The sequence below is a fragment of the Balneatrix alpica DSM 16621 genome (assembly GCF_000619885.1).
Taxonomy (GTDB): Bacteria; Pseudomonadota; Gammaproteobacteria; order Pseudomonadales; family Balneatricaceae; genus Balneatrix; species Balneatrix alpica.
Map to the genome: position 1 here is coordinate 1 of NZ_JHUZ01000006.1, position 54,593 is coordinate 54,593.

Sequence of the window (54,593 nt, forward strand, 5' to 3'; positions counted from 1 at the left end):
AGGCCTGCCGCCAGCGTTCAATCTGAGCCATGATCAAACTCTTCAGTTTAAATCATTCGACACTGGAATAAGTGTCTAAGCTTGGCTCAAAGACGCAATAATCAATTACTGAAATAATTCAATGAATTGAGGTATTTGTCTCTGAATATCTTTGGTGATACCAGGACAAACGCCCACACGAATTACCTGATCAAATTTTTAAAGAGCATCGAAACGAGGCGCACATCTTACCAGCCTCGATCCCGTTGTCAAGCACCGTTTTTGGCAGTGCTGAGTGATGCGAGAAACCAGGATCACTCTCTTAGCCTGACTGTTTTCGCTGATCACTTCAGACTCTTAAGAATCAAAAGTGTTTATTTATCAGTGAGTTATCAGTACTAAGTTTTCAACCGGAGCCAACGTCGCCGTTGGTGGAGGCGCATTATAGAGATCCCTGACTGAGCGTCAACCCCTCTGCGCAAAATAATTTAAGATTCTACTTCTTCGGTCTCTTCCGCCTCGTCTTGCTGGCGCGCTTTCACAAAGCGACCAAAGAAGATCCCCACTTCATATAGCATCCACATTGGCACCGCCAATAGGGTTTGGGAAATCACATCAGGTGGCGTCAGCAACATGCCAATCACAAAGCAACCCACAACAATATAGGGACGCTTTGCTGCCAAGCTGGCGGGTGTGGCAATGCCAGACCAAATCAGCAACAGGGTTGCAATCGGAATTTCAAAGACGACACCAAAAGCAAAAAACAGCTTCAACACGAAGTCGAGGTACTTATTAATGTCGGTCATCACCGCCACCCCTTCTGGACCAGTGGTGGTAAAGAAGGCAAATAGAAGGGGGAAGACAACATAGTAGGCAAATGCCATACCGGCATAAAACAGAAAAATACTGGAAGCCAGTAAGGGCACGGCCAGACGCTTTTCATGCTGATACAAGCCTGGCGCAATAAAAGCCCAGGCTTGATGCAGTATAAAGGGAACCGCCACCAGGATAGACATCACCAGCGTCAGCTTAAAAGGTGCTAGAAAGGGGGAAGCGACCTCTGTCGCTATCATGCTTGAACCCGGCGGCAACATGGCTCGCAGCGGTTCAGAAACATAGAGATAAAGATCATTGGCAAAGTAGAACAACGCCAGAAAGATTAACAGTATCAGTACCACACACTTGAGCAGGCGATTGCGCAGCTCAATCAAGTGGGAGATAAGCGGCATTTCTTCCTGGTGTGATGAGGTATCAGTCATGTTTTGCAGGTGTTGAAGAGGATGAAGCAGGGGGCTGTGGGGTTTCCAGCGGATCTGCCTTGCTCATGCCTTGCAAATCCTGCTGGAACTTATCCAGGTTTTCTTTATTGCGTTCAGCTTGGCGACGCATTTCATCCACCCGGAGCTCTTCGTTAATTTCCCGCTGCACATTATTGACGGTGCGTTTTATCCGGCCGACCCATAGGCCTACGGTACGAGCAGCCACCGGCAGGCGCTCAGGCCCCAGTACCAGTAGCGCCACTAGACCTACGAGTAGTAGCTCGGTAAAGCCCACATCAAACATGATTTATTCTCAGGCGTCTTTGTGCTGTTCTTTTTTCACTGCATCCTGATTGGGAGCAGTAAAGTCGGCATCCTTTTGTCCCAGCTTGGCTTGTTCATTGGGCTTGCTGGACTCTTCTTCACCATCGTTAACCGCTTTTTTGAAGCCTTTAACCGCATTGCCCAAGTCACTGCCAATGTTGCGTAGTTTCTTGGTACCGAACAACAAAATGATGATGCCCAGAATGATTAACAGTTGCCAAATGCTGATGCCACTAAGCATGAATACTCTCCAGTCTAGGGAGTAGTGCGCGCACTACCCGTTAGGTGTAGATGCAGGTGATAGATTTCCTGGCCTCCTGCAGGGCCAGTATTCACTTGTAATTTAAAGCCTGCTTGGAGTCCTTGCGCGTGCGCAATTTGCGGAACTTTCAAGAGGATATGGCCTAGCAGGTCGCGGTCATCTTCGCTGATCTGATAGAGGTTGGCAATATGCCGCCTTGGTATGACAAGGATGTGAATGGGAGCCCTGGGATGCTGATCAGCAAAAGCCAGAATCCACTCATCCTGATAGAAAATTTGTGCTGGCGCCCGTCCTTGGGCGATGTCACAGAAAATGCAGCTCACTCGCCCTTATCCTGGCGATTGGCTTTTTCAACCAAGCCAGACAAGTTGAAGCGGCGAGCCAGTTCCTGCAACACCTGTTCTGAACTGAGCCCTTGGTGGTGAAGCATCACCAGGGTATGAAACCAAAGATCAGCGGTTTCATAGATCAGATCCTGTTGCTCACCACTCACAGCAGCATCCTTGGCGGCCAAAATAGTTTCGGTGGCTTCTTCCCCTACTTTTTCCAGAATCTTATTCAGGCCTTTAGCATAGAGCGAAGCTACATAAGACGAATCCGCTGCCGCCTGTTTACGTGCCTCTAGTACCTGATCTAGCTGCGCCAGTGTATCCATTGTATTAACCATAAATGTCTTTGGGATCTTTACGCACCGGCTCAACCGGCACCCATTGGGCATCTTGCCATTGGAAGTAGAAACAATGCTCACGCCCGGTATGGCAGGCAACACCGCCTAGCTGTTCAACCTGCAGCAGCAGGCAATCGCCATCACAGTCGAGGCGAATATCGTGCAGCTTCTGCACGTGACCGGAGTCTTCCCCTTTACGCCACAATTTATTACGGGAGCGAGACCAATAGATGGCTCGTCCTTCCTGTACCGTCAACTGTAGAGCCTCAGCATTCATCCAGGCCATCATCAGCACTTTGCCACTGTGCACATCCTGGGCAATCGCCGCGACCAGCCCATCCGCATTCCACTTCACTTGTTCCAGCCATGCTTGGCTCATGATCTATCGCTCCACAGTAACATCGCCCCAAGGGCCAGCAATACCGCCGCCTCAACTGGCATCTGCACTAGCCACTGCCAGTCACCTTGCCAGGCCGTTATGCCCCCTATCACTAGCGCCAATCCACCAACCCTTGTACTCCAGCGGCGGGACCAAGACACAGACCGAGAGGGCTGTTGCTTTAAACTATGCTCTAAATTTTTCACCTGCTGAAGTGCATCCAGGGTGAGCTGGGGAACATAGGGTAACTGATCGAGTAAATCCGGCAGCTCTTTACGTGCACGACGATATAAGCCACGCACCCCCACCCGCTGCTGCATCCAACGCTCCAGAAAGGGTTTAGCGGTTTCCCACAGATCCAAATCTGGATAGAGCTGCCGCCCCAGCCCTTCAATATTGAGCAGGGTTTTTTCCAGCAATACCAGTTGCGGCTGCACTTCCATATTGAAACGCCGAGCGGTCTGAAACAAACCAATGAGGACATGACCGAAGGAGATGTCCTTCAGAGGCTTCTGGAAAATGGGCTCACAGACAGTACGAATCGCCGCTTCAAACTCATGTACCGGCGTGTCTGCCGGCACCCAGCCGGAGTCCACATGCAATTGTGCCACCTGACGGTAATCGCGCTTAAAGAAAGCCAACAAATTACGCGCCAGGTATTGCTGATCCTGTGGCGTCAACGAGCCGACAATACCAAAGTCGACCGCAATGTATTGTGGATCCTGTGGATGCTCACGAGAGACAAAGATATTGCCCGGATGCATATCTGCATGAAAAAAATTGTCGCGAAACACCTGGGTGAAGAAGATTTCTACCCCCCGCGCCGCCAACTTGCGCATATCGGTGCCTTGCGCCTGTAAAGCCTCCACATCCGCCACTGGGATACCGCTAATACGCTCCATCACCATAACGTTATGACGGGTGTAATCCCAGTACACCTGGGGCACATAAAGAGCGGCATCCTGCTCAAAATGACGACGGATTTGTGCTGCATTGGCGGCTTCACGCTGCAGATCCAGCTCATCCATCAGGGTACGTTCATAATCACGCACCACTTCCACCGGCCGCAGGCGCCGGCCATCGGCAGAAAAACGAGTGAGCAAATGAGCCAACATCAGCATCAGGGCAATATCTTGCTTCATCACCTTGGCGATGCCTGGGCGGATTACCTTCACCACTACCTGTTCACCACTGTGCAGCGTAGCACTGTGCACCTGAGCAACGGAGGCGGAAGCTAAAGGGGTAATCTCAAACTGGCTAAATACCTGAGCGATTGACAGGCCTAAGGATTTTTCAATCAATTGGCGCGCCTGCTCTCCCGCAAAAGGAGGCACCCGATCCTGCAGCTTCTGCAATTCATTAGCGATATCGGCCGGAAGTAAATCACGGCGAGTGGATAAGACTTGACCGAACTTCACAAACACCGGACCCAACTGCTCCAATGCTTGGCGCAGCCTTTCTCCCCGTGGTTGATGGTTTCGATACCAACGCCAAGGCAATAGCCATAAGCCCAGGCGTAATAACCAGGGCATATTTGGCAATGCGAAGAATTCATCGAGTCGATACTGAGCGATGACCCGGATGATGGTAAAAAAGCGCAGAAGACGGTTCACCGATAAAGCTTCCTAACCAGCCAGGCGCACCATTCTAACGGCTGGGTTAGGCTTTGTCTGTGACTCTCTCGAGGGATACTCGGTTACGTCCGGAATGTTTAGCTTCATACAGAGCCTGGTCGGCACGCTCAAACAATTCTTCCACTGGCTCGCCCTGACGGTAACTCGCCACACCCAAGGATACCGTCACCTGCACCCTTGAACCTCGAAAGTGGAACCCCGTTGCCATCGCCGCCTGACGTAGCTTTTCCGCTACCTGTGCCGCTTCCAGCAAAGATAAGCCTGGTAGCAACAGTACAAACTCTTCCCCGCCAAAACGAGCAAGCATATCCTCACGCCGCAGCTGATTACGTAAGGCTTTGGCAATAATCTTCAGGACTTTATCACCCGCCAAGTGGCCATACTGATCGTTAATTCCCTTAAAGTGATCAAGATCGGCTACCACTAGCGCAAAGGGCAGACCTTTACGCTGATTATCCAGAATCAATTGCTGCAAACGCACCTCATAAGCGCTGCGATTAGGTAGACCGGTGAGGTTATCAGTCTGGATTTTATGTTCTTGCTGCTGCATTTTGGTTTGCAGGCTGGCGTGATCGGCACTGAGTTGCTGCATTTGCTGCTCAAGTTGCTGACAGCGCTGTTGCCAATGTTGAGCCCGCGCGTCCTGCTGCAGTTTAAATTCCCCCAGCGTTTGCGATAGCTGCCCCAACCGTCCCTCGACCTGGGTCTTCAACGTATCCAAACTCACCGCCTGGCGTACATCCTGCTGCAACCCCTGCATGCTACGCTTCATGTTCTGATCAAAACGCTGACGTTCGGCGCTGGCTTCCTGCTGCTGAGTATTGGCCATACCCACAAACTGCTGCACCGATTGCAGGTGTTTGTTGATATCTTCCAGATAAGCAACGAGGTCATCTTGTTTCCCTAACTGCTCCAGCAGGGTTAACAACATGGTCTGCAAGGTTTGCTCGATCTGTTCAGGAGTTTGATGATGCTGTAGCTGCTGCAACAGCTGCCCTAGGCTCGGGTACTCTTTAAGCTCATCAAGCAACGGCCGCACTTTTTCCAGCAACCAAGTGCGCAAGCGCATATAAGCATCGCTGGCAGCAGTGGATGCTGCCTCCAATGGCTCAATACCTACACTTTTACGCGCCGCTGCACTTTCTGCACCAACTGGTACTGGCACATCAATCTGCTCTAGCCACTGCTGCAGCACCGCCTCATCAGGTGCCTGCTGCAATACCTTTTGCAACTTCGGCCAATGGGGATTGCCTTCATCCTGGACAGCCAGTAACTGCACCAGTTTGCGACATAATGACAACTGCAACTGGATACGCTTCTCTAGCCCCAGTTCCAGCTCATTTAATTCGGATAGCAAGTCGTAGTACTTGCCTTTCCAATTGGCATCCTCAGCTTTGCTCAAAGGGCACCTCTAATTAGCAGAAAAGCGAATATCCCTATTTATATAGGGATATTCGCCTGAGTATAAGCCTGCTGACGTCAAGACAAGCGCGCTTGACGCAGAAACAGAGGAAAGCGTCAGTTTTTCGCTGCGCGCTCTTTCTCAATCAGGTAGTCGGCAATTTCTAACATCCGCGCCAGACCACCCGCCATAGCAGGGTCAATTTTGTACTTACCATTTACCACTAAGTTAGGCACGCCTTGAATGTCGGCGCCACGCAACAAGGCTTCCGCCTTTTTCATCCGCATTTCAGTCGCGAACGAAGTATAGGCTTTACGGAAGGCCTGTTCATCAATACCTTGCTCGGCCATAAACTCTGCCACTGCATCTTCAGTAAAGAGGCGCTTCTTATCGACATGCAAGGCATCAAAGATGGGGCGATGTACCTTTTCTTCGACTTTCAGCTCCGTCGCGGCATAGTAAGTCCGCGCCAGCGCTTCCCAGGAACGGTTAAACACCACTGGTACATTATCGAAACTCACATCCTCAGCTAACTGAGCATGCCAGGCACTGACCATAGGGTCGAAATTATTACAGTGTGGGCAGCCGTAGCTAAAGAACTCCAGCACTTCAATTTTGTCAGGATTAGCCGTACGAATGGGGGTCGCCAGCTCAGTATAGTCTTTACCCGCCTCAAAGCTCTGGGCCCAGGCCAACACCGGTAAACAGGCCGCTACCACGGCTACGCGCAACATCTTTAGCATTTTGGGGTCTCCATACTTACATCAGAGTGTGGGACGTTTGCCTCGCACAAAAGTTCCCGACTGCAGCCCATAATACAAAAGGCAGCTTAAAGCTGCCTTTTGTGAACTGTTACAAGCTTATTCTGCGTGGCGCAGACCTTGGATGTAACTGGATACGGCTTCAATCTCTTTATCGCTCAGACGGCTAGCGGTGTCACGCATCATACGCTGAGGATCATTAACCCGCAGCTCATTACGAAACGCCTTCAACTGAGCTTCGGTGTAAGCAGCATGCTGACCCGCCAGCTTGGGGAATTTCGCCAATGAATTACCTTCGCCGGTGGGAGAGTGGCACGCGGCACAGGCTGCAACACCTTTCTCAGCAATACCGCCCACATAAATACTTTCACCCAGCTCGGCCAATTCTGGCTTAGCAGCACCCAAAGAAGTGCTCTTGCTAGCAAAGAAGGCAGCGATGTTGGCCATATCCTGATCGCTGAGATTATCCAGCAGACCGGTCATCTCCACGACCTTGCGCTCGCCAGACTTGATATCTTTCATCTGCTTGAGCAGGTAAGCTTCTCCCTGGCCAGCCAGTTTGGGGAAATTAGGTGCCATGGCATTACCATCTGCACCGTGACAGGCCGCACAGACTGCGGTCAAAGGTTCTCCGGCTGCAGCGTCGCCGCCAGCGTGGGCGAAACCGGCAAAACCTGCACTCACCAGTAAGCTAATCAGTAGTTTGTTCATGGACCAATCCGTTTCTTGCGGAAGTTGTGTCTTTATGGTTGCCCGAGAGAGCGACAACTATTTATGAGGTGTTAGTGCTGACTGCCTGTAAGCAGCCGAAATTTTGCGGCATTATAATCAATAACCCTATGAACTGGAATGCTTCTTCCCTGTTCCCTAGCTTGAGTTCGATCAAAGTCTATGCAAGATTCCCGGATTAACTACCACACCGCCCGCTATCTGATCAGCGCCGCCAAACTTAGTCAGTGCCCTGCTGACAGTGGTGCCGAGGTGGCATTTGCCGGGCGTTCCAACGCGGGTAAGTCCAGTGCGATTAACGCCCTGACCCAGCAATCTAAGCTGGCCCGCACCTCCAAAACTCCTGGTCGCACCCAGTTGCTGAATTTTTTCAGCCTGAAGCAGGAAGACTGCCGTTTAGTGGATTTGCCTGGTTATGGCTATGCCAAGGTACCCGTAGCGATGAAACTGGATTGGCAGGCCCATATCAGTGACTACCTGGCTGAGCGTCAGTGTCTGAAAGGTCTGGTGTTGGTGATGGATATTCGTCACCCCCTCACCGAGTATGATCAGGTGCTGATTGACTGGTGTGCCAATGCCCAGCTGCCGCTGCATGTCTTGCTGACCAAAGCGGACAAGCTGTCCCGCGGCCCCGCCACCCAGACCCTAAATCAGGTACGCAAAGAGTTAAGTCAGCGCCTGGGGGAACTTGGCAGCGCACAGATTTTTTCTGCCAGCAAGAAAACCGGGGTGGATCAGTTAAGCCACCGCCTGGATACCTGGTTGCTCGGCCCGCTGCAGGAAGAAGATGAGCAGCAGGACGCCTGATCGGCTTCTTCAGTGCTGAAAAACGAGGGGAGCCGCAGCTCCCCTAGCACCAACCACATTATCGTCCACTGTGATCAGTGGGCTTCATCCCAGCTATGACCCACTCCCACCTCGACCAATAGCGGCACTTTCAGGCTAGCGGCGGCACTCATCGCCTGCTGTAAACCAGTGCGCACGGCGTCCACCGCCTCGTTGGCAACTTCCAATACCAGTTCGTCATGCACCTGCATAATCATGCGGGCATCCAGGCCGCTGCTGGCCAGCCAGTCCCGCACCCCTAGCATCGCACGCTTGATAATATCAGCAGCACTTCCCTGCATTGGCGCGTTGATGGCAGTACGCTCTGCCGCCTGACGACGCATGCCATTGCTGGACTTAATCTCAGGCAGGTAGAGACGACGACCAAACAGGGTCTCCACATAGCCCTTCTCCGCTGCCTCACTGCGGGTACGATCCATATAACGCTTTACCCCGGGGTAACGGGCAAAATAGCGGTCGATGTACAGCTGCGCCTCATTACGGCCAATGCCCAACTGACGCGCCAGACCAAAGGCAGACATGCCGTAAATCAAGCCAAAGTTAATCGCCTTAGCACTACGGCGCTGGTCACTGCTAACGCCCTCTAACTCCACCCCAAACACCTCCGCCGCCGTGGCACGATGAATGTCATCACCCTTGGCGAAAGCCTGTAGCAGTCCTTCGTCATCGGACAGATGGGCCATGATTCGCAGTTCAATCTGGGAGTAATCCGCCGCCATCAACACATAACCAGGCGGCGCAATGAAGGCATGACGAATCCGCCGCCCTTCTTCAGTGCGCACCGGAATATTCTGCAGGTTAGGATCAGAGGAGGATAAACGCCCCGTCGCCGTTACAGCCTGGTGATAAGAGGTATGAATCCGTCCCGTATGGGGATGGATCTGCTCCGGTAGTTTATCGGTATAGGTGGATTTCAGCTTACTCAGGCTACGGTATTCCAGAATCAGCTTGGGTAAGGGGTAGTCCAATGCCAGCTCCGCCAGGACTTCTTCCGCCGTTGAGGGCTGTCCTTTCGGGGTTTTCTTCAGTACCGGCAGTTTCATCCGCTCATACAGCACCTCCCCCAATTGCTTGGTGGAGCCCAGGTTAAATTCAGCACCAGCCAATTCATAAGCGGCTTGCTCCAACTCTCGCATCCGCTGTGCCAGTTCCTGGCTTTGCTGATGCAACTGGCGGGCATCCACCAGGGCACCGGTGCTTTCAATATCCGCCAGCACCGGAATCAGGGGTAACTCCAGCTCTTGTAACAGGGTCGCCAGCTCAGGTTGTAGCTGCAGTTGCTCACTCAGGTGCAGATGCAGACGCAGGGTAATGTCGGCATCTTCACAGGCATAGGGCACCGCTTTGTCCAATTCGATCTGGTTAAAGGTCAACTGTTTGGCGCCCTTACCGGCGATATCTTCAAAGCTTGTGGTCGAGAGGCCCAAGTAATGTTGCGCCAAGCTGTCCATATCATGGCGGGTGGCAGTGCTATTCAGGACGTAAGACGCCAGCATGGTGTCGTTGGCAATACCCTGCAACTGCACGCCGTAGCGTGCCAGTATTGCCATATCAAACTTTAGATTTTGCCCCACTTTAGCCGGCAGACTCGCTTCCAGCAGCGGTTTGAGCTGTGCTAATACCCACTCCCGCGACAACTGCGCAGGCGCCCCCAGATAATCATGGGCCAAGGGCACATAGGCTGCTTCCCCTGGGCTGACGGCAAAGGATACGCCCACCAGCTCTGCACTCATGTAGTCCAAACCGGTGGTTTCAGTATCAAAAGCAAACAAGGGAGCCTGGCTCAGTTTGTCCAACCAGCGGGCAAACTCGTCCTCGTCAGTAATGCAGCTATAGCGTAGTTCCGTCGGCGCCTCTGGCTGGGCAGCCACTGGCGCTGCAGCGGTGGATGGCGTTGCGCTCTGCACAAAACGGCCACTTTCCAGCTCTTTTACCCAGCCACGAAACTCCAGCTTACGGAATAGCGCCAGTAAAGCTTCACTCTGCAAGGGTTGCGCCTGCAAAGACGCAAGCGGCACCGGTAACTCCAGATCACAGCGGATAGTCACCAACTGTTTAGACAGCGGCAACTGTGGTGCAAATTCCCGCAACCGCTCACCTACTTTGCCTTTGATTTGCTCGGCCTGCGCCAGAATGGCATCCAGGCTGCCGTATTCCAGCAACCATTTCACTGCCGTTTTCGGCCCTACACCGGGCACCCCCGGCACGTTATCGACCTTATCGCCCATTAAGGCCAGATAATCGATGATCAGCTCAGGCGGTACCCCAAACTTATCCACCACTCCCTGGGGATCCATCACCGTGTCCGTCATGGTGTTAACCAGGGTCACATGCTGATTAACCAACTGCGCCATATCCTTATCGCCAGTGGAGATCAGGGTAGGTTGACCCCGTTGCCATGCTTGGGTCGCCAGGGTGCCAATAACATCGTCAGCCTCTACGCCAGGAATGGCTAACAGCGGATACCCCAGCAGGCGAATGGCTTCATGTAACGGCTCAATTTGTGACCGCAGATCATCCGGCATTGGCGGGCGATTGGCTTTGTATTCCGGATAAAGGTCATCCCGGAACGTCTTGCCCTTGGCATCAAACACCACCACAGTCAAAGCATGAGGGTAGCTTTGCTGCAGGGCCCGTAACATATTGAGCACCCCTTTAATCGCCCCGGTGGGCTGACCCTCAGCCGTGGTCAACGGTGGCAAGGCGTGGTAGGCACGGTATAAATACGAAGAGCCATCCACTAGAATAAGCGGCGCGCTATGCTCGGGCTGGGACATGGGCAGCTTCCAACTCTGTCAAGAATGAGGCTCCCATCATAAAGAATTCCCTGCCGTTCAAAAAGGAGCCGCCACCCTACCCCGGTGACCGGCCCAGTGCAGGCTACCCGCCACTCATGCGGATTGCCCCTGCACGGAGGCATCCGTTTCCAGCATTCAGAAGGACTGCACTATGCGTACTTTATTATTTGCCGCCTTGCTGGCTTGTAGCAGTGTCGTGGCGGTGGCGGATGAAGCCATTGATGAGCCGAAGATTGTCATCTCCCATAGTGAGGACAAAACCTTCTACGAATATCGCGTCAATGGTGAGGTGGTTGAAATCAAGGTCGTGCCCAAAGAGGGTAAGCCTTATTATCTGGTTCCGTTACAGGGTAAGGGACTGGTTCGCCGGGACGAATCCAGTCTGCGTATTCCTAAGTGGGTTATTTTTCAGTGGTAAACAGGGGTTTTCATGGCCGTTTTCACGCCGGTAAGTTTTGAGCAGCTGGAAGGCTTTCTGGCCGGATTTGATCTGGGTAAAGCCGTTGCCCTCAAGGGAATTGAGGGAGGGGTGGAGAACACCAATTACTTCGTTACCACCGAAAATCAGCAGGGCCAACAGCATTTTGTGCTCACCCTGTTCGAAGACCTCAGCTATGAGGAGATGCCTTTTTTTGTCGAGCTCACCACTTGGCTGGCTGAGCGTGGTGTACCCGTACCGGCACCGCTACAAGACCGCAATGGCATCGCCCTGCATCAGCTGAATCGTCGCCCGGCATTACTACTGCCACGCTTTGCCGGCCAACATCTGAGCAAAGCAGAACTCAGCCCCACCCATTGCGCCACCATTGGCAGCATGCTGGCTCGCTTCCATCTGGGGGCGGCAGACTTCTTTATGCAGCGCCAAGCCCATCGCGGGCTGTTCTGGTGGCGACGCGAATCCGGTATTCGTGCCCAGCAACTTCCCCCTGACGAAGCTCAACTGTTACTAGCAACCGTCGCGGAGTTTGATCAGATCCAACAACGTCAGCAAAGGGGTGAGCTGGAACTCCCTCTGGGAGTCGTGCATGGCGATCTCTTCCATGACAACGCCCTGTTCGCCGAGGGGCAGCTGACCGCCATTATCGATATCTACAATGCCAGCAGCAGTTACTGGCTTTACGACCTGGCCATTACCGCCAATGACTGGTGCATCCAGAGTAACGGTCAATGGGATCAGGCGCGCCTGCAGGCCCTTTTACAGGCTTATGCAGAATTGCGCCCCTTCACCGCTGGTGAGCGGGAAGCTTGGCCTGTGGTTGTCCGTACGGCGGCGATGCGCTTCTGGCTATCACGCTTAGAACAAATCAACCCTGATGGCAGCTATATGAAAGATCCCACCCATTTCCGCGATGTGCTGCGGGCACGCCTGGCCGATCCGGGCCTGCTACCCTAATCCAGCATCCAATCCAAGGCCGCCTGCACATGCAGGCGGGCCGAATCCAAGACCGGTAACGCCTGCTGCTCCGGCGGCAACAGTAAGCCCAACTCCGTGCAACCCAGAATCAGCCCATCCGTCTGCTGCTGTGCGACCAGCTGCCTGGCCCAATCCTGTGACGAGGGCGCTATCACCCCCTGACAGAGTTCCGCAAAGATGATCCGCTGGATTTCTGCCCGCTCTGTTGCCTCTGGCACCTGCACCTCAATGCCCCAGTGCTGGCGAAGATGCTGACGATAAAAGTCCTGTTCCATGGTATAGGCCGTTGCCAGTAACAGTGGCTGCCGGATGCCTTGGGCAACCAAGGCCTGACCGGTGGCATCGGCAATGTGCAGTAGCGGGATATCCACCGCTGCCTCAATCTCCTGCGCCACCTTGTGCATGGTGTTGGTGGCTAACAGCAACCCCTCTGCCCCCGCCTGCTGCAATTGTCTAGCCGCCTGGGCCAGTGCCTGTCCACCCAACTGCCACTGGCCCTGCTGTTGCCACTGCGCAATTTGGGCAAAATCACAGGACCATAGCAGTAAGGGCGCGGAATGCAGACCACCCAAACGCTGGCGCACCCCTTCATTGAGCCAGCGATAATAAAGAGCGGTACTTTCCCAGCTCATGCCGCCTAACACACCGAGTGTTTTCATGCCTGCTCTCCTCCGTCCGGGCCATAGAACAGCACCCAGGTGGCAAAATCATCGCTGAAATTAACGAAACGGTGCTCCTTGCCGGCGGGCACCATCAATACCTGACCCGGTTCTACCGACTGACAATGACCCTGTTGGATGAAATCACCCCGACCACTGATGATCACATACACCTCATCGCGTCGATGCGGCTGCTGCCGATCCACCCCCTGGGGTCGGTAATATTCCAGTTGCAATGAACCGTGGCGAAACAGTTCGATAAAGCGCTCACCACCTGCCTGCAGTAAGCGGGCTTGTGCCAGTCTGGGAGTCATCTGCTCTAGCATCACCAGGGCCCCGCTATACCAGCAGCCACAGCACACAGCCGACTAAAGACGCCGCCAGGCCGCCATTAAACCAACGCTCATTGGTGGGTGATTGCAACCAAATACGCAGACTCTGTCCCAATAACACCCAGCTGCTGCCGGTAATCATATTGACCATAATAAAGCTCAGACAGATGACAACCGTGATTTCCAGGGTCTGACTGGGATCTGGAACAAACAGGCTGATCGCACTGGTTGCCATCATCCACGCCTTAGGGTTCACCCCCTGGAACAGCAGCGCCTCATGTACCCGCCAGGGGCGATCCAGCAACGGCAATGCCTGTTCACCGTTTTTCGCCTTCAATAGTTTCCACGCCAGCCATAACAAATACCCACAGCCGATTCCCTTCAACAGCCACTGCACCAGCGGCCAACGGATAAAGACCTGTGCCAAACCCATGCCGCTTAGCGCCACCATCACCACCACTCCCAGCATAATGCCGACAATATGCGGCCAGCTGCGGGCCAGACCAAAGCGCGCCCCCGAGGCAGTCAGCAACAGGTTATTGGGGCCGGGAGTCCCGGCGGTGACAAAGGCGAAGGTGAGGATGGGTAACCATACCTCCAGGCTGGGCAGATTCATGCTAAGCTCCTGAACCCATTAGGGGCACAAATTGTCTCTATTTGAACTCAAAAATATCGATACAATTTAATAACAATTACTTTAAATGTATCGATTTAAGCAGCATAATTTAGAGACAAAAATCGTCAAGGAATTTATTGTCCCATGACAATCTGGAAACCCGATCTCTCGGCCTACAGCGGACCGCGCTATCAGGCAATCGCCTCGGCGCTGGCCGATGCCATCAGCCTGGGTGAACTCAACCCTGGCACGCGCCTGCCAACCCACCGCGCCCTGGCAGAGCAGTTAGGACTCACGGTTGGCACCATCACCCGAGCCTATGCCGAGGCAGAACGGCGAGGGTTGGTCGAGGCACGGGTCGGTAGTGGCACCTATATCAGCAGCCGCACTCACCTTGATCCCAGCAGCCCATTCCAGATCGGCAGCCAGCCCTCGCATCTGACTGAACTGACACTGAACCTGCCGGTTCCCAATGATCGTTCACCGCAATTGCAACAGGCTTTGGCGGACTTACAGCGTAAACAACTGGAGCTGAACCCACTCTTGGCCTATCAGCCGGAACAGGGATTGCTGCAGCATCGTGAAATCATGGCAAATTGGTTAAGACGGCTGGATTGGCAACCCGATCCAGAACAGCTGTTCATTACCAATGGTGGTCAGCATGGTTTGCTGTTGGCATTGCTCAGCTGCTGTGAACCGGGGGACACCCTGGCCTGTGAAGCCCTGACCTACCCCGGCCTACTTGGCTTGGCCCAGCAATTACACCTGCGCCTGCAGGGGCTGCCACTGGATCAGGAAGGGGTAACGGTGGAATCCTTTGCCGCCCTCTGTAAAGAACGGCCACCCAAGGTGCTCTACCTCACCCCTACCCTGCAAAACCCCACCAGCCGTACCCTTAGCCTGGCCCGACGCCAAGCCCTGATTCAGCTCTGTCAGCGTCATGGAGTATGGATCATTGAAGATGATGTAAACGGCTGGCTGCCCGTGAATCGCCCTCAGCCTCTGGCCGCACTAGCACCTGAACAGGTCTTGCATATTGGTAGCCTGTCCAAATCCCTAGCCGCTGGGTTACGTATCGGCTCTCTGGTGGTGCCCCCCTCACTACGGGATCAAGCCCGACGGGCCATGCGGGCCAGTTGTTGGATGGCCAGCCCGCTAGGAGCCGCCCTAGCATGTGAGTGGTTGAACTCACCAATCGCGGATGAATTACTGACTCGCCAGCGCCAGGCCATGCAGGAGCGTCAGGCTCTGGCCCAGCAGCTACTGGGGGAATGGCAATTAGAAGGTGCCCCTCAAGCGCTACACGCCTGGCTGCCCTTGCCTGAGCCCTGGCTCAGTCATAGTTTTGTGGAAGCTGCCGCGCAACAGGGGGTACGGGTACTGGGGCGGGATACCTTTAGCTGTGGGCGTTGGCCCGGTATGCATGGGGTACGGCTGGCATTAAGCCAGCCCCCCTCTAGCGCGCAGTTGGAACAAGCGCTACAGCGTTTGCGCCAATTATTGCTACAGGGACCTGAAGCCCCCTTGCCGGTGTTATAGCGGATGCAAAGGGCTGCCCATAACAGGCAGCCCTGAGGCTTTATTCAGCTAAGCAGCGGTGAAATGCACCTGCCAATTGCTGCAGGTACTGGGAATATCCCTGCGCATTGACGGCGATTTCCATCGCCAATGGATCCAGCACCCCTTGGCGCACCTGGGTACCCTGTACTACGGCGTCAACCACCGCCGGTTTGAACTGTGGTTCGGCAAACACACACTTCGCCTGTTGCTGCTCTAAGGACGCGCGAATCTTGCCCAGTTTTTTCGCTCCCGGCTTTTGCTCGGGATTCAGCGTAAAGGCGCCCAGATGCTTCAGCCCATAATGTTGCTCAAAATAGCCATAGGCATCATGGAACACGTAATAGCCCTGCTGCTGCACACTCGTTAATTGGTTACGAATCTGCTGATCGGTTTGCTCTAACTGACTGACAAAGCGCTCCAGATTGGCCTGATACTGAGCCCGATTCGCTTCATCCAGCTGCCCCAGGCGCTCACTCAAGGCTACCGCAATCTGTTTACCGTAGGCGGGGCTCATCCAAACATGGGGATCATAGCTGTGATGATGTTCATCCTCATCGTGCTTAGCGTGATCACCATGCTCCTCGTGCTTGTCGTGCTCATGGTCCTGATGTGCCTCTTCATGCTTAGCATGTTCATCATGGTGCGCTTCTTGGTGTTCATCATGGTGCGCTTCTTGGTGTTCATCATGCTCTGCGTGCTCGCCAGCAGCCAGCTGCAACACTTCACGCAGGGTGAGCACCTGCTGTGCCGCCTTTGCCGACAACGGCTTGTGCATAAAGGGTTCCAGCTCTTCCCCTACCCACAACACCAGACCGGCCTGATCCAGGGTACGGCGGTCTGAGGGTTTAAGGGCGTAGTCATGGGGTGACATACCTCCATCAATCAACACTTGCGGCTGGCTAACACCCTCGGTAATCGCCGCGGCGATAAGTTGCAGTGGCTTGATACTGGTTACCACCTCGGGGGCTGCCGTTGCCGCCAGCGGAGAAGCAAAGGCCACAGCCAATACAGCCGTCGCTAGGGGGGAAACACGCATCACTTATACTCCTTGGTCCTGGTCCAGGATCCTCTTGGATCCGCTCCGAATGGCTGGAACATAGCTATTCCGGCCACCCTTGGGTAAAGTCTTGGGGTAGATCGCGTATTAAATGTTATAATGTTTCAAAATTGCAAGGGATAAACGCATGCAAGTGGCCAGCTTTACTCCCCATAATCACCAACGTTGTATCCACAGCGCCCTAAATACCGCCAGACTACTCTGCCAGCAGCGTGGCGTGCGTCTGACCCCGGTGCGTGAACGGGTGCTGGAGTTAATCTGGCAAAGCCATAAACCTCTCGGTGCTTATGAGCTGTTACCGCAACTGGCAGCGGATGGCTATAATTCCGCTCCACCGACGGTTTACCGCGCCCTGGAGTTTTTACTAGAGCAGGGGCTGATTCATCGGATTGCCTCGCTCAATGCTTTTGTTGGCTGTTGCGAACCGGCTCAGCACCACAGCGGCTACTTTTTACTCTGTCGAGACTGTGGCGTGGCGCTGGAAGTGAATACTCAGGCACTGACCGATGCTATCGCCCTGGAAGCAGCCAACCAACATTTCAAGATTGAAAACCAAACCCTGGAAATAGTCGGGCTTTGCCCGGAGTGTCAGTCCCCTACATGAGCAGCCTGTTACAGCTTCAACACGTCAGCCTCAATTTCCGTCAGGAACGCGTGCTCGACAACATCAGCCTGGAATTGCAGCCGGGACAGATCACCACCCTGATTGGCCCCAACGGCGCAGGCAAAACCACGCTGGTGCGGGTAGTCCTCGGTCTGCTGAAGCCCCAGCAAGGGCAAGTCTGGCGCCAAGCAGGATTAAAAATTGGCTACATGCCGCAGAAACTGCAACTGGATGCCACCTTACCGCTAACGGTCCAACGCTTTTTGCAGCTGACCCGCTGTAAAGACCATGCATCCCTGCTGGAAGCCCTTAGCCGCGTCGGTGCCAGTCATTTGCTGAAGCATCCGATGCAGGGCCTATCCGGTGGTGAAACCCAGCGGGTGTTACTGGCCCGAGCACTGCTGCAACAGCCCAATTTACTGGTGCTGGATGAGCCGGTGCAGGGGGTGGATGTCAATGGCCAGGTGGAACTCTACAGTTTGATCAGCCGCCTGCGCCAAGAGTTGGGCTGCGCGGTGCTAATGGTGTCCCATGACTTGCACCTGGTGATGGCGGATACCGATCAGGTTGTGTGCCTGAACAAGCATATGTGTTGCTCCGGCAGCCCGGCCCAGGTCAGCAATGATCCTTCTTTCATTGCTCTGTTTGGCCACCGTGCCGCCAATACCCTGGCACTCTATAACCACCACCATGACCATCAACACGATGTACATGGCAATGTCATTCTCAACCGTCCTCATCGTCATCAGGACGGCTGCTGTCAGCCCGAGAGTTAATATTTATGGATGCTTTTCTGCTCTACGCCCTGTTAGGCGGCCTGGGGGTAGCACTGGTTGCCGGCCCCCTGGGTTCCTTCGTGGTATGGCGGCGCATGGCTTATTTTGGCGACACCCTGGCCCATTCTGCCCTGCTGGGAGTGGCGCTGGGCTTACTGTTGGAGGTCAATCTGACCCTCAGCGTCATTGCCGGCTGTATCGTCTTGGCGTTACTGCTGGTCAGCCTGCAACAAAAGCGCTGGATTGCCACCGATACCCTGCTCGGTATCCTGGCCCACACCAGCCTCTCCCTGGGCTTGGTGGCCGTCAGCCTGCTGGATAATGTGCGGGTCGATCTGATGGCCTACCTGTTTGGTGATCTGCTGGCCGTATTACCGGCTGATCTGTACTGGATTTATGCTGGCGGCGGCCTGGTACTGGCCTGCCTGGCCTGGCTATGGACCCCCTTACTGGCCATTACCGTCAACGAAGAATTAGCCCAGGTAGAAGGCGTGCCGGTCGCCGCCGTGCGGCTGGCGCTGATGTTACTGGTGGCGATCGTGATCGCCGTGGCCATGAAGATCGTTGGCGTGCTGCTGATCACCTCCCTGATGATTATTCCTGCTGCCTGCGCCCGCCGCTTTGCCCACACGCCAGAACAAATGGCCGTGCTAGCCAGTTTGATCGGCTGTCTGGCGGTCTGTCTGGGGCTGGCGCTGTCCTGGTATCAGGATACCCCGGCGGGCCCCTCAGTGGTGGTTAGCGCCTTTAGCCTGTTCCTGCTCGCCACCCTGCTGCCCTTCAAAACCGCCCGTGCCAGCTGAAACCAGCGCCCACCGTCGGCTCTGGCGTCTGGCCTGGCCGATCATGCTCAGCAATGCCAGCGTGCCCCTGCTGGGCCTGGTGGATACTGCAGTGGTGGGCCACCTCGATGATGGCCGTCATCTCGCCGCCGTGGCCTTGGGTGCCAGCTTGTTCAGCCTGGTGTTCTGGGCCTTTGGTTTCTTGCGGATGGGTACCACCAGCATCCTTGCCCAGGCCTATGGCCGTGAGGATCATGTCCTGCTGCGCGGCGCCCTGCTGCAAAGCATCAGCCTGGCCGTGGGACTGGGCAGTGCCCTGATCCTGGCGCAGGGTGCCATCTTAGACCTGGGGATCTGGATTCTCGCCCCCGCTACTGAGCTGCTGCCACTGGTGCAGGAGTATTGCCAGATCCGTATCTGGAGCGCCCCCGCCACCCTGCTTAATTACAGCCTGCTCGGTGCGCTGTTAGCGCTGCAGCAGGCCCGTGCTCCTGTGCTGATTCTGCTCAGTATCAACCTTAGTAATATTGCTCTCGATTGGCTCTTTGCTGTGCACTGGCAAGGCTTCAGCGCTGGAGTCGCCTGGGCCAGCCTGGTGGCCGAATACCTCGGTGCTGCCACCGGCCTCTATCTGCTGCGCCAGCCCCTGGCCAGCCTGGGGGGCCACTGGCCAAGCTGGCAACAATGGCGCCAGCTGTCCTGGAGCCGTTTGCTGCGTACCAATCGTGACCTTTTTATCCGCACCCTGTGCCTGCTTGGTTCACTGCTGTGGTTTAGCCGCCAAGGCAGTTTATTGGGTGCCTCCGTCGTTGCCGCCAATGCCATTTTGCTGCAGGGCCTGCACCTGACGGCTTATGTCCTTGATGGTTTTGCCCATGCCCTGGAATCACTCTGCGGCGCCGCCTGGGGACGAGGCAAAAAAGACGAGCTGCGCGCCCTGGTACGTGCCGCTACCCAGTTATCCCTGCTGACGGCCTTGGCTTGGAGCCTGGTGTTCTGGCTGGCGGGAGAATACGGCATCCGCCTATTAACCAGCCAACCTGAGGTCCTGGCCCTCTGCCAGAGCTATCTCCCCTGGCTATGGGGGCTGCCGTTAATTGCGGTGTGGAGCTACCTGTATGACGGGGTGCTGATTGGTACCGGTCAAATCCGTTTGATGCGCGATACGATGCTGATCGCCACCCTGGTCTACCTGCTCAGCTGGTACTTCAGTCAAAGTCTCGGTAACCAGGGACTATGGTTAGCTTTTTGGCTGTTTTATCTGGCCCGTTCTGCCGGCGTGACGCTAGTCAGCCGGCGCCTGCTGACAGGGTCTATTTGACAACCGGACTGCCCCTTTCTAGCTTTAGCGAACTCAACTCAGCTAAAAATTCCACCACCAACTGATAAGTACTTCTGCTGTTCAAGCGAGCCCACTGCCCCTCTTGGGTGCGGTTCGCTCGGCAGCCAGGAAGCCTCTCATCCAAACAGGAGCCGGCAATGCGCAGTCTGCAACAATGGCTAGATCTCTATGCTCAAAGCCACCAACACCCCACCAACAAGCGCATCCACTGGGTCGCCGTGCCCGGTATCCTGCTGACCGTGGTGGCGCTACTCTGGTGGCTGCCCACTCCCTGGCAAGATCCCAGCCTGAACTGGGCAACCCTGGCGGTGGTACCCGCCGCGCTGTTTTACTTACGCCTATCACGGGTGCTGGGCTTTAGCATGATCATCTTGCTCGCTCTGTGTCTGATGCTGGTCTCCTGGGCCAGCCAACACCTGCCTTTGCTGGAAGTCGCCTTAAGCCTGTTTGTGCTGCTGTGGATCGCCCAGTTTATTGGCCATCATATTGAAGGTAAGAAGCCGTCTTTCTTTCAGGATCTGGCTTTTCTGTTAATCGGCCCAGCTTGGGTGGTGCATCATTTACTCAGCCGCCTGGGAATTCGCTGTTAATCCCTGAATGCAAAAGCCCCCAATCAAGGGGGCTTCGAGGTCATAACGCTCACTTATTAGCCAAGCAGCGCATCAATATCGTCTTCTTCATCCTTGAGTTGATCCCAGGACTCAAACACCTTAAGCAAATCCAACTGTAAGCGCTGCGCAAGCTCATTGGGGAAGGCCGCCAACTGCTCTTCACGGCTCTTACCAGCCTTTTCACTCTCGTTGATATAAACCGCCAGGGCAATCAGAGCAGCATAGGGGGAGAAGGGCTCACCCAGGGGTTCCACCTGGTTGCGAATCGCATCCTGGATTTCTTCTGGGAACTTCCAGCGTCGGGCTAGCTCTTCTCCGACTTCAGTGAAGTCATAGCCAAGTTGGTTCTGCTGCAACTGCACCCGATTGGCGCCCTTGGTCACCTGTGCATCAATACGCACGGCAATGTCTGACTCCCCCATATGGATTAACAATTCGCCGATGGAGTGCAACATACCGCAGGTAAAGGCCACCTCTTTATCCACCCGCGCGTGCTTAGCCAGCATTTTGGCGATACTGGCAACGGTGAAGGTATCCTTCCAGAACTGGCGCTTATCCATCCCCGGCACTTCCACGAAGGCCGAAGTGACGCCGGAAGCCACCACCAGGGTACGCAGGGCATCCACCCCCAGTAGCACCACCGCCGCATTAATAGAAGCAATCTTGCGTCCTACCCCGTAACGGGCAGAGTTGCCCAGACGCAGTACCTTGGCGGCAAAAGCCTGATCCTTGGAAATCTTACTGGCAATTTCGTCCGCGTTGGCGGTATTGGAATTAAAACTGGCTACCAGCTCCTGCACTACTTTGGGAATGCTGGGCAGGTTGTACACGTTACTAAATAGGTTCTCTACCGACATGGACGCCTCCTCCTGACGTTGCCCGAGGTCCTGTTCCAGCAGTATAGGCCAGGAACAGGCGTCCAAGCTTAATATAGAACCTAACTGATGACGTCAATTTGCTGAGCAAATTCCCCCAGGGAGATCGATTCCTGCCGATCGGCCCGCCAGGCCAGGTCACTTTCCAGATAGGCCAGCATCAGACTGGCACAGCTCTGCAACGCATGCATGTGGGTACGCTCATAACCATGGGTAGCATCGGTACCGAAGGTAATGAGTGCCGGACGAATGTCATGCCCGGCCTGCACCGCCGACACCGCATCGCTGTAATAAAAGCGGAACACATCACGCTGCCAGGGAATCTGATGATGACGACACAGGTTAATCAGGTGTTGGCTGAGGTGGTAATCAAAGGGACCGCTGGAGTCCTTCATCGCCAGCGTCACGCCCGTTTCTCTGGCATTCTGACCGCTGGCCACCGGGCCAATATCGATACCGACAAATTCCGCCGTGTCCTGATCCAGTGCATGGCCCGCACCGGAACCTACCTCCTCCGACAGGGTGAAGATAATCTGCGCCGGTACCGCCGCCTCTATCCCTTCGCGCTGCATCGCTTCCAGCGTTGCTAAAATGGCCGCCGTACCTGCTTTGTTATCCAGATGGCGGGCAACGATAAAGCCGGTATCGGTAAATTCCGGCTGGGAGTCAAAGGCAACGAAGTCCCCTACTTCCAACCCTGCTTCACGTAGGGCATCGGCACTATCCACTACCGCATCGACCCGGACTTCTACCTGATCCCAATTGACCGGCTGGGTATCCACCGCCTCATTAAAAGCATGCCCCGCCGCCATCAGCGGCAGCACACTGCCACGCAAGCTGCCCTGCTCGGTAAAAATGGTGACCCGTGCCCCCTCAGCAAAACGGCTGGACCAATGCCCCAAGGGAGTAATTGCCAAACGACCATTAGGCTTGAGCTCACGCACCATCGCACCGATGGTGTCCAGATGGGTCACCAGTGCACGCTTGGGGCCAGGACGGCGTCCACCCAGCTCGGCAATCAGGGTGCCACGGCGACTCAAGCGATAGGGCACCCCCAACTCATCCAGTTGCTGGCCGACGTAATAGACGATGGCGTCGGTCATCCCGGTGGGGGAAGGAATCTCCAGCATGGCCTGTAATTGCTTGGCTAAATACTGACTATCGATCACAGGTAGGCTAGGCAGGGACATTACAAACGGCTCCTGATAGTGGTGGGAAAAAGCAGATCGATGAAGCGTTCTGCGGTGGGATGGGGCTCATGATTAGCCAAGCCTGGCCGCTCATTCGCCTCGATAATGACAAAGTGGGGGGCGGTCACATCGGGCACCAGCATATCAATGCCTGTTACCGGTATATTCAACGCCCGAGCGGCTTCAATTGCCGCCTGTGCCAATTGCGGATGAAGCTGATCGGTCACATCTTCCAGGGTACCGCCGGTGTGCAAGTTGGCGGTTTTACGCACCGCCAGGCGTTCACCGGCTGGCAGCACCGACTCCCGCCCATAACCGGCATCACGGATGGTGCGCAGGGTTTCCTGATCCAGCGGAATGCGGCTTTCACCACCGGTAGCCGCCGCACGACGACGGCTGTAATGATGGATCAATTGCTCCAGGGTACTTTTACCGTCCCCCACCACCGTGGCGGGTCGTCGCACGGCTGCAGCGACCACTTCGTCATTAATCACCAGTACCCGCACATCGTCCCCGGGGTAATAGGGCTCCAGTAACACCTGGGCCGAGATCTGCCGCGCTTGGGCCACCGCCTGCTCCAGCGCCTCTGGGCTGCGCACATCGACCGCAATCCCCTTGCCCTGCTCCGAGTCAATCGGCTTGACCACCACCCGACCATTGCAGCGTTGCAACAGGGCCTGGTAATCCATCCCCGCCTGCCATAACTCCGCCTTGGGCACCGGCAAACCGGCACGATCAAGGCAACGGTGGGTCAGCCACTTGTTTTGACACAAGGTCATCGCCGTTGCTGGGGTTAAAGCGGTCAGGCTTTCATGGCAACGAATCCGGCTACCGCCTAAGGCCAGGGTAAAAATATTGGCCTCACTATCCTCTATCTCGACCTGAATCCCGCGGCTACTGGCCTCATCGACGATGATACGGGCATAAGGATTCAGGCCTTCATCCGCCTGGGGCTCGGTATAGAGCGCCTCGTTGATGGCATTACGGCGCTTGACCGCAAAGGTCTGGAACAGACGAAAGCCCAGTTTTTCATACAACTGCTTGGCGGAATCATTGCTGTGCAGCACCGATAAATCGAGATAGTGACAACCACGGGTGTGCATGCGCTCGGCCAGATAACGCACCAGCGCCTCCCCGACCCGCGGACGGCTGGCATCCGGCGCTACCGCCAGGCTCCACAGGCTTGCACCACGCTCTGGATCAGCAAACAAACGCTGATGATCCAACCCCAGCACCGCACCCAGCACCTGGCCACTGTCCTGGTCTTCCGCCAGCAAAAACACTCGCGCCCGTGAGCGGCGTTGGCCCAGCACCACCTGCGGGTCCAGCGGCTGCATCCGGCACTTGAGGTAGATGGCATTGACTGCCTGCACATCCTCCTCCGTACTAATACGGCGCACATTGACCCCTGTTACGGAATCGCGCCGGGGCTGATATTCATTCAGCCACAGACGATAGCTATCGGAGGGATCGAGAAATAAGCGCTGCGGTGCCAGACTGACCACCACCTGAGGCCGAGCCACATAGAAGGCGATATCCCGCTCTCCCTGCCCCTCCTCTAACAGTGCCTGGGCCAGACTCTGTTCATCTGGAAAGGTATGGCCAAATAACAACCGCCCCCAACCACAGTGCACGCTGACGTGGTGCTGCACATCCGGTAAATCTTCCCGTAACCGCTCGGCCTGCAACTGGGCATAAGAGGGCTGACGCTTGCGTCTTACCCGCTCACGAATGCTCATCTTTATCCCTCCAGCTGCTGTAACCACAGCTCCAGTAAGCCCAACTGCCACAGCTTAGAGCCACGCAAGGGAGTCAAATGCGCCTCGGGATCCGTCAACAGGGTATCCAGATACGCCGGCTGGAACAGGCCACGCTGACGGGCAGCCTGGCTACTCAAGGCATCCTGCACCTGTTGCAGCACCGGCCCGCGTAAATACTTCAACGCCGGCACCGGGAAATAGCCCTTCGGACGATCAATCACCTCGGCTGGAATCAAACGCCGGGCCACCTGCTTGAGGATGCCTTTACCTCCCTGATCCAGTTTCAACTGCGCAGGAATACGTGCGGCAAACTCCACCAGCTCGTGATCAAGGAAAGGTACCCGCGCCTCCAGGCTATGGGCCATGGTCATGGTATCCACCCGCTTGACCGGATCTTCCACCAGCATCACCTGGGTATCCAAACGCAGCGCCTTATCCACCGGATGACTAGCCCCCGCCTGGGCAAAGTGTTGACGGACAAATTCCCCCGCCACATCGCCCTCCGTCAGCCAGGCAGGCTGCACGGTTTGCACATACTCCAACGGCTGACGATCGAAGAACGCCTCGCGGTAAGACTGCAACGGATTCGTGCTGCCCTGCATCGGTGGATACCAGTGATAGCCGGCAAACACCTCATCCGCACCCTGACCACTTTGCACCACCCGACAATGCTTGGAGACCTCCTGCGACAGCATATAAAAGGCCACGCAGTCATGGCTCACCATCGGCTCGGGCATCGCCGCAATCGCATTGGGCAAGGCCGCCAACATCTCGCTGGAAGGAATCATCATGCGGTGATGTCGGGTAGAGAAATGCTTGGCAATCAGATCGGAATAACGGAACTCATCGCCCTGCTCACCGTTCACCGCCTCAAATCCAATCGAGAAAGTGGACAGCTCCGGGTTGATCTCATGCAGCAGGGCCACCAACAGGCTGGAGTCCACCCCGCCGGACAGCAACACCCCCACATCCACCGCCGCCAGATTACGGCGCTGTACGGCCTGACGCAGCTGGGTCAACAGCGCATCTTCCCACTGCCGTGCATCCCAGTGTTGCTCCTCACCCTGGGCGCCAAAATTCAATTGCCACCAGCAGGCCTTTTGTTGCGCGCCATCGCGGCTGATCTTCAACCAATGGCCCGGCTCTAGTTTGTGGATCTGCTTAAACAGGGTATGGGGCGCCGGTACCACCGAATGGAAGTGCAGGTAATAGTGCAAGCCTGTCGGGTCTAACTCGCGGGATACCTGGGGTGACTCCAGCAAGGCTGGCAACGTAGAAGAAAACAGCAAACGCTGACTATTGCAGGTGTAATACAGAGGCTTGATTCCCAGCCGGTCACGCGCCAGCCAGACCTCTCCGCTATCACGCTGCCATACCGCCAGAGCAAACATGCCATTAAAGCGCTGCAGGCACTTTTCTCCCCAGGCGTGGTAGGCCTTGAGGATGACCTCAGTATCCCCATCGGAGAAAAACTGATAGCCCAGACCACGGAGCTCATCCCGCAGCTGCGGATAGTTATACAGGGCACCATTAAAAACCACCGCCAAGCCCAGCGCTGGATCAAACATCGGCTGCTGGGAAGCCTCCGATAGGTCCATCACCTTCAAGCGGCGATGGCCAAAGGTGATTCTGTCTTGGCTGAAAATACCCTCGGAATGAGGGCCACGGGGTTGATGGCGCTCATTCATGCGGGCAATGGTATCGAGCTCACCGTTACCATCATGAAAACGAACTTCGCCGGCTAGACCACACATGGCGCTATGACTCCTCCTTAAATAAAAAGAACACGAATATTTAGTGCTCTATTAAATTTCAGGCGCAACCCTAGCAAACCTCAGCACAAAGGTCAAAAAACATCCAGCATTAATCACTTTTAATCAAAACATAAACCTCTCGTCATCTGCCGGTAATATCGGGTGAGATGCCTAAATAACCATTAGAAAGCGAAAAGAAGAAAGTGCAGAAGAGGAGGGCAAGATTGCTCAACATACCCTGTGCATGCCCATGAAAGGTGCAAGAACAGGCTCAACAGACAGCGCAAACCAAGCAGGAAAGACGTAGAAGAGAAACAATAGCGGCAATAAAAAAGCGCCGCTCAGCACAGAATCTGAACGGCGCTTTACTTTACAAAGAGCAATCGCTTAGCGTTGACGATCCGCCAGCGGCGTAGAGAAGGTGTATTCCATATCCCAGGGGAAACGAATCCAGGTGTCCTGGCTAACTTCGGTAATAAAGGTGTCCACCAGCGGCTTACCGGCAGGCTTAGCATAAATGGTGGCAAAATGCGCCTTGGGTAGCATATCCCGTACCGCCTTGGCGGTTTTACCGGTGTCGACCAGGTCATCGACTAACAGCATACCCTCACCGTCACCCGCCACGCCCTTGAGGATATTCAACTCACCCTGCTGCTGCGCCGCTTCCCCTTCTCCATGGCTGCCATAGCTGACAATACAGATGGTATCGATCAGGCGTACATCCAGCTCCCGGGCAATAATCGCCGCCGGTACCAGGCCGCCACGGGTAATGGCAATAATGCCCTTCCAGGGCCCCTTATCGAGCAAACGCCAGGACAGGGCACGGGCATTACGGTGCAGCTCTTCCCAGGAGACCGGGTAATCCATGTTGTACGGGGAATGACTCATAGCCAACTCCAAAATCCAGCCGAGAGGTTTGAAAGCGCCTTAGTGTAGCACATCGCCCATGGTCAAAGCGTCTAGGCCTGATACCCTTCAGCCTGGTGCTGATCCTTCAGTTTGACGTAATTGGCCGCCGTGTATTTAAAGAAACTACGCTCTTTTTCCGACAGCGGCCGCGCCTGCTTCACTGGGCTGCCAACATAGAGATACCCGGACTCCAGCACCTTACCCGGCGGCACCAGCGAACCGGCGCCGATGATGACCTCATCCTCCACCACCGCGCCATCCAGAATGGTGGCCCCCATGCCGATTAATACCCGATTGCCAACGGTGCAGCCGTGCAACATGGCCTGATGGCCAATGGTGACATCCTCACCAATCATGAGGGGATAACCGCCGGGGTTATAGTTGCTGGCATGGGTAATGTGCAGCACGGCACCATCCTGCACGCTGGTACGGGCGCCAACCCGAATGCGGTGCATATCACCCCGAATCACCGCCATGGGCCATACCGAGACATCCTCCCCCAGCTCCACATCACCCAGCACTAAAGCCATGGGGTCTACCCAGGCACGCTCACCCAGCTTCGGACTCATACCCTGAAAGGAACGTATCGGCATTGTTTAGCCTCCTTAATTCACAGACTGACAGCAGCAGTTGGCGCCGCCAGGGACAATGGCGTTATTCTATCCCTGGCGGCGGCTAAAACTCTATTCGACCTCTGGAAAAGCCGACCCTTGCCCTTATATAGCTATTCTCGTTCACCCAGCGACAGGACCTTTCATGAGCCACCCTCTGCTGACTCCGCACTCTCTTCCACCGTTCAGTGCCATTCGTCCTGAGCAAGTACTGCCTGCTGTCGAAGAGCTGATCCGTAGTAACCTTGAGCAGATTGATGCCCTGGCCGAGCAAGCCGACCCCAGTTGGCAAAGCTTTATCCTGCCGCTGGAACAGGCCAATGATCGCCTTAACCAAGCCTGGTCACCGGTGAGCCACCTTAACTCGGTGATGAACAGCCCAGAGCTGCGGGAAGCTTACAACGCCGCGCTACCCAAGCTCTCCGATTACGGCACCCGCCTGGGTCAGCACCAAGGCTTGTTTCGGGCCTATCAAAGCCTCAAAGCCAAGTACTACGAGACACTGAGCCCCGCCCAGCAAAAAGCCCTGGACGACGCCCTGCTCGATTTCCGCCTCAGTGGTATCGACTTGCCCGCTGAACAGCAACAGCGTTTTGCCCAGATCAGCAGTCGCCTGTCCGAATTGTCCAGCCAGTTCTCCAATAATGTGTTGGATGCCACCCAAGCCTGGAAAAAACACATCACCGATGTGCAACTGCTGGCTGGCATCCCCGAATCCGGCCTCGGCGTCCTGCGTCAGCAAGCTGAACAAGCGGGCTTGGAAGGCTGGCTCATCAGCCTCGACTTCCCCAGCTACTACCCGGTACTGACCTACTGTGATAATCGCGCCCTGCGTGAAGAGGTCTACACCGCTTACTGCACCCGCGCCTCCGAACAAGGGCCCAATGCCGGTGAGTTTGATAACAGCAGCCTGATGGAAGAAATCCTCAGCCTGCGCCAGGAGGAAGCCAAACTGCTTGGCTTTAACAACTATGCCGAGCTGTCGCTGGCCACCAAGATGGCCGAGAGCACGGATCAAGTAGTGAGCTTCCTGGAGCAACTGGCGGAAGTAGCCAAACCCGCTGCCCTGGCCGAGCTGGCCGAAGTACGCGCCTTTGCCCGGGATGAACTGGGCATTGATGACCTGCAGGCCTGGGATCTTGGCTATGCCGGCGAGAAACTACGCCTGCAGCGCTACGCCCTGTCACAGGAAGAAGTCCGTCCTTACTTCCCGGCCCCTCGAGTGGTCCAGGGGCTGTTTAGCGTGATTCACAAACTCTATGGGGTCGAGATCCATCAGGTCGCTGACGTCGATCTTTACCACCCCGATGTGCGTTTCTTTGAACTGCGCCGCCAGGGGCATCCCCTTGGCTACTTCTACCTTGACCTCTATGCCCGCGCCAATAAACGTGGCGGCGCCTGGATGGATGAGTGCCGAGTGCGGCGGCGTCTGGCGGATGGCAGCCTGCAGTTGCCGGTTGCCTACCTGGTCTGCAACTTTACCCCGCCAGTGGGGGATAAACCGGCCTTACTGACCCATGATGAAGTCACCACCCTGTTCCATGAGTTCGGCCATGGCTTGCACCATATGCTGACCCAGGTTGAGGTTGCCAGTGTCTCCGGTATTAACGGAGTGGCCTGGGATGCGGTGGAACTGCCCAGCCAGTTTATGGAAAACTTCTGCTGGGAACCGGAAGGCCTGGCATTGATTGCCGGCCACTACCAAACCGGCGAGCCCCTGCCCCAGGCGCTGCTCGACAAAATGTTAGCGGCGAAAAACTTCCACGCTGCCTTGATGATGCTGCGCCAGCTGGAATTCGCCCTGTTCGACTTCCTCCTGCACCGTGATTACCAAGCAGGCAAGACCTCCATCCAAGCCCTGCTGGAGCAGGTGCGGGCCCAGGTTGCCGTCCTGCTGCCCCCCGGCTACAACCGCTTCGCCCATGCCTTTAGCCACATCTTCGCCGGCGGTTATGCGGCAGGCTATTACAGCTATAAATGGGCAGAGGTGTTGTCCGCCGATGCCTTTGCCGCCTTTGAAGAAGAAGGCATCTTCAACCCCGCCACCGGGCAACGCTTCTTGCAGAATATTCTTGAGCAGGGTGGCAGTCGTCCGGCGATGGAGCTATTCAAAGCCTTCCGTGGTCGTGAGCCCAGCATTGATGCGCTGCTCCGCCACTGTGGTCTGACCCCCAAGGAGGCCGCATGACACCGATTAAACGCTTTATTGCCGGTGCGGTGTGCCCGCGCTGTGCCAAACAAGACACCCTGCGCATGTACCGCGATGAGGAGCGGGAATACCGGGAATGTATCGCCTGTGATTTCAGCGACTCCCTGCGCCTGGATGGCCAGCCCGATACCCAGGCCGAGTTACCCACCCGGGTTAACCAGAGTGGCCCGGCGGTGCGGGAGGAGGACGTCCAGGTTATCAAGCTATTCGATAGCCTGGATGCCACGAAAATTCACTGATGATGCACTAACCCTTGGCCGCTTGCGGCCATCGCTCTGGCTATCCGGTGCCCTCACCGGATAGCCTCTCCCGACTTAGCCAGTGCTCAAGGGGGGCCTGGGCTTGATGCCCAAAAATGCCAACTCCCCTAACAGAAAGTCCGCCATCCGCTCGACACAGCGCTCTCCTTCCATAATCGCCTCTTCCGCCCGATGAAACTCCATAATGCTGATATCCGCCAACCGGGGCCGCAGCTCCACCTCCGGTGGCTCCCCCGCCATCCGGGTACGGGTGATGCGCTGCTGCATAATATCGATGGCCCCGCCCATGACGTTCCACATTGAAGGAATGGGGGCCTCCGCCTCTCGCTCTGGCAGCAGACGACCAAACCACTGGCTGATCACATTGCTTTCCTCGGCGATTTCCTCCTCCACCAGCTCATCAGGGCGATAACCCCGCATATCCGCCGCCAGATTGACCGCAATCACCACATCCGCCCCCAGCGCCCGGGCCAGGGTAACCGGCACCGGATTCACCACCGCACCATCAATCAACAACTGCCCCTGATAATGCACCGGCACAAACAACCCCGGCATGGCACAGGAGGCGCGTACCGCCGGGATCATTTCCCCCTGCTGCAACCACAGCTCCCGTCCGGTATGAAACTCAGTCGCCACCACACCAAAGGGCAGCTGTAGCTCCTCAAAACTTTTAAACCTCATCCCCTTGGCAATCTGGTTAAATACCCGCTCACCCCGCACCAGGCCACGGCCATCCAGGCGCCAGTCGAGCAGCTTCATCACCTGCAGACGGGTAAAACCACGTACCCAGGTTTCCATCTGACCCAGCTGGCCACAGGCATAGGCCGCACCGACCAAGGCCCCGATCGAGCAGCCCGCCACCACATCGGGGTAAATTCCTAACCGCGCCAGCGCCTTCAGCACACCAATATGCGCCCAACCTTTAGCTGCCCCACTGCCCAAGGCTATCCCCAGTTTGGCGTGTTGCTTCATCTCAGTCTCCTCTTCAACCCTCAGCAAAGGGTAGCGCCGCTCACCCACTAGCGCTTTGAAAATGCTCAATATTTGACAAAATCGTTTAACAAAATTAACAAACACATTAGCAAATCTACTCCATTGCCCGCTTGCGCCCCCTGCAGGGCAGGAGTAATTTCCTGCCGCTGCCATGCCACTACCTGGGATTACCTCCCTTATTTCAGGTATATGCCATGCAAAATACTTATAGCCAGTGCGTCCAGCTTGCTTCGTTATCAGCCCACCATTAAGGTGCTCGGCCTGCATAAGCTGTCACTGAGCTCGCCTTGGCTATAAGGCATGCAGAGTCCACATAATAACCATATAAAGGAATCCACCAATGAAAGAGCTGGTCGATAGCCTCAACGGCTATATCTGGAGCCCGGCGCTCATCTATCTTTGCCTGGGTGTTGGTCTGTATTTCTCCCTGCGCACTCGTTTCCTGCAAATCCGTCACGTCAAAGAGATGGTCAAGCTGATGTTTGAAGGCAAGCCTTCTGACAAGGGTGTGTCCTCCTTCCAGGCCCTGACGATTTCTCTGTCTGGCCGCGTCGGTACCGGTAACATCGCCGGTGTAGCTACCGCCATCACCTTTGGTGGCCCTGGTGCGATTTTCTGGATGTGGGCGGTGGCCTTCCTTGGCGCCAGTACTGCCTTTATCGAATCCACCCTGGCACAGATTTATAAAGAGCAGGAAGACGGTCAGTACCGTGGTGGTCCCGCTTACTACATCGAAAAAGGCCTGGGCATGAAGTGGTATGCCTGGATCTTCGCCTTCGCCACCATTCTCGGCACCGGTCTGCTGCTGCCTGGCGTACAGGCCAACTCCATCGCCTCCGGCATCGAGAATGCCTTTGGCATTCCCACCACCGTGACTGCCACCCTGGTGGTTATCCTGCTTGGCCTGATCATCTTTGGTGGGGTAAAGCGGATCGCCTCCTTTGCTGAAGTGGTAGTGCCCTTTATGGCGCTGGGTTACATCCTGGTCGCGTCAGTGATCATCGCCCTGCATATCGATCAACTGCCCGCCATTGTCACCCTGATCATCAAGAGTGCCTTTGGTCTGGAAGCAGGCTTCGGTGCCATTCTGGGTCTGGCAGTGATGTGGGGGGTAAAACGTGGGGTTTACTCCAACGAAGCTGGTCAGGGTACTGGCCCCCACCCCGCCGCCGCTGCTGAGGTTTCTCACCCCGCCAAGCAGGGTCTGGTACAGGGCTTCTCCGTCTATGTCGACACCCTATTCGTCTGTACCGCCACCGCCTTTATGATCCTGATCACCGGCAACTACAACGTACAGGCCGCCGATGGCAGCTTCCTGGTACAGGGTCTGGCCGGTATTGCCGCTGGCCCCGCCTACACCCAGAACGCGGTGGAAACCGTGCTGCCGGGCTTTGGTAGCATCTTCGTGGCCATTGCGCTGTTCTTCTTCGCCTTTACCACCATCATTGCCTACTACTACATCGCCGAAACCAACGTGGCTTACATCAACCGTGCGCTGAAGCAGCCTTGGCTGATGTTTGTGTTGAAAGTGGCGCTGATGGCTTCCGTTCTCTACGGCGCTGTGAAAACTGCAGACGTGGCCTGGGGCCTGGGTGATATCGGCGTGGGTCTGATGGCCTGGCTCAACATTGTCGCCATTCTGCTGCTGCAGAAACCCGCACTCTTGGCGCTGAAAGACTATGAAGCCCAGAAACAAGCGGGTGTGGACCCTGTGTTCCATCCGGAAAAGCTGGGTATCAAGAATGCTGACTTCTGGGTAAAGCGCCAGCAAAAGCAGGCCGCCGCCACCCGTACTGAGGAAGTATCCGCTGCGCCTGAACAGGCTTAAGCCATACTTGCTGACCTCCCTCACCCCCGCACTGCGGGGGTGAGTCGTTTATGGCCTAACGATAACAGGGCCGGTTCCAATCCCACTGCGGCTGATACACCGAGGTTTCGACCCGGCTCATACCCAGCACCGAGTGCACCAGATTGTCATGGCTCCAGGGCTGCTGACGCTGTTGTTGCAAGCAGGCCTGATCCAGGCCATAGCTACGCTGATAACCCGGAGATAACCACAACAGCATGGGCACATGCTTCTGTGCCTGAGGTGCCAATAAATAAGGCATGCCATGCAGATAGAGGCCATTCTCCCCCAGCGACTCTCCATGGTCAGACACATAGAGCAGTGCACTGTCATAGTCACCCTGCTGCTGTAAGGCACGAATGAGTTGCGCCAGCACCTGATCGCTATACACCAGGGTGTTGTCATAGGCGTTAATCACCTCCTCCTGGCTGCATTCCTGTAGCTGACTGGTTTGACAGGCCGGGCCGAAGTGCGCTGCCTGCGCCGGATAACGCTTGCTATAGTCCGGGCCATGGCTGCCCAACTGATGTAACACCACCACCCGATCCCGTTGCGGCGCCTGCTGCAACTGTTCCATTAATACCGCTGTCATCAACTCATCCCGACACTCCCCCTCACAACGCTGCTCGGGCAACGGGATACTGCGGATGCGCTCACAGACGCCTTTACAGCCGGAGTTGTTATCCAACCACCAGACTTCCAGACCGGCACGCTGGAGAATATCCAACAGATTATCCTGCCGCAGGGCACGGGGTTCGTCGTACTCCTGCCGGTTTTGCAGCGAAAACATACAGGGCACCGACACAGCCGTTGCCGTGCCACAGGAGCTCACCTGACTAAAACTGAGCAGAGGTAACTGCGCTAACTGCGGATTGGTCTGACGAGGGTAGCCATTCAGGCTAAAGTGATCGGCTCGGGCGGTTTCCCCAACCACCAGCACCAACAGACTCGGCTTACTACGCTTGGCTAAAGGCAGCGACTGCCTGGCATCCAACCCCAGCTGACGATAGGGCAAGCCTTGCCCCTGCCAGTGTTGCCGGGCCAGGGAATAGGCGGCATAGACCACATTCACCGGGGTAGCCAGCTGCCGTACTTCCTTATGGTTGCGCAAAAAAGAAGCGTAATGCTGATTCGCCATCAATAGCAGCAACACCAGCAGCAATAACCACCCCACCACCAGACTCAGCCAAACACGCAGATGGCGCGGCCAGGGGGCAAAGCGTAAAGGCAGTAGCCCCAATCCCAATGCCGGCAACAATCCCAAGCCAAGCATCCACCATAGCATCTTGCTGGTTAACAGCCCCTGCACTTCTCGACTATCGGTGGCCAAGGCGTTTTGCAGCATGCCCCGATCAATCACAATGCCATAGCTGTGGATAAAATAACTGGCCCCGGCCGCCATCATCCACAATAGCATCAGCCCTGGCTTAAACAGCCGCGGCCAACACAACAGGGTTAGCAGCCAAGCCTGTAACGCCGTTAGCAGTAAGCCTAAATTAACCATAAACAGTGGCTGTGCGGGCATCACCTGAGCCGCCGCCTGGAGAAAGGGCTGATTAAACAGCAGGGTCCAGAGCAGGCTCACCCCTACCACTAACCACCAGGGGGAACACCCCAGCTGCCACCATCGACTGCGTGCCAAGGGTAAGGCTTGCTCAAGCAAGGGATTAGTCATGACTCACCCCCCTGGCCCACTGATGGCCAGCGCCATAACCTTGCCAATCCCCAAGCCACCCACCAGCACAATGCCGCCGTGGCCACATCGTGGGATAAGAAGTGTGCACCGCGTAATTGCTGTACTGCACCGAGCACTAGGGCCAGCGCGATGATCAACCCCAAAGCCGGATAGCGCCACTGTGGCCGATAGTGGGCGAGAACAAAATACAGCCCTAACCACATATAACCGAGACTGGCATGGCCAGCCGGAAAGCATTGTCCCGGCTCCTGCCCCACTGGCAGGGGTTGCCACCACTCATGGGCTAGACGCACCCCGCCCAGGCCCTGCAAGTCCCAGGGGCAGTCCACCCCCAGACTATGCTTACCCCATTGCACCAATAAGGCCGATAGCATCAGACTCAGGCTGAGGTAGCGCAAAGCAGAAGGGCCGCCAGGCAGGTAACGGCACACCCACCGCCGTACCCAGGGCAAATGACAGGCCAGCGTTAGCCCCCACAGCAGCAACACCGCTAACTGCAAAGGCACGCGCAAAACATCATGTAACCAAAACTGACTCCAACCGGCATGGCGCCATTGCCATCCCTCCCCACCCAGCTGATACAACCAACTCGCCAGTGGCCAATCACCGGCGGGTAGCAAGACCAGCAAGAGCAACAACACCATACCTACCCACAGGTACACCTGAGACTGCGCGGGGTTTACCACAGCACGCATAACCACACCCCCGCCGCCGCCACCAAACTCACCAGCACTGCAGCCGAACCCATATCCTTGGCCTGGCCACTGAGGGGATGTGACTCTAAGCCAATCCGGTCGATGGCCGCCTCTATGGCGGAATTGAGCAGCTCGACAATCAGTACCATCAGCAGGCTAAACAGCAGCAATGCCCGCTCGACCGCTGTCAGCGACAGGATAAAAACAACAGGCAGGCCAAGCAGTAGCAGTACCACTTCCTGGCGAATGGCGGCCTGGGTTTTCCAGGCGGCTTTCAGGCCCTGATAGGAATAACGGCTGGCATGCAACAGACGGCGCCAGCCTCGGGCACCTACAGCGTAAGACATGAACTCGCTCCCAGTATCAAACTGGCAGCGAGGCTACAGACAGAAACTTAAGGGAGACTTAAGCCAAGCTTAACCAACCGCTCGATCGACACTAGGCTTCGGCCAGCGGTAACCACAGACTGATCTGCAACCCAGGCAAACCATCATCCCTGTCCTCGAGTTGCCAGCGAATGGCCAGTACCTGGGCAATCCGCTGTACCAGAGCCAAGCCCAAGCCGGTGCCTGCCTGACGCTGATCTAAGCGATTAAAGCGCTGGCATACCTGCTCACGTTGATCCACGGCTATCCCCGGCCCCTGATCACGCAAAATCAGCTGCAAAGCCTGCGGCTGAGGCAGTAACTGCAGACTGATGAGGGAATCAGCCGGGCTATAACGCAAGCTGTTGTGCAACAGGTTGTGCAGCAACAACTCCAACAGGACCGGCTCACTCCATAACGGCACGGGCTGCTCCCCCTCTAGGCTGAATTGATGCTGACGCCCCTCCGGCAAAGACGCCAGCTGAGCCAGTAGGTTTTGTAGTAACGGTAGCAGCTCCAGCCGTTGGCAACTGAGGGTGGCGATGCGGTTTTCGACCCGGGCAAGATTGAGCAATTGCTCAATCACCCGCTGCATTCGCCCCAACTGGTTTTGCCATTGCAGGCGCTGCTGCTCATCCACCAATTGTCGGGCCTGTAATTGCATCACCGTCAGGGGGGTACGGAGTTCATGGGCGATATCACTGGCCAGGCCACGCTCACGCTCCAACGTCTGCTGCAGACGTACCAGCCAGGAGTTCAACGCCTCATTCAACTGTGCCACCTCGGCCCTTGCACCGGGTAGCTGCAAAGGTGCCAGTTGATCTGCCCGCCGCTGTGCCAAATGTTCGGCCAGACGCTGTAAGGGTCGCAAGGAAGTACGAATCACCAGGGTTAAGATACCCAGTAACAAAGCGAGTACCACCAGGTTAGGAATCAGGGTAGCTTCCAGCACCTCCTCCACCACCACCTGCCGAATATCCAGGCTCTGCCACAACCGTGCCCGCAAACCACTGGGACTGAGCAAATCATAGGTACGCCAAGCATGGCCTTGATGGTAACGCCAACTAAAACCCGGTTGCTCTATCTGTACCTGCGGCAAGGTGGCCGGCCACCAGCGTTGTTGCTCGGGTTGCCATAATTGAATTTGAATAGGGGGGATATCCGTTGGCCAGGCAGCGGCCACCGGTAGTGGGGGCAAGGCCACGCCATCCCGCATCAAGACTTGGGGATCAGCATTATCCAGCCACAATTGAACCCAACTGGCCTGGGTCAGCAGATTGGCATCCAGTACCTCTTCAACCTCCACCTCCAGCTGATCGAGAATCCACCATAGGCTGGCCATCTGCCCCAGTACCACCAACCCCAGCACCCAGGCTAATAACAGACGTTGCAGGCTCCAATTGGGTTTACCTTTAACCGTCATCGCCAAGCTCCAGGCTGTAACCGATGCCTCTGAGGGTGCGGATACGCTCTTTACCTAACTTGCGGCGCAAATGATGAATGTGCACCTCCAGCGCATTGCTCTCCACCTCCTCCCCCCAGCCATATAAATCCGCTTCCAGACTGGCACGGGTTTTCACCTGACCGGGACGTTCCGCCAAGGCACGTAAGAGCATGAACTCGCGCCGGCTCAACTCCAGTGGCTGCCCCTGCCAGCTGGCCTGCAGCTGAGCCAAATCCAGGCTCAACCCACCCTGCACTACCTTGGCTTGGGTAAAACCAGTCTGCCGCCGGCCAAGTGCCCGTAAGCGGGCCAGTAATTCATCCAGCTCAAAGGGTTTGCTCAGGTAGTCATCGGCTCCGGCATCCAGCCCCTGCACCCGCTGCTCCAGCTCATCCCGAGCGGTCAGTATCAGCACTCGCGGAGGCTGCGCCAGTTGTTGGATCAGTGGTAATAACTGCAACCCCTCCATATCAGGCAACCCCAGGTCGAGAATCACCACCTCATAGCCTTCCAACCCCAGGGCAATGCGGGCCTGCTCGCCTTTACCGACCCAGTCGACTCGCTGTGCCGCTTGGCGCAGTGCAGCACTTAACTGCTCCGCCAGGGCCTGATCATCTTCCACCAGCAGAATCCGCATCTGCCTCTCCTAACCTGTGCTGACAGGCCCCCAGCTTAAGCCAGAGGTCTGTCAGGGTATAGTCAGGCTTGGTCAGCGACTGTATTGCACCTCCAGCATTGCCTCGGCCAGCTTATGCTGGTTGAGGAAATAACCCACCATCGCCGCCGGACTATCCGCCCCCAATGGCAAGCTCTCGACATCCAGCGCAAATACCTTCAACTGATAGCGATGCGCTGCATCCCCCTGGGGTGGACAGGGGCCACCATAACCATTGCTGGCAAAGTCAGTCCGGCTCTGCACACTCCCGGCGGGGGCCAATTGCAGATCAAGATTACCCGCTCCCGCCGGCAAAGATTGCTGTGAGGCAGGCAGGTTGAACACCAGCCAATGCCACCAACCACTGCCGGTGGGGGCATCTGGATCATAGAGGGTGACCGCAAAGCTACGGGTTGCGGCGGGGGCGCCACTCCAGCTCAACTGGGGTGATAGGTTGTCACCGCTGCAACCGAAGCCCTGGAACACCTGAGCCGCCTCCACCTGCTGTCCGGGCTGCCAGGTCTCGCTCTGTAGCTGTAACTCTGCCCAGGCCGGTTGGCACAGGCTGGCACTGAGTAAACTAAGGATGGCATAGCGCATACGTTGCTCCTGTTACGTGAAGGAGCCCTTATCCTAGCCCGCCACTCAGAAGGCACTTGTCCGCTAACCGTCAATTAGTGTCCGCTTTCTTGCTGCTGGCGCATACTGCTTGGCGGCAAACCAAAGCGCTTGCGAAAGTTACTGCTAAAACGCGACACCGACTGGAAGCCACAGTCTGCCGCCACCTGATAGATAGGATCTTCACTCTGCAACAGGCGGTTCAGGGCAGCACTCAAGCGCAACTCCGCCAACAGCTGGCGAAAACTGGTTTGTTCACGCTGCAGTTGACGGCGCAGGGTGCTTTCCGAAGTCGCCAACCTGTCGCAAACCTGGGCCAGGGTCCACTCTTTGCTCAAGTCCTCACTCAGCAGCGCCCGCAGCCCTCCACTGCGACTGGGCTGTTGATAACTCAACTGCAATATCCCCGGTTGCTGCTGTAGCAATAACAACAGCACCTCCAGCCAACGGTGCTGGCGTAACACTCCCGCCGGTGCCTGCAAATAGCGCAACAGGCTCTGCTCCAGCGCGGTATCCAGTTGCCAGGGCAACATGCTCACCGGAGGCGCCCTGTCCACCGCCAAGCCGTACCATTGCTGCAACTGCTGCAGTTGCTGATAGCTAAACGGCAGCAGCAATGCCTGATACTGCCCGCCAGCAGGCGGACGATTTAATACCGTTAGACTCTGCGGGGCTGCCAGTGCCACCCCCTGCCCCGCCTCGGCCTGCACATAACCGTGCTCACCATCAAAACGCTTATAGCCACTTAGCACCAGGATCAGACAGGGTTGATAGAAAGGCACTTGCCGCAGCCGTACCTGACGCCGCAAACGAATCAACTCCGTCCCTTCAGGATGCTGGGCTAACCAGTGTTTAAGTGCCTGCATGACCAGACTCCTTAGGCGTACTCAACCGCCGCCACATCAGCTTTTTACTGACAAACCCCTCGCCTAAGCGCACTGCTTCCGGCTCTTCGCCATAACATTGGAAGCCAAGCTGCTGATACAAACGCTCCGCCCCGTGATTACCCGCTGTCACGGTGAGTTGCAGCAAACGTAGCTCCGGCCGAGTGCTGGCCAACTGCAAGAGTGCCTGCATTAACTGGCGCGCCCCACCCTGCCCACGGTGCCCTGGCGCCACATACAGCCCCGACACCAGCGCTTTATGGCGAATACGCTGACGCGCCTGCAGAACCAGCCCCACACAACCTACCAGCTCCTCATCACAGTAAAGGCCCAGAATCTGCTCCCCCGCCTGGGCAAAGCCCGCCAGACGCTGGCGCCACCAGGCCGGCGGCAGGCTGGCACGCTCCTGCACGCTGGAGGTAAAGGCCAGGGGCTCCAGCGCCAATGCCTCCAACATCAAACGGCTATAGGCTTGGGCATGCTCGGGGGTTAACGTCTTAATCTGATAGGGCATCGGCTTTCCCGGCTGACAGTCACAGGGGCAGTACGCAAAACGTTCTGGCTTGGGCTATTCTGGCCAGCCTAGGCATTGAACGCAAAGAAAGGGAAGGAGAATCCGATGAAGGTAGCCGTCATTCTATCTGGTTGTGGTGTCTTTGATGGTGCAGAGATCCATGAAAGCGTCCTCACACTGCTGGCGCTGGAGCAAGCCGGCTGTCAGTACCAGTGTCTGGCCCCTGACCGCCCTCAAGCCCAGGTAATTAATCACCTCACTGGTGAAGCCATGACAGAAAGTCGCAATGTACTGGTGGAAGCGGCGCGCATTGCACGGGGACAGATTCAGTCCTTGGCCAACGCTCGTGCCGAGGATTACGATGCTGTCATTCTGCCCGGTGGTTTTGGTGCCGCTAAAAATCTCTGCGATTTTGCTTTCAAAGGCAGTGATTGTGAGGTGCTGCCCGAGGTACTGGATTTTTGTCAGGCCATCGCAGCACAAGCCAAACCCCTCGGCTTTATCTGCATTGCTCCAGCCATGATTCCTCGTATTTTCGGCCCTGGCAGCCGTCTGACAATAGGTACAGATGCCGACACCGCCGCTGCGATTGAGCAGATGGGAGGACAGCACCAAAGTTGTCCGGTCAGTGAGTTTGTCGTTGATGAACAGCACAAAGTGGTTAGCACTCCCGCCTATATGCTAGCCAACTCCATCAGCGAAGCCGCCAGCGGGATCAACCGTCTGGTACAGGAGGTGGTACGTCTGGCACGTCGCTAAGGTGCACCAAACTCGCCAGGGGAAAACCTCCCCTGGCGCGGTCATCCACCTTAGCCTGCTGCCACCTGCTGCTGCCACTGGGCCAACTGAGCCAGACTGACCCCGGCTCCACCACAGACCACCACGAGTACCGAGCGTTTATCCTCCAGCTCAGGCAAGCCCTGATAGAGTGCCGCTAAACTGGCGCCGCAGGCGGGCTCCACCAGCACCCGCTGGTCATCCAAAAAACGCTGGCAGGCCGCCAGCGCCTGTGCATCCGTCACCTGACGCGGGTGAATCGGGTAATCCTGCAGATAGCGGTAAGCCTGTGCCGCTACCTGCTTGGCCCCCAGGCTGGTGGCAATGCTGTTAATGGCAGCGAGGCTGGCCTCTGGCCCCTGCTCTGCTGCCAGCGCCAGGGAGGCAGCCCCTGCCGTTTCCATTGCATAGATCGGCACCTGCCAACCCTGCGCCTGCAGGCCTTGCACCACTCCACAGAGCAAACCACCGCCACCCACCGAGAGCACCACCGCATCCGGTTGCACTCCCGCCTCGGCCACTTCCTCAATCAGGCTGGCATGCCCTTGCCACAGCAGGGGGTCATCAAAGGGGTGGATATAGGCGCTGTGCTCATCCAGCAATTGCATGGCATGGGCATGGGCGGCATTCCAGTTTTCGCCGACGATCTGCACTTCGGCCCCCTGTTGGCGAATCAGCTCGATGGCTCTGCTCGTGGTGGTTTCCGGCACTACCACCACAACCGGCAGGCCAAGCCGGCGGCCACTATAGGCCACCGCCAAACCGGCATTGCCGCCGGAGGATGACACCAGCCGCTTGGCGCCTCTGGCCTGATAGGCCTGGCAGGCAAAGCCCACTCCCCGGGTTTTAAAGGAGCCACTGGGTTGCAGGGCATCCATCTTCAGCCAGACCTGTTGCCCCTCGCGAGCCAGATAGGGCGCCGCAAGCAAGGGCGTATTCAGATGCAGTCGCATACACAATCCTTGATTTAGTTTTTACCAAACAGCGCCTGTACCGCCCCCAGACTCCCCAGGGCAGCGTTGGCCTCATAGGGCAAGAACACCCGCTCACCGTCTTTGGCAATATGGGGCAGGGTATCGAGGTAATCCTTGGCAATCAGGTAGGCGATGACCTTGTCTTTATCCGCGCCCTCGCCGAGGGCTTCCGCCAGCAGGTTAATGGCCTGCTGTTGCCCTTCCGCCATCAGAATCGCCGCCTGACGCTCACCTTCAGCGCGCAGAATCGAGGCCTGCTTCTCCCCCTCGGCGGTTTCAATCGCGGCCTGTTTTTCCCCTTCGGCACGACGCACCGTGGCGCGACGCTCACGCTCGGCGGTCATCTGCTTGCGCATCGCTTCCTGAATTTCTTCCGGGATGGAAATGTCCTGGATTTCCACCCGGGTCACCTTCACCCCCCATTTGTTGGCGGCATCATCCAGCACCGCCTCCAGGCTGGCGTTGATCTCCTGACGTGACTCGAACAGTTTATCCAGCTCCATCTTGCCGATTTCCGAACGCAGGGTGGTTTTGGCCAGCACCTCAATCGACTGGATCAGGTTTTCCACCTGATACACCGCCCGCTGCGGGTCGATAATCTGGTAGTAGAGCACGCCATTAATCATCACGGTGACGTTGTCTGAGGTAATCACCTGCTGGCTGGGAAAGTCCAGCACCGTTTCCCGCCGGTCAATGCGGTGGGTTTCCACCACAATGGCCGAGGCGCTGTCCCCCACATAGCGCTTCACCTTGATGGTGCGGGCCACATCGATAAAGGGCACCACCCAATTAATTCCCGGCTCCAGGGTACGTAGATAGCTACCCAGGCGCTCCACCACCACCGCTTCAGACTGCTGCACGATGGTCAAACCCTTGACCACCAACACGATCATCACCGCTGCCACCGCCAGGGTAAGCACCAGTCCGCCTTCCAGTAACATGTCCATCTACCCTCTCCTTAGTCTGTTACCCGCGTCACCCGCGGGGTGATACCGTCAAAACCCTGTACTTCCAACCACTCTCCCGGCTGCCAGTCACCGGGCCCCAACGGATAGAAATTACCCTCCACCCGCACCCCCAGGCGACCACCGTATTCACATACCTGGGCGCGCCAATGCTGGCCACTTTCACCGACAATACCGGCCTGCTGACGGCTCTGCCAATGCTGCTGGCGTTGACGATAAAGACGAATCGCCAGCGGAATCAACAGCGCTGCAGCCACCGCCATGCTTAACAACTGCACTTTAAACGAGGCATCCAGCCAGGCCGCCAGGGCACCAAAACCACAGGCCAGCCCCAGGGCCAAGGCAACGAAAGCGGCCCCCAACAATTCCGCCAGGGCTAATACCAGTCCAGCCAAAATCCACCATTGCCAAGCTTCCATCGCTAACATAGTCTGCCTCCTCACACTCTGTCCGTACCCGCATCATCATTGACCCGGCAGGCGCATTTGACAACTCCCTCCCCCTGGCAGGCCTATCAGCAAGCCCTGCAACAACCGCACTGGCAGGCCGATCAGGCCCAAGAGCAGGCGGCACAACGACTGCAGTTATTACATGAGCAACTGCTAAAGTGGCAGAGCTGGCCTGGGCCACGCTGGCGCACCCCACCCAAGGGTCTGTATTTGTGGGGGCCGGTGGGACGTGGCAAAACCTGGCTAATGGATGCTTTTTATCAAAGTGTGACCCTGCCCAAACACCGTCAGCATTTTCATCACTTTATGGCTTGGGTTCATCGCCGTCTGTTTCAGCTACGGGGTACCCCTGAGCCGCTGTTGGCCCTGGCCAAAGAACTGGCGGCGGAGGTACGGGTACTCTGTTTCGATGAGTTCTTTGTGCAGGACATTGGCGATGCCATGCTACTGGGACGCCTGCTCAGCCAGCTGTTGGCACAGCGGGTGGTGTGGGTCGCCACCTCCAATATTCCGCCAGCGCAGCTCTATGCCGATGGCCTGCACCGGGATCGCTTTCTGCCGGCACTAGCGTTGCTACGTCAACATATTGAGGTGGTGGATTTAGCCGGGGGCCAGGATTTTCGCCAGCTCGGCGCCATGGACCAGCCACGTTATTTTGTCCACCCGCCCCCACAGCATTCGCCTGCCACCCCCAGCCCACTGCTGGCCTGCTTCAAGCAGCTCAACGGGGAGCAGCCCTGGCAAACGGAGCCACTGAGCATCAATGGTCGCGCATTGCCGGTGATACGCCGCAGCCAACAACTGCTTTGGACCGACTTTGCCAGCCTGTGCCAGGACCCGCGCGCCAGCCAGGATTACATCGCGCTCTGTGACCGTTTTGCGGTGATCCTGCTGTCTGGATTACCGGCATTAAGCAGCACAAGCCGCCTCAACCCCATCGCCCGCGGCACCGAAGATGGCCCCCAGTTAGTCAGCGCCGGCCAGCGCCAATTACCGCCCTTGAGCCGTTTGGATGACGCTGCGCGGCGTTTTATCGCCCTGGTGGATGAGTGTTATGACCGTGGCGTGCCCCTGTATATCGAGGCTGAAGTCGAACTTATCCACATCTATACACAAGGTTATCTACAGGCACCGTTTCAACGTACGCTGAGTCGTTTACGCCACATGCAAAGCCGTCACTGGCCTCGTGGTGCCTGACGCTGCAGGTGGCGCCATAGCTGCTCTACGCTGGGTTTATGCAAGGGTGCACAGCGGTATAAACGCACCTGCAGCGGAATCCGCCACTGCTCCCCCTCACACACCGCCAAAGTGCCATTGGCTAATTCTTGCTCAACGCTAATTAACGGCAGCCAGGCCAAGCCTAAACCGGCGACAGCCATGCCCTTTAACCCTTCCGCCATTGCCGTCTCATAGACGGTACGCAAGCGCAGCTGTAAATCCTGATGCTTGATCAACATCCGCAGCGAACGCTCCAGAAAGGCCCCCTGGGTATAGGCCAGCAGCGGCAAGGGGGCGCTCTGCTGATTAAGATCGAACAGCAGCTCCCCCTCCTGCACCCGCGACACCGGTACCATCTCGGTGGCCGCCAGTTGCAACGAGGGAAATAACTCCGGGTCCAACTGCAGAGCCGCCTGGGGGTCGGCATAGATCAGCATCAGATCAAACTGCCCCTCCCGCAGGGCATGGATGGCATCCCCCACATTCATCGCCACCACCCGTACACAGAGGCCTTGCAACTGTACCTGCAATGAACTCAGCCAGTTCGGCACAAAACTCAGGGCCAGGGAGTGGGCCACCACCATCTCCACCAGCTGTGACTCCCCCGGCTGCAAGCCACGCAAGTGCTGCACACTGGCCTTGAGCTGCTCCACCACATTGCGGGCCGTCAGTAAAAACACCTGACCTTCGGCGGTCAGCTCCACCGGGGTGGTGGAACGATCTACCAGCTGTACCCCAACCTCCTCCTCTAGTGCCCGAATACGGCGGCTAAATGCCGGTTGGGTGACAAAGCGACGCTGGGCCGCCTGAGAAAAACTGCGGGTGGCGGCCAGAAGCAAAAAATCCTCTAACCACTTTACTTCCAGATTCATCACGCCCTCCCCTCTACCTATGCAAGATCGGTATACCTTAGATTCCAACAGCATTGGCCAAAGTGGCTATCAAGGCAATAAATTTATGGGCATCCAGCTTGCTGCTGGTTACCAGACGTTGCTGTCAACTGAGTCTATTATGCAAATTACTAATGAGCACGCCCCTAAGGGCGGCCAAGCTGTCCGTCAAGAATATGACCTGCTGGGGACCCTGGATGTCCCCGCCCAGGCCTACTACGGCGTCCAGACCCAACGGGCGCTGGATAACTTCAAACTCACCGGCGTCCCCCTGTCCCACTTTCCCAAATTTATCATTGGCTTAGCCATGGTGAAGCAGGCTGCTGCGCTGGCTAACCAGGAGCTGGGACTCCTGGATGCACACAAGTGCGATGCCATCGTTTATGCCTGCCAGCGCATTATCAGCGGTGACTTCCATCAGGAATTCGTGGTGGACATGATCCAGGGCGGAGCCGGCACCTCCACCAACATGAACGCCAACGAGGTGATCGCCAATATCGGTCTGGAATACCTCGGCCATCAGCGCGGTGAGTACCAGTATTTGCATCCCAACAACGATGTGAATATGTCCCAGTCCACCAACGATGCCTACCCCACTGCCATCCGCGTTGGCTTGCAGCTGCTGCATGCCGAGCTGGTCGATAGCCTGGCTCAACTGCAACAGGCCTTTGCCGCCAAGGCACAGGAGTTTAAAGGGGTGATCAAGATGGGCCGCACCCAGTTGCAGGATGCGGTACCCATGACCCTGGGGCAGGAGTTTGGCGCCTATGCCACCACCCTGGGGGAAGATATTGAGCGAATTGCCGGCCTCTATGATCTGCTGCGTGAGGTTAACCTCGGTGGTACGGCGATTGGCACCGGCATCAATGCGGATCCCCGCTATGCCGCCCTGGCGGTGGCCAAGCTGTCTGAGGTGTGCGGTCATCCGATGCGCCTGGCCGGTGACTTGATTGAAGCCACCTCCGATATGGGCGCCTTCGTGCTCTTCTCCGGCATGACCAAGCGTCTGGCGGTCAAGCTGTCGAAGATCTGTAATGACCTGCGCCTGCTCTCCAGCGGCCCCCGCACCGGCTTTAACGAAATCAACCTACCGCCCCAGCAGCCCGGCTCCTCGATTATGCCCGGCAAGGTCAATCCGGTGATTCCGGAGGCGGTCAACCAGGTGGCCTATCACGTGGTCGGTAACGACATGGCCATCACCATGGCGGCCGAAAACGGCCAGCTGCAACTGAACGTGATGGAGCCGCTGATCGCCTACAAGATCTTTGACTCCATGCGCTTGTTAAAGAGGGCGATGGACATGTTGCGTGAACGCTGTGTAACAGGCATTACCGCCAATGAAGAGCGTTGCCGGGAACTGGTGGAAAATTCCATTGGTCTGGTGACCGCCCTCAACCCCTACATCGGTTACGAAGCCTCCACCCGACTGGCCAAGGAAGCCCTGCGCACGGGCAAGAGCGTGCTGGAACTGGTGCGTGAGCATCAACTGCTGGATGAAAGCCTGCTGGCAGACATCCTGCAACCGGCCAATATGGTCAATCCCCGTCCGCTGAAACGTTAAGTTCCCTTTCCTCAACCCTGGGCCTTTTAAACCTGTCAGGCCCAGGGTTGTTTTTTAGCGCTGTTTTTAGCGACTAGTCTGTTCCCCGCCCTTTCCTGCCCTACAATAAGCCGCCGCACTCGCGCAGAACCGCATCAGGGAGGCCCGCCATGACCATTCACGCAATTCTCTGTGACCTGACCGATACCCTTATTGCCAGTGACTACCCCCAACAACAACTGCTGCCCTATGCCAGACAGCACCTGGCCGAATTTATCCACCGCTATCAACATGATGCCGAGGTGCAGGTCTACCTCAATGATGTACGGGGTGCCATCGGCTGGGCCGAGGCCGATACCCAGACCCTGAGCGAAGTCTTAGTGCGCTGGCAGGAAGATGGACGGCCGGAGCCAGCACTCCAGGCCTTGCAACAACTGCTGTGGCGGGCGGCCTATCACAATGGGGATCTGCATAGTCAGCTCTATGCCGATGCCCATCAGGCGCTGCAGCGTTGGCAACAGCAGGGACGGAAACTCTATCTCTTTAGTCCACTGCCGATGGCCGAGCAACAATTACTGCTGAGCCATAGCCAATATGGCAACCTGTTACCCTGGCTGGCGGGCCACTTTGACCAAACCAGCGGCCCACAGCAGGAGCCTCGCAGCTACAAAGGCATCGCCGCTACCCTGGAGCTGGCCCCCGCACAACTGCTGTTGATCAGTGCCAATGTCACCGCCCTGGATGCCGCCGCCCAGGTTGGCCTGGCAACCTGGGAACTGCGCCGTGATCAACAGCCCGCCTGCGGGCGTCACCCCAGCAGCCCCGACTTTCACGCCATTCAACTGGACTGAAAGCAGCAACAAAAAAGGGGGGCACTAAGGCCCCCCAACAAGCTGCGCACTATGGCCGCAGTAGGATATCGTTCTGCACGCCTTTGACCCCCGGCACGGCTTGGGCCAGTTGGCGAGCTCGCTGTCGCTCTGCCTCGGTTTTGGCAAAGCCGGAAAGCTGTACCACCCCCTCCAGGGTTTCCACCTTGATTGCCAGGGCGCTAACCGTTTTATCTTCAGCAAAGCGCGCCTTCACCCGGGTGGTCAAGGTGGCATCATCAATATAGGAACCCACTGTTTGCTGTTCCCGTACTACCGAACAGCCGGTACTCACCAGGGCTCCCGCCGATAACAACGCAGTCAGTAATAACGCCGAGTATTTCATTGCTTTCCCTCCTTGGCTCAGCGGTTCAACCAGTCGCTAAGCTCGTCTGCATGCTGTTCTTCTTCCGCCAGAATACTTTCCAGCAGGCGCCGGGTAGTGGGGTCTTTATCCGCCACCCGCTCAATCATTTGCCGATAGGCTTCCACTGCCACCCGCTCAGCAGCCAGGTTGGCCTCTATCATCGCGGTTAACTCCAGGCTGTCGTCATAATCCGCATGGGCCTGGGGGAGTAGCGCCGCCGGATTAAAGTCAGGCTCACCACCCAGTTGGACAATCCGCTCGGCCAAGCGATCGGCGTGGGCCAGCTCCTGATTGGCATGGACGAGAAACTCGTCAGCAATACTGACTGCATCCATGCCCGCCGCGGTAAAGTGATGGCGACGGTAGCGCAGCACACAGACCAGCTCGGTGGCCAACGCCTGATTCAACAGCTGTACCACGGCCTCACGCCAGGGCCCATAAGCGGGGGTGATGGCACCTTGCTCCATCCCCTCCCGCGCGGCCTGCAAAGCCTGTTGGTCCAATGCCAATGCCTGTTTGTGGGGGTTTTCCTTGATGCGATTCATGGTGCCATCCTCCTGTTGCTCAGATTAAGACTGTTCCAGGGTGAGACGGTTTTCGACCTTCATCACCCCCTCTACCTGGGCGGCAATACGGGTGGCACGCTCACGAGCCTGATCATTGGGTGCCTTACCACTGAGCACCACCTTGCCATCCTCGGTATCCACATCGATATTCCAGGCATTCAGCTCCGCATCCCGGGCCAGCTCGGCATTAATAGCGGCGGTGATGGCGGCATCTTCCACCTCGGCCTTAACCGCAGCAGCGGCATCCGTCACGTCCTGTTTCAACTCGCTCGCACCCTGCTCAAGTTTGTTACTGGCTTGAGCCGTGCTCTGTTCAACCTGATTAATCGCCGCATCTACTTTTTGCCCAGCGGTTTGCTCCTGCGCCGTGCTTTCACTACAGGCGGTCAGCAACACAGCTGAACTGAGCAGGCCCAGAGTCAGCAGTTTTTGAGTACGCTTAGCCAGGTTGTGAGTAGTGATGTGCTTAATCATGTTATTTCTCCTCAGTTGTCTTCATCCTTAACCGGGCCTTGGTTGGCCGGGTGAACTGATGTGTTATCAGTGTGCTCAGCTTATCCCGCTGTCTTAGGGCTGTCGGTCGGCCAAGTTCCCCTTCGCGTGTCAGACAAAACTGACAGAACCCGGCCTGACTGAATGCCAGCAACAAAAACGCCACCCGCAGGTGGCGTTGATCACAAGGGGCATGCCTCTAGCGGGCATGGCGCTGTTGCTCCAGGGCAATCACTTGACGCTCCCATTGGCTCAGCTGGATTTCCGCTTCCTCCTTGGCCAGGCCATAGCGCTCCTGAATCTTGCCAAGCAACTGCTGACGACGGCCACGGATACGATCCAAGTCATCATCAGTCAACTTGCCCCAGTTTTCCTGCACTTTGCCAGCAAATTGCTTCCAGTTACCTTCAATACGATCCCAGTTCATGGCTTTCTCCTTTCACTATTAAGAATAGGAGTCAACGTTATGGATGACTCACTAAGCAGCTTAATGCCCACATCCAGGTCAGGCTGTCAGCCTGCGGAACCTGCTTTTGTAGGACTAGGCCGCAGGGGGTGGTACGAGAACCTGCAACGAGGCAGGCTGGACGCGAATATACAGACTGTCATCCTGGTAGGGCTCACCATCAATGACATAGTCGATGGGATGATCCGCCTTGATCCACACTTCCCTGGCTTGGCAGTGTTCCACTCCCTTAACCTGGGCCGGCTGATCCGCCAGTCCAGCACGCATCAAATCCGCTAGAGTGAGTAGTTGCTGACCAGGATGAGTACTAGGACTCAGCCAGGTAAGATCGAGCTTGCCGTCGGCTAAATCCGGTCTGCCGTGCCCCTGGGCCAACACCGTTGTGGCCGGAGCTGCATTGGCAATCACCAGACTGGAAGTGTGTAACAGGCATTGCTGATGGTTATCCATGCATAGCTGCAAACTTAAGCTTTGCTGTTGCAGCAGGGCCTGCCATAGCCCCTGCACATAGGCCAACTGTCCCTTGGCATCCTTACTACTGCGGTCAGCGGCGGCAATCATGCCCTGCTCCAACCCAATCCCCACTAGCAACAACACCAACCGGCCATTACAGCGGGCCGTATCAATCCGCGCCACCTGTCCGCTTAACAGACTGGCACAAGCCTGCTGCAGTGGATCAAGCTTGCTCTGCCAACCCCAGAGCTGATGACACAGCGCATTAGCGGTACCCAGGGGCACAATCCCTAAACGCACCTCCGAATCAGTCAAGGCTGATGCCACCTCATTGAGGGTGCCATCGCCACCGGCAGCAATCACCAACGGAAAGCCTTCCTGCCGTGCCTGTTTCGCCAACTCGAAAGCACTCTGTTCCGGACTGGTCAAACGCACATCAAGCTGCAAATAGGGTTGGATTTGCGCGATTAACGCCGGCCCTATGTGTTGCCATTTACCACCCCCCGCTACCGGATTGGCGATCAGACAGGCACGGTGGCGCAGGCGTAATAAGCCACGTCGTTTCAGCAACCTTAAGCAACGCCACTGACGACCATTGAGACGCACGCTGGTGCGGGTTTGCTGCAAGCGGGCCAATACTTGCTGCTCGTCTTCTTGCCCACTCTTGGCGAGCAGATAGGCCGCCAGTATCAACGCCGAGCGCCCACGGCCCAACGCACAGTGCACTAGTACCCGCTTGCCCTGCTGATGTTGGCGGTGGAGCCAGTTAAGCGCTTGCGTACACTGACTGGGGGTAGGCACGCTATGGTCGAGAATAGGAATATTGAGATAGTCGATTTGCAGACCGCTGCTGGACCAGTCCAGGGCATCGAACTCAGCGGTCACATCAAGGATGGCCTCAATCTGGGCTTGTTCGAGCCATTGCCGATCTCCCTGACCAAGACGGCTGCCTAGCCAAAGGCCGGGCTCAATTTGCTGTAGCGGCGGTAACGGATCCCGCCGCCGTGCCCAGCGATTATAGAGAGCAGCCATCACTAGCACCGGCATAAACAGCCAACGAATAGAGCGGGGAATACGGCCCTGACGTTTACGGAAAATCTGTGGCCGGTTCAACGCATAGGCGAGGCTGACCGCCAGACAGGAAGCAGCACTCCACCAACCGATCCAGGCCAGCCAGATTGGCAGGCCACTGGCCAACAGCCCCAGCAACAGGGCAGCACTGAGATAATAGGCGGCGACCTTCATGGTTCCTCCTCCTCAAGCCAGCTCAACAACCATTCCGACTGCTGTATCCAGACTGGTAAGGCTTGCGGCCGTTGCACACAATAGGCCGCTAACCCAGCGGCTGCACATACCAGCAACCAGGGATGACGCTTGGCAAAGCGCTCCAGCTGTGGCTGCCAATGCGCGAATTGATGCAGGGTTGACACCCATCCGGGAGATGACGGTGGGCAAGCGGCCTGTCGCCTGGCTTGTCGGCTTAACTCCAATGCCTGCGCCTGCAGATGTACCTGCAAGGCTGGATGTTCAGCGTTCATGATCCACCTCCTGCACTCTTTCCTGCCAGTCACGCCAATCCTGGCCAAGCTGCTGTTGCAGGGTGGCAAAGGGCTGCAAGCTGGCAGGGCGCAGTAACAGGTAGCCACTGACAGCAAACAACAACCAAGGTAACAGCGGAATCAACCACAGCAGCCAACCAGGCTCACCATAGAGTGGCGCCAACAGTAAAGCGATACCGGACAACGTCAGGGCTGAACTGAGGCTCACCAGCGTTAACAACAACGCCAGTGTGCGCTGCCTGAGTAACCAACGGGCATAAGCCAGCTCCGCCTGCAAAAGTTGCCAGTATTGGGGCGCACTGGTGCGCCAGGGCAAGCCTGCCAGCCAATCAAGGGATAGATTTTTCATGGTTCTACTCCAAGCTCAGGGTGCACCAACCCCACTGAAAAAAAGACCCGCCAGGGCGGGTCAAGGGTGTCGCAGCACCAGGGGTCTCACTCGTGAAATCAAGAATCAAAGCGCAGGCGAATTTCCGCCATGCACAGCTCCTGCTCAGCAACCGGTAGCGCCTCACAACGCTCGGCGGCCTTGGCCTGTTGCTCCAGCAGTGGTGTCTGCTGGGTGGGTTCGGTGTTGCTAGGAGCCGGGGTTAAATTCGCCTGGGCTCTGGCGTAGTCGGCTTCTGCCTCGGCCTGGCAATCCGCTTGCTGCTGGCCGGAATAGTCATCGCACTGCTCCAGGGCCAGGGCATATTCCGCCGCGGCCTTGGCCTCCCCCACCTTGCGTTCCGTCGCAGTACTGGGGGTAAAGGCGGCATCCAACTGCGCCATCGCGATTGCGGCACGGCCATCGGCTTCTTTGACGCAGATATCCTTGGTATTACCGCTCAACTCGTCACAACGACGCTTGTTTTCCTGATAGGCCTGGGCGATTTCTGCCTTGCCATTGAGATAGTCCTGCTCGCTGATTCCAGGGAGCGGGGTCTCGGCCATGGCGACCGATGCGGCGCCAAGGGTAACGGCAAATAACAAAGCAAAGTGGGTGTGCTGGTTCATCTCAATCACTCCTGTAAAGTGGCGGTGTCATCCACCGCCAGATCGCATCACGGCGCCCATCCCTTAGTGGCGGCGACTCTTGCGCCCCGCCAATGCGCCAATCAGAGCACCGGCTGCCGTAGCAATCAGAACGGATTTGACCGGTTCTGCAGCAATGTATTCGCGGGTTTGCTCACCCTTGGCACGCAGTTGCTTACGCATCTGACGCCACTGGCGCACGCCTCGCTGTTTCAGTTGGCTCAGTGCTTCCTGTTCCGCAATTTGATTGGTTGAGGTTTTACTCATCCTTTCATCCTCCTTTTTTGGGGTAATGCCATCACCGTTTAGCGTTTGACTAAACCGGCGATAAAGCTGATCACTGCCATCAGTAAGAAAATAAAAAACAGTACCTTCGCAATGCTGACCGCCCCGGCAGCAATACCGCCAAAACCAAATAAGGCGGCTACCAGTGCAATCAGGAAAAACACAAGGGCGTAATACAGCATGGGGTCTCTCCTGTGGTGTGTTTCGATGGAGATAAGACTACCGAGCCGCGCTCACCCCGGCAGTGGGTGGGCGCCGCGTCGGCTTGTCAGAGTCAGGAGAGGGAGGGTGTAGGAGAAAACTGACACGCCTTATTGGCGTGGTAGCAAGGCTTCGATGGTGGTGCCCTCACCGGGGCGGCTATAGAGACGGAACTGGCCAGCACAGGAACGCACCCGAAAACGCATTCCCTGTAAGCCATGGGTCCCAGGACGCAGCTGAGTAGGGTCAAATCCCTGGCCATCATCGCGCACCCTTACCCGCACCCAGGCTTCCTCTTGATGCAAGCTGACGTGCACCTGTCTAGCCTGGGCGTATTTGGCAATGTTGGTCAGTGCTTCCTGCACCAGGCGATAGAGACTGAGGGCAGCCTCTGCCTCCATCTGCACCTCTTCAATATCCAATTGCAGCTGCAACTCTGAGCGCTGAGCAAACTCCTGACAGAGAATTTCCAGCGCACGGGATAATCCCAGGGTGCTTAATGAGGAAGGCCGCAGGTCTTCAATGATGCGCCGCTTGAGTGCAATACCCTGATCAAGCAACGAGCTTAAGTGGCTCAGGCGCTCCACTAAGTCTGGCAACGTGCTCTGTAACGGTTTTTTTAGCCGCGCCACATCCAGTTTGGCGGCGGTTAGCAAGCCCCCCAGCTCATCATGCAGCTCACGGGCCAGGTGGCTACGCTCATGCTCACGCACCCGTTGCAGGTGCCGCGCCAGGTCGGTGAGCTCCGCCATACGCTTTTCTACCTCGGACTCAAGCTTATCCCGTTCCGCCTGTAGATCACGCAGGTATTGCTGACGCTCCCGTTCCCGTTCACGCCCGACTTTGAGCATGGCAAAAATCGCCCATAACCACAGGATGACCAAAGTAACCACGCCGATTCTGGTCCAGCGCATCACCCGCACCCGTTCCACTCCCGCCGCCCGAAACAGCAGATGCTCACGCTCATTGATGCTGTCTGCCAGCTCATAGAATCGTTTCAGATAGGCCTGATCCATGTCGTTCAGCAGCAGGTTAATCGCCGCAGGCTGTTTGCTGGCATCCACCAAGCGGATCACTTCCTGCATTTCCCGCGCACGGATATTGGCCAGCTCCAACAACTCCTCCAGGGTGGGATGTTGCTCCCGCTGCTGCTCCATAAGCTGGCGCAGACTGGCTAAGGAGGCGCTAACCCGCTCCATGTTGTCCTCGTAGCGATCACGCAACAGAAAACTGGGGGTCAGTAGATAGCGCAGTAATGATGACTCCACCAACAACAGATGACGGCGCAGACTAACCAGCTCTAACCTTAACCCCAACGCCGCCTCCCGGTTTTGCTCCAGTTGGGTGGCGTTACGAATACCCATCTCGGTAATCACCAGCACCATGATCGCCAATGCCACCGCCAGCGGTCCTACCAGGCGGTTAATGGGCAAAGAT

At 56.6% G+C, this 54,593-nt stretch carries 61 protein-coding genes (1 of these 61 running past the window's edge); 16 read left to right on the plus strand and 45 right to left on the minus strand.

Annotated elements, in window-relative coordinates; translation table 11 throughout:
* Positions 1 to 467: 467 nt before the first annotated feature.
* The 10 genes from tatC to Q334_RS0100480 all read right to left on the minus strand — a co-directional run bounded on the left by tatC (position 468) and on the right by Q334_RS0100480 (position 7,378).
* Positions 468 to 1,238, minus strand: coding sequence for a twin-arginine translocase subunit TatC (tatC, locus tag Q334_RS0100435; protein WP_027311476.1), 771 nt, complete (start codon positions 1,236 to 1,238; stop codon positions 468 to 470).
* Complete coding sequence (tatB, locus tag Q334_RS17465) at positions 1,231 to 1,542, minus strand: Sec-independent protein translocase protein TatB (RefSeq protein WP_051527405.1); 312 nt, start codon at positions 1,540 to 1,542, stop codon at positions 1,231 to 1,233. The genes tatC and tatB overlap by 8 nt, the downstream gene beginning before the upstream one ends.
* 9 nt (positions 1,543 to 1,551) lie before the next feature.
* A complete protein-coding gene (tatA, locus tag Q334_RS0100445) occupies positions 1,552 to 1,803 on the minus strand; it encodes a Sec-independent protein translocase subunit TatA (protein ID WP_027311477.1) in 252 nt (83 codons plus the stop codon).
* A 14-nt stretch (positions 1,804 to 1,817) separates the two neighbouring features.
* Positions 1,818 to 2,147 carry an HIT domain-containing protein gene (locus tag Q334_RS0100450; RefSeq protein ID WP_027311478.1) on the minus strand — a complete coding sequence of 110 codons (330 nt, stop codon included), beginning with the start codon at positions 2,145 to 2,147 and terminating at the stop codon, positions 1,818 to 1,820.
* Positions 2,144 to 2,479, minus strand: a complete 336-nt coding sequence (locus tag Q334_RS0100455) for a phosphoribosyl-ATP diphosphatase (RefSeq protein WP_027311479.1) — start codon at positions 2,477 to 2,479, stop codon at positions 2,144 to 2,146. The genes Q334_RS0100450 and Q334_RS0100455 overlap by 4 nt, the downstream gene beginning before the upstream one ends.
* A gap of 4 nt (positions 2,480 to 2,483) precedes the next feature.
* On the minus strand, positions 2,484 to 2,870 hold the full coding sequence (hisI, locus tag Q334_RS0100460; RefSeq protein ID WP_027311480.1) for a phosphoribosyl-AMP cyclohydrolase: 387 nt from the start codon (positions 2,868 to 2,870) through the stop codon (positions 2,484 to 2,486).
* Positions 2,867 to 4,483 carry a ubiquinone biosynthesis regulatory protein kinase UbiB gene (gene ubiB / locus Q334_RS0100465; protein WP_027311481.1) on the minus strand — a complete coding sequence of 539 codons (1,617 nt, stop codon included), beginning with the start codon at positions 4,481 to 4,483 and terminating at the stop codon, positions 2,867 to 2,869. The genes hisI and ubiB overlap by 4 nt, the downstream gene beginning before the upstream one ends.
* A 46-nt stretch (positions 4,484 to 4,529) precedes the next feature.
* Positions 4,530 to 5,906, minus strand: coding sequence for a GGDEF domain-containing protein (locus Q334_RS19750; protein ID WP_051527406.1), 1,377 nt, complete (start codon positions 5,904 to 5,906; stop codon positions 4,530 to 4,532).
* Positions 5,907 to 6,022: 116 nt separating this feature from the next.
* Complete coding sequence (locus tag Q334_RS0100475; RefSeq protein ID WP_027311482.1) at positions 6,023 to 6,649, minus strand: thiol:disulfide interchange protein DsbA/DsbL; 627 nt, start codon at positions 6,647 to 6,649, stop codon at positions 6,023 to 6,025.
* Between the two features lie 117 nt (positions 6,650 to 6,766).
* Entirely contained in the window at positions 6,767 to 7,378 is a 612-nt protein-coding gene (locus Q334_RS0100480) for a c-type cytochrome (RefSeq protein WP_027311483.1), read from the minus strand.
* Positions 7,379 to 7,558: 180 nt separating this feature from the next.
* On the opposite strand from Q334_RS0100480, the gene yihA reads away from it, so the two are divergent.
* The gene (gene yihA / locus Q334_RS0100485; protein ID WP_027311484.1) at positions 7,559 to 8,203 is read left to right on the plus strand and encodes a ribosome biogenesis GTP-binding protein YihA/YsxC; all 645 of its coding nucleotides are present in this window, start codon (positions 7,559 to 7,561) and stop codon (positions 8,201 to 8,203) included.
* Positions 8,204 to 8,277: 74 nt separating this feature from the next.
* Here yihA and polA read toward each other — a convergent pair whose 3' ends face one another.
* A complete protein-coding gene (polA, locus tag Q334_RS0100490) occupies positions 8,278 to 11,019 on the minus strand; it encodes a DNA polymerase I (protein WP_027311485.1) in 2,742 nt (913 codons plus the stop codon).
* A gap of 172 nt (positions 11,020 to 11,191) precedes the next feature.
* Between polA and Q334_RS0100495 the strand changes: the two genes are divergently transcribed.
* Both Q334_RS0100495 and Q334_RS0100500 read left to right on the plus strand, forming a co-directional pair.
* The gene (locus Q334_RS0100495) at positions 11,192 to 11,458 is read left to right on the plus strand and encodes a DUF2782 domain-containing protein (RefSeq protein ID WP_027311486.1); all 267 of its coding nucleotides are present in this window, start codon (positions 11,192 to 11,194) and stop codon (positions 11,456 to 11,458) included.
* A gap of 12 nt (positions 11,459 to 11,470) precedes the next feature.
* A complete protein-coding gene (locus tag Q334_RS0100500) occupies positions 11,471 to 12,433 on the plus strand; it encodes a homoserine kinase (RefSeq protein WP_027311487.1) in 963 nt (320 codons plus the stop codon).
* Here Q334_RS0100500 and Q334_RS0100505 read toward each other — a convergent pair.
* Genes Q334_RS0100505 through Q334_RS0100515 form a run of 3 tightly spaced genes read right to left on the minus strand, consistent with a single transcriptional unit; the run spans position 12,430 to position 14,061 of the window.
* Positions 12,430 to 13,113 carry an aspartate/glutamate racemase family protein gene (locus tag Q334_RS0100505; protein ID WP_027311488.1) on the minus strand — a complete coding sequence of 228 codons (684 nt, stop codon included), beginning with the start codon at positions 13,111 to 13,113 and terminating at the stop codon, positions 12,430 to 12,432. The genes Q334_RS0100500 and Q334_RS0100505 overlap by 4 nt on opposite strands.
* The gene (locus Q334_RS0100510) at positions 13,110 to 13,427 is read right to left on the minus strand and encodes a cupin domain-containing protein (protein ID WP_155888938.1); all 318 of its coding nucleotides are present in this window, start codon (positions 13,425 to 13,427) and stop codon (positions 13,110 to 13,112) included. The genes Q334_RS0100505 and Q334_RS0100510 overlap by 4 nt, the downstream gene beginning before the upstream one ends.
* 25 nt (positions 13,428 to 13,452) lie before the next feature.
* A complete protein-coding gene (locus tag Q334_RS0100515; protein WP_027311490.1) occupies positions 13,453 to 14,061 on the minus strand; it encodes a LysE family translocator in 609 nt (202 codons plus the stop codon).
* Between the two features lie 144 nt (positions 14,062 to 14,205).
* On the opposite strand from Q334_RS0100515, the gene Q334_RS0100520 reads away from it, so the two are divergent.
* Entirely contained in the window at positions 14,206 to 15,600 is a 1,395-nt protein-coding gene (locus Q334_RS0100520; protein ID WP_027311491.1) for an aminotransferase-like domain-containing protein, read from the plus strand.
* Between the two features lie 40 nt (positions 15,601 to 15,640).
* On the opposite strand, the gene znuA is transcribed toward Q334_RS0100520, so the two are convergent.
* Entirely contained in the window at positions 15,641 to 16,657 is a 1,017-nt protein-coding gene (gene znuA, locus Q334_RS0100525; protein WP_027311492.1) for a zinc ABC transporter substrate-binding protein ZnuA, read from the minus strand.
* A gap of 148 nt (positions 16,658 to 16,805) precedes the next feature.
* Between znuA and Q334_RS0100530 the strand changes: the two genes are divergently transcribed.
* The 5 genes from Q334_RS0100530 to Q334_RS0100550 all read left to right on the plus strand — a co-directional run bounded on the left by Q334_RS0100530 (position 16,806) and on the right by Q334_RS0100550 (position 20,772).
* Positions 16,806 to 17,282 (plus strand): Fur family transcriptional regulator, encoded by a 477-nt coding sequence (locus Q334_RS0100530; RefSeq protein WP_027311493.1) that lies wholly within the window; start codon positions 16,806 to 16,808, stop codon positions 17,280 to 17,282.
* On the plus strand, positions 17,279 to 18,058 hold the full coding sequence (gene znuC, locus Q334_RS0100535) for a zinc ABC transporter ATP-binding protein ZnuC (protein ID WP_027311494.1): 780 nt from the start codon (positions 17,279 to 17,281) through the stop codon (positions 18,056 to 18,058). Before Q334_RS0100530 ends, znuC begins: the two co-directional genes overlap by 4 nt.
* Before the next feature lie 5 nt (positions 18,059 to 18,063).
* Positions 18,064 to 18,861: a zinc ABC transporter permease subunit ZnuB gene (gene znuB, locus Q334_RS0100540; protein ID WP_027311495.1), complete on the plus strand. Its 798-nt coding sequence runs from the start codon at positions 18,064 to 18,066 to the stop codon at positions 18,859 to 18,861.
* A complete protein-coding gene (locus tag Q334_RS17475; protein ID WP_035460463.1) occupies positions 18,851 to 20,161 on the plus strand; it encodes an MATE family efflux transporter in 1,311 nt (436 codons plus the stop codon). Before znuB ends, Q334_RS17475 begins: the two co-directional genes overlap by 11 nt.
* Before the next feature lie 158 nt (positions 20,162 to 20,319).
* Entirely contained in the window at positions 20,320 to 20,772 is a 453-nt protein-coding gene (locus tag Q334_RS0100550; RefSeq protein ID WP_027311496.1) for an Mpo1 family 2-hydroxy fatty acid dioxygenase, read from the plus strand.
* A 56-nt stretch (positions 20,773 to 20,828) separates the two neighbouring features.
* Here the strand turns inward: Q334_RS0100550 and Q334_RS0100555 are convergent, their stop codons facing one another.
* The 6 genes from Q334_RS0100555 to Q334_RS0100580 form a co-directional block, all read right to left on the minus strand.
* Complete coding sequence (locus Q334_RS0100555; RefSeq protein ID WP_027311497.1) at positions 20,829 to 21,650, minus strand: HDOD domain-containing protein; 822 nt, start codon at positions 21,648 to 21,650, stop codon at positions 20,829 to 20,831.
* An 80-nt stretch (positions 21,651 to 21,730) separates the two neighbouring features.
* Positions 21,731 to 22,858 carry an osmoprotectant NAGGN system M42 family peptidase gene (locus Q334_RS17480; protein ID WP_051527407.1) on the minus strand — a complete coding sequence of 376 codons (1,128 nt, stop codon included), beginning with the start codon at positions 22,856 to 22,858 and terminating at the stop codon, positions 21,731 to 21,733.
* Positions 22,858 to 24,597 (minus strand): N-acetylglutaminylglutamine synthetase, encoded by a 1,740-nt coding sequence (ngg, locus tag Q334_RS0100565; RefSeq protein WP_035460465.1) that lies wholly within the window; start codon positions 24,595 to 24,597, stop codon positions 22,858 to 22,860. Before ngg ends, Q334_RS17480 begins: the two co-directional genes overlap by 1 nt.
* Before the next feature lie 2 nt (positions 24,598 to 24,599).
* Positions 24,600 to 26,372 (minus strand): N-acetylglutaminylglutamine amidotransferase, encoded by a 1,773-nt coding sequence (locus tag Q334_RS0100570; protein WP_027311499.1) that lies wholly within the window; start codon positions 26,370 to 26,372, stop codon positions 24,600 to 24,602.
* Between the two features lie 387 nt (positions 26,373 to 26,759).
* A complete protein-coding gene (gpt, locus tag Q334_RS0100575; protein ID WP_027311500.1) occupies positions 26,760 to 27,260 on the minus strand; it encodes a xanthine phosphoribosyltransferase in 501 nt (166 codons plus the stop codon).
* A gap of 71 nt (positions 27,261 to 27,331) precedes the next feature.
* Complete coding sequence (locus Q334_RS0100580; protein WP_027311501.1) at positions 27,332 to 27,874, minus strand: gamma carbonic anhydrase family protein; 543 nt, start codon at positions 27,872 to 27,874, stop codon at positions 27,332 to 27,334.
* 163 nt (positions 27,875 to 28,037) lie between these two features.
* Between Q334_RS0100580 and prlC the strand changes: the two genes are divergently transcribed.
* On the plus strand, positions 28,038 to 30,080 hold the full coding sequence (gene prlC / locus Q334_RS0100585) for an oligopeptidase A (RefSeq protein WP_027311502.1): 2,043 nt from the start codon (positions 28,038 to 28,040) through the stop codon (positions 30,078 to 30,080).
* Positions 30,077 to 30,340 (plus strand): YheV family putative zinc ribbon protein, encoded by a 264-nt coding sequence (locus Q334_RS0100590; RefSeq protein WP_027311503.1) that lies wholly within the window; start codon positions 30,077 to 30,079, stop codon positions 30,338 to 30,340. Before prlC ends, Q334_RS0100590 begins: the two co-directional genes overlap by 4 nt.
* Before the next feature lie 75 nt (positions 30,341 to 30,415).
* Here Q334_RS0100590 and rssA read toward each other — a convergent pair whose 3' ends face one another.
* A complete protein-coding gene (rssA, locus tag Q334_RS0100595) occupies positions 30,416 to 31,333 on the minus strand; it encodes a patatin-like phospholipase RssA (protein WP_027311504.1) in 918 nt (305 codons plus the stop codon).
* Positions 31,334 to 31,694: 361 nt separating this feature from the next.
* Here rssA and Q334_RS0100600 point away from each other — a divergent pair, with 361 nt between their 5' ends.
* The gene (locus Q334_RS0100600; RefSeq protein ID WP_027311505.1) at positions 31,695 to 33,182 is read left to right on the plus strand and encodes an alanine/glycine:cation symporter family protein; all 1,488 of its coding nucleotides are present in this window, start codon (positions 31,695 to 31,697) and stop codon (positions 33,180 to 33,182) included.
* Positions 33,183 to 33,237: 55 nt separating this feature from the next.
* Here Q334_RS0100600 and Q334_RS17485 read toward each other — a convergent pair whose 3' ends face one another.
* The 8 genes from Q334_RS17485 to Q334_RS0100640 form a co-directional block, all read right to left on the minus strand.
* Complete coding sequence (locus Q334_RS17485; protein ID WP_051527408.1) at positions 33,238 to 34,875, minus strand: phosphoethanolamine transferase; 1,638 nt, start codon at positions 34,873 to 34,875, stop codon at positions 33,238 to 33,240.
* Positions 34,872 to 35,591 carry a phosphatase PAP2 family protein gene (locus Q334_RS0100610; protein ID WP_051527409.1) on the minus strand — a complete coding sequence of 240 codons (720 nt, stop codon included), beginning with the start codon at positions 35,589 to 35,591 and terminating at the stop codon, positions 34,872 to 34,874. The genes Q334_RS17485 and Q334_RS0100610 overlap by 4 nt, the downstream gene beginning before the upstream one ends.
* Positions 35,576 to 35,938: a diacylglycerol kinase gene (locus Q334_RS0100615; protein ID WP_027311507.1), complete on the minus strand. Its 363-nt coding sequence runs from the start codon at positions 35,936 to 35,938 to the stop codon at positions 35,576 to 35,578. The genes Q334_RS0100610 and Q334_RS0100615 overlap by 16 nt, the downstream gene beginning before the upstream one ends.
* A 91-nt stretch (positions 35,939 to 36,029) precedes the next feature.
* Complete coding sequence (locus Q334_RS0100620) at positions 36,030 to 37,379, minus strand: ATP-binding protein (RefSeq protein WP_027311508.1); 1,350 nt, start codon at positions 37,377 to 37,379, stop codon at positions 36,030 to 36,032.
* Positions 37,369 to 38,037, minus strand: a complete 669-nt coding sequence (locus Q334_RS0100625) for a response regulator (RefSeq protein ID WP_027311509.1) — start codon at positions 38,035 to 38,037, stop codon at positions 37,369 to 37,371. Before Q334_RS0100625 ends, Q334_RS0100620 begins: the two co-directional genes overlap by 11 nt.
* Before the next feature lie 72 nt (positions 38,038 to 38,109).
* Positions 38,110 to 38,655: a YbhB/YbcL family Raf kinase inhibitor-like protein gene (locus Q334_RS0100630; protein WP_027311510.1), complete on the minus strand. Its 546-nt coding sequence runs from the start codon at positions 38,653 to 38,655 to the stop codon at positions 38,110 to 38,112.
* Positions 38,656 to 38,729: 74 nt separating this feature from the next.
* A complete protein-coding gene (locus Q334_RS19755; RefSeq protein WP_051527410.1) occupies positions 38,730 to 39,539 on the minus strand; it encodes a helix-turn-helix transcriptional regulator in 810 nt (269 codons plus the stop codon).
* Entirely contained in the window at positions 39,526 to 40,071 is a 546-nt protein-coding gene (locus Q334_RS0100640) for a GNAT family N-acetyltransferase (RefSeq protein ID WP_027311511.1), read from the minus strand. Before Q334_RS0100640 ends, Q334_RS19755 begins: the two co-directional genes overlap by 14 nt.
* Positions 40,072 to 40,176: 105 nt before the next feature.
* Here Q334_RS0100640 and elbB point away from each other — a divergent pair, with 105 nt between their 5' ends.
* On the plus strand, positions 40,177 to 40,830 hold the full coding sequence (elbB, locus tag Q334_RS0100645; RefSeq protein WP_027311512.1) for an isoprenoid biosynthesis glyoxalase ElbB: 654 nt from the start codon (positions 40,177 to 40,179) through the stop codon (positions 40,828 to 40,830).
* Between the two features lie 50 nt (positions 40,831 to 40,880).
* Here elbB and Q334_RS0100650 read toward each other — a convergent pair whose 3' ends face one another.
* Genes Q334_RS0100650 through Q334_RS19760 form a run of 3 tightly spaced genes read right to left on the minus strand, consistent with a single transcriptional unit; the run spans position 40,881 to position 43,215 of the window.
* A complete protein-coding gene (locus Q334_RS0100650) occupies positions 40,881 to 41,801 on the minus strand; it encodes a pyridoxal-phosphate dependent enzyme (RefSeq protein ID WP_027311513.1) in 921 nt (306 codons plus the stop codon).
* Between the two features lie 14 nt (positions 41,802 to 41,815).
* Positions 41,816 to 42,769 carry an SPFH domain-containing protein gene (locus Q334_RS0100655; RefSeq protein ID WP_027311514.1) on the minus strand — a complete coding sequence of 318 codons (954 nt, stop codon included), beginning with the start codon at positions 42,767 to 42,769 and terminating at the stop codon, positions 41,816 to 41,818.
* Positions 42,770 to 42,780: 11 nt separating this feature from the next.
* Positions 42,781 to 43,215 carry an NfeD family protein gene (locus Q334_RS19760; protein WP_051527411.1) on the minus strand — a complete coding sequence of 145 codons (435 nt, stop codon included), beginning with the start codon at positions 43,213 to 43,215 and terminating at the stop codon, positions 42,781 to 42,783.
* Positions 43,216 to 43,272: 57 nt separating this feature from the next.
* Between Q334_RS19760 and zapE the strand changes: the two genes are divergently transcribed.
* Entirely contained in the window at positions 43,273 to 44,433 is a 1,161-nt protein-coding gene (gene zapE / locus Q334_RS0100665; protein WP_027311515.1) for a cell division protein ZapE, read from the plus strand.
* On the opposite strand, the gene Q334_RS0100670 is transcribed toward zapE, so the two are convergent.
* Entirely contained in the window at positions 44,412 to 45,326 is a 915-nt protein-coding gene (locus Q334_RS0100670; protein ID WP_027311516.1) for a LysR substrate-binding domain-containing protein, read from the minus strand. The two genes, zapE and Q334_RS0100670, sit on opposite strands and share 22 nt — an antisense overlap.
* Before the next feature lie 139 nt (positions 45,327 to 45,465).
* On the opposite strand from Q334_RS0100670, the gene aspA reads away from it, so the two are divergent.
* A complete protein-coding gene (gene aspA / locus Q334_RS0100675) occupies positions 45,466 to 46,905 on the plus strand; it encodes an aspartate ammonia-lyase (RefSeq protein WP_051527498.1) in 1,440 nt (479 codons plus the stop codon).
* A gap of 149 nt (positions 46,906 to 47,054) precedes the next feature.
* Positions 47,055 to 47,735: an acireductone synthase gene (gene mtnC, locus Q334_RS17500; protein WP_051527412.1), complete on the plus strand. Its 681-nt coding sequence runs from the start codon at positions 47,055 to 47,057 to the stop codon at positions 47,733 to 47,735.
* A 49-nt stretch (positions 47,736 to 47,784) separates the two neighbouring features.
* On the opposite strand, the gene Q334_RS0100685 is transcribed toward mtnC, so the two are convergent.
* The 11 genes from Q334_RS0100685 to Q334_RS0100735 all read right to left on the minus strand — a co-directional run.
* Entirely contained in the window at positions 47,785 to 48,099 is a 315-nt protein-coding gene (locus Q334_RS0100685) for a BON domain-containing protein (RefSeq protein ID WP_027311518.1), read from the minus strand.
* A 17-nt stretch (positions 48,100 to 48,116) separates the two neighbouring features.
* Positions 48,117 to 48,665, minus strand: a complete 549-nt coding sequence (locus Q334_RS0100690; protein WP_027311519.1) for a ferritin-like domain-containing protein — start codon at positions 48,663 to 48,665, stop codon at positions 48,117 to 48,119.
* Between the two features lie 24 nt (positions 48,666 to 48,689).
* Entirely contained in the window at positions 48,690 to 49,160 is a 471-nt protein-coding gene (locus Q334_RS0100695) for a BON domain-containing protein (RefSeq protein WP_051527413.1), read from the minus strand.
* Between the two features lie 217 nt (positions 49,161 to 49,377).
* Positions 49,378 to 49,605: a CsbD family protein gene (locus tag Q334_RS0100700; protein ID WP_027311521.1), complete on the minus strand. Its 228-nt coding sequence runs from the start codon at positions 49,603 to 49,605 to the stop codon at positions 49,378 to 49,380.
* 114 nt (positions 49,606 to 49,719) lie between these two features.
* Positions 49,720 to 51,342: a diacylglycerol kinase family protein gene (locus Q334_RS0100705; protein WP_027311522.1), complete on the minus strand. Its 1,623-nt coding sequence runs from the start codon at positions 51,340 to 51,342 to the stop codon at positions 49,720 to 49,722.
* The gene (locus tag Q334_RS0100710) at positions 51,339 to 51,635 is read right to left on the minus strand and encodes a hypothetical protein (RefSeq protein ID WP_027311523.1); all 297 of its coding nucleotides are present in this window, start codon (positions 51,633 to 51,635) and stop codon (positions 51,339 to 51,341) included. Before Q334_RS0100710 ends, Q334_RS0100705 begins: the two co-directional genes overlap by 4 nt.
* A complete protein-coding gene (locus tag Q334_RS0100715; protein WP_027311524.1) occupies positions 51,625 to 52,005 on the minus strand; it encodes a hypothetical protein in 381 nt (126 codons plus the stop codon). Before Q334_RS0100715 ends, Q334_RS0100710 begins: the two co-directional genes overlap by 11 nt.
* A gap of 98 nt (positions 52,006 to 52,103) precedes the next feature.
* A complete protein-coding gene (locus Q334_RS17505) occupies positions 52,104 to 52,652 on the minus strand; it encodes a hypothetical protein (RefSeq protein WP_051527414.1) in 549 nt (182 codons plus the stop codon).
* Positions 52,653 to 52,715: 63 nt separating this feature from the next.
* Positions 52,716 to 52,937 carry a hypothetical protein gene (locus Q334_RS0100725; RefSeq protein ID WP_027311525.1) on the minus strand — a complete coding sequence of 74 codons (222 nt, stop codon included), beginning with the start codon at positions 52,935 to 52,937 and terminating at the stop codon, positions 52,716 to 52,718.
* Positions 52,938 to 52,975: 38 nt separating this feature from the next.
* A complete protein-coding gene (locus Q334_RS20195) occupies positions 52,976 to 53,137 on the minus strand; it encodes a DUF1328 domain-containing protein (protein WP_027311526.1) in 162 nt (53 codons plus the stop codon).
* A 129-nt stretch (positions 53,138 to 53,266) separates the two neighbouring features.
* Positions 53,267 to 54,593 carry the 3' portion of a sensor histidine kinase gene (locus tag Q334_RS0100735; RefSeq protein WP_051527415.1) on the minus strand. 26 nt of this gene lie beyond the right edge of the window, so only the last 1,327 of its 1,353 coding nucleotides appear in the window; the start codon falls outside the window, past its right edge; its stop codon occupies positions 53,267 to 53,269.

What these genes read in the sequence shown, in the direction of transcription:
- Q334_RS0100650 (WP_027311513.1), bottom strand. Translation starts at nt 41,801, where the DNA reads ATGCGACTGCATCTGAATACGCCCTTGCTTGCGGCGCCCTATCTGGCT.
- Q334_RS0100590 (WP_027311503.1), top strand. Translation starts at nt 30,077, where the DNA reads ATGACACCGATTAAACGCTTTATTGCCGGTGCGGTGTGCCCGCGCTGT.
- Q334_RS0100710 (WP_027311523.1), bottom strand. Translation starts at nt 51,635, where the DNA reads ATGAACGCTGAACATCCAGCCTTGCAGGTACATCTGCAGGCGCAGGCA.
- Q334_RS0100620 (WP_027311508.1), bottom strand. Translation starts at nt 37,379, where the DNA reads ATGACGGTTAAAGGTAAACCCAATTGGAGCCTGCAACGTCTGTTATTA.
- rssA (WP_027311504.1), bottom strand. Translation starts at nt 31,333, where the DNA reads ATGAAGCAACACGCCAAACTGGGGATAGCCTTGGGCAGTGGGGCAGCT.
- Q334_RS17485 (WP_051527408.1), bottom strand. Translation starts at nt 34,875, where the DNA reads ATGACTAATCCCTTGCTTGAGCAAGCCTTACCCTTGGCACGCAGTCGA.
- Q334_RS0100530 (WP_027311493.1), top strand. Translation starts at nt 16,806, where the DNA reads ATGCAAGTGGCCAGCTTTACTCCCCATAATCACCAACGTTGTATCCAC.
- Q334_RS17505 (WP_051527414.1), bottom strand. Translation starts at nt 52,652, where the DNA reads ATGAACCAGCACACCCACTTTGCTTTGTTATTTGCCGTTACCCTTGGC.
- aspA (WP_051527498.1), top strand. Translation starts at nt 45,466, where the DNA reads ATGCAAATTACTAATGAGCACGCCCCTAAGGGCGGCCAAGCTGTCCGT.
- Q334_RS0100640 (WP_027311511.1), bottom strand. Translation starts at nt 40,071, where the DNA reads ATGCCCTATCAGATTAAGACGTTAACCCCCGAGCATGCCCAAGCCTAT.
- Q334_RS0100475 (WP_027311482.1), bottom strand. Translation starts at nt 6,649, where the DNA reads ATGCTAAAGATGTTGCGCGTAGCCGTGGTAGCGGCCTGTTTACCGGTG.
- Q334_RS0100690 (WP_027311519.1), bottom strand. Translation starts at nt 48,665, where the DNA reads ATGAATCGCATCAAGGAAAACCCCCACAAACAGGCATTGGCATTGGAC.
- znuC (WP_027311494.1), top strand. Translation starts at nt 17,279, where the DNA reads ATGAGCAGCCTGTTACAGCTTCAACACGTCAGCCTCAATTTCCGTCAG.
- hisI (WP_027311480.1), bottom strand. Translation starts at nt 2,870, where the DNA reads ATGAGCCAAGCATGGCTGGAACAAGTGAAGTGGAATGCGGATGGGCTG.
- Q334_RS0100670 (WP_027311516.1), bottom strand. Translation starts at nt 45,326, where the DNA reads ATGAATCTGGAAGTAAAGTGGTTAGAGGATTTTTTGCTTCTGGCCGCC.
- mtnC (WP_051527412.1), top strand. Translation starts at nt 47,055, where the DNA reads ATGACCATTCACGCAATTCTCTGTGACCTGACCGATACCCTTATTGCC.
- Q334_RS0100625 (WP_027311509.1), bottom strand. Translation starts at nt 38,037, where the DNA reads ATGCGGATTCTGCTGGTGGAAGATGATCAGGCCCTGGCGGAGCAGTTA.
- tatC (WP_027311476.1), bottom strand. Translation starts at nt 1,238, where the DNA reads ATGACTGATACCTCATCACACCAGGAAGAAATGCCGCTTATCTCCCAC.
- Q334_RS0100630 (WP_027311510.1), bottom strand. Translation starts at nt 38,655, where the DNA reads ATGCGCTATGCCATCCTTAGTTTACTCAGTGCCAGCCTGTGCCAACCG.
- Q334_RS0100555 (WP_027311497.1), bottom strand. Translation starts at nt 21,650, where the DNA reads ATGTCGGTAGAGAACCTATTTAGTAACGTGTACAACCTGCCCAGCATT.
- ngg (WP_035460465.1), bottom strand. Translation starts at nt 24,597, where the DNA reads ATGAGCATTCGTGAGCGGGTAAGACGCAAGCGTCAGCCCTCTTATGCC.
- Q334_RS0100685 (WP_027311518.1), bottom strand. Translation starts at nt 48,099, where the DNA reads ATGAAATACTCGGCGTTATTACTGACTGCGTTGTTATCGGCGGGAGCC.
- Q334_RS0100700 (WP_027311521.1), bottom strand. Translation starts at nt 49,605, where the DNA reads ATGAACTGGGATCGTATTGAAGGTAACTGGAAGCAATTTGCTGGCAAA.
- Q334_RS0100500 (WP_027311487.1), top strand. Translation starts at nt 11,471, where the DNA reads ATGGCCGTTTTCACGCCGGTAAGTTTTGAGCAGCTGGAAGGCTTTCTG.
- Q334_RS0100505 (WP_027311488.1), bottom strand. Translation starts at nt 13,113, where the DNA reads ATGAAAACACTCGGTGTGTTAGGCGGCATGAGCTGGGAAAGTACCGCT.
- znuB (WP_027311495.1), top strand. Translation starts at nt 18,064, where the DNA reads ATGGATGCTTTTCTGCTCTACGCCCTGTTAGGCGGCCTGGGGGTAGCA.
- Q334_RS0100510 (WP_155888938.1), bottom strand. Translation starts at nt 13,427, where the DNA reads ATGACTCCCAGACTGGCACAAGCCCGCTTACTGCAGGCAGGTGGTGAG.
- tatA (WP_027311477.1), bottom strand. Translation starts at nt 1,803, where the DNA reads ATGCTTAGTGGCATCAGCATTTGGCAACTGTTAATCATTCTGGGCATC.
- Q334_RS0100550 (WP_027311496.1), top strand. Translation starts at nt 20,320, where the DNA reads ATGCGCAGTCTGCAACAATGGCTAGATCTCTATGCTCAAAGCCACCAA.
- Q334_RS0100580 (WP_027311501.1), bottom strand. Translation starts at nt 27,874, where the DNA reads ATGCCGATACGTTCCTTTCAGGGTATGAGTCCGAAGCTGGGTGAGCGT.
- Q334_RS19760 (WP_051527411.1), bottom strand. Translation starts at nt 43,215, where the DNA reads ATGTTAGCGATGGAAGCTTGGCAATGGTGGATTTTGGCTGGACTGGTA.
- Q334_RS0100705 (WP_027311522.1), bottom strand. Translation starts at nt 51,342, where the DNA reads ATGAAGGTCGCCGCCTATTATCTCAGTGCTGCCCTGTTGCTGGGGCTG.
- Q334_RS19755 (WP_051527410.1), bottom strand. Translation starts at nt 39,539, where the DNA reads ATGCAGGCACTTAAACACTGGTTAGCCCAGCATCCTGAAGGGACGGAG.
- Q334_RS0100695 (WP_051527413.1), bottom strand. Translation starts at nt 49,160, where the DNA reads ATGATTAAGCACATCACTACTCACAACCTGGCTAAGCGTACTCAAAAA.
- elbB (WP_027311512.1), top strand. Translation starts at nt 40,177, where the DNA reads ATGAAGGTAGCCGTCATTCTATCTGGTTGTGGTGTCTTTGATGGTGCA.
- Q334_RS0100610 (WP_051527409.1), bottom strand. Translation starts at nt 35,591, where the DNA reads ATGCGTGCTGTGGTAAACCCCGCGCAGTCTCAGGTGTACCTGTGGGTA.
- tatB (WP_051527405.1), bottom strand. Translation starts at nt 1,542, where the DNA reads ATGTTTGATGTGGGCTTTACCGAGCTACTACTCGTAGGTCTAGTGGCG.
- Q334_RS0100455 (WP_027311479.1), bottom strand. Translation starts at nt 2,479, where the DNA reads ATGGATACACTGGCGCAGCTAGATCAGGTACTAGAGGCACGTAAACAG.
- Q334_RS0100725 (WP_027311525.1), bottom strand. Translation starts at nt 52,937, where the DNA reads ATGAGTAAAACCTCAACCAATCAAATTGCGGAACAGGAAGCACTGAGC.
- Q334_RS0100480 (WP_027311483.1), bottom strand. Translation starts at nt 7,378, where the DNA reads ATGAACAAACTACTGATTAGCTTACTGGTGAGTGCAGGTTTTGCCGGT.
- Q334_RS0100520 (WP_027311491.1), top strand. Translation starts at nt 14,206, where the DNA reads ATGACAATCTGGAAACCCGATCTCTCGGCCTACAGCGGACCGCGCTAT.
- Q334_RS0100715 (WP_027311524.1), bottom strand. Translation starts at nt 52,005, where the DNA reads ATGAAAAATCTATCCCTTGATTGGCTGGCAGGCTTGCCCTGGCGCACC.
- Q334_RS0100655 (WP_027311514.1), bottom strand. Translation starts at nt 42,769, where the DNA reads ATGGACATGTTACTGGAAGGCGGACTGGTGCTTACCCTGGCGGTGGCA.
- Q334_RS20195 (WP_027311526.1), bottom strand. Translation starts at nt 53,137, where the DNA reads ATGCTGTATTACGCCCTTGTGTTTTTCCTGATTGCACTGGTAGCCGCC.
- yihA (WP_027311484.1), top strand. Translation starts at nt 7,559, where the DNA reads ATGCAAGATTCCCGGATTAACTACCACACCGCCCGCTATCTGATCAGC.
- polA (WP_027311485.1), bottom strand. Translation starts at nt 11,019, where the DNA reads ATGTCCCAGCCCGAGCATAGCGCGCCGCTTATTCTAGTGGATGGCTCT.
- gpt (WP_027311500.1), bottom strand. Translation starts at nt 27,260, where the DNA reads ATGAGTCATTCCCCGTACAACATGGATTACCCGGTCTCCTGGGAAGAG.
- prlC (WP_027311502.1), top strand. Translation starts at nt 28,038, where the DNA reads ATGAGCCACCCTCTGCTGACTCCGCACTCTCTTCCACCGTTCAGTGCC.
- Q334_RS0100600 (WP_027311505.1), top strand. Translation starts at nt 31,695, where the DNA reads ATGAAAGAGCTGGTCGATAGCCTCAACGGCTATATCTGGAGCCCGGCG.
- znuA (WP_027311492.1), bottom strand. Translation starts at nt 16,657, where the DNA reads ATGCGTGTTTCCCCCCTAGCGACGGCTGTATTGGCTGTGGCCTTTGCT.
- Q334_RS0100570 (WP_027311499.1), bottom strand. Translation starts at nt 26,372, where the DNA reads ATGTGTGGTCTAGCCGGCGAAGTTCGTTTTCATGATGGTAACGGTGAG.
- Q334_RS0100615 (WP_027311507.1), bottom strand. Translation starts at nt 35,938, where the DNA reads ATGTCTTACGCTGTAGGTGCCCGAGGCTGGCGCCGTCTGTTGCATGCC.
- Q334_RS0100495 (WP_027311486.1), top strand. Translation starts at nt 11,192, where the DNA reads ATGCGTACTTTATTATTTGCCGCCTTGCTGGCTTGTAGCAGTGTCGTG.
- Q334_RS0100515 (WP_027311490.1), bottom strand. Translation starts at nt 14,061, where the DNA reads ATGAATCTGCCCAGCCTGGAGGTATGGTTACCCATCCTCACCTTCGCC.
- Q334_RS17480 (WP_051527407.1), bottom strand. Translation starts at nt 22,858, where the DNA reads ATGTCCCTGCCTAGCCTACCTGTGATCGATAGTCAGTATTTAGCCAAG.